This is a genomic window from Pectobacterium sp. CHL-2024, from assembly GCF_044751765.1.
Classification (GTDB): domain Bacteria; phylum Pseudomonadota; class Gammaproteobacteria; order Enterobacterales; family Enterobacteriaceae; genus Pectobacterium; species Pectobacterium brasiliense.
On the sequence record NZ_JBIXKO010000001.1, the window covers coordinates 57672 to 115342 of the forward strand.

Consider the following 57671-nt stretch of genomic DNA (forward strand, 5'->3'; position numbering starts at 1 on the left):
AAGGCGCCTGGACAACGCATCCGACGAAATGGGATAACGGCTTCTTCCACATGCTGTTGAATCACGAATGGGAACTGAGAAAGAGCCCGGCGGGTGCATCGCAGTGGGAGCCTGTCAGCATTAAAGAAGAAGACAAACCGGTTGACGTTGAAGACCCGTCTATCCGCTATAACCCGATGATGACCGATGCCGACATGGCGCTGAAAGTTGACCCGGAATATCGCAAGATTTCCGAGCGTTTCTATCAGGATCAGGCTTACTTCTCCGAAGTCTTTGCTCGGGCGTGGTTCAAGCTGACGCACCGCGATATGGGGCCGAAAGCGCGCTACGTGGGTCCAGATGTGCCGCAGGAAGACTTACTGTGGCAGGATCCGGTTCCGGCGGGGCGTACCGACTATGATGTCGATGTGGTCAAAGCACGCATTGCAGAAAGTAGCCTTTCCATCAGTGAACTGGTTGCAACCGCCTGGGACAGCGCCCGTACATTCCGTGGTTCCGATATGCGCGGCGGTGCCAACGGCGCGCGTATTCGCCTCGCTCCGCAGAAAGACTGGGTAGGGAACGAACCTGAGCGTCTGGCGCGCGTGTTAGTCGTGCTGGAAAGCATTGCCGCTGCAACGGGGGCCAGCGTGGCTGATACCATCGTGCTGGCGGGTAATGTGGGGATTGAGAAAGCGGCGAAAGCGGCTGGCGTACAGGTGACTGTGCCGTTTGCTCCGGGACGTGGCGACACCACAGATGCCCTGACCGACGCCGAGTCTTTTGACGTCCTTGAACCTATCCACGATGGCTACCGTAACTGGCTGAAGAAAGACTATGCCGTGAGCGTGGAAGAGCTGATGCTCGATCGCACCCAACTGATGGGGCTGACGGCGAAAGAGATGACGGTGCTGGTTGGTGGCCTGCGTGTACTGGGGACCAACTACGGTGGCACCAAACACGGCGTATTTACGAATCGTGAAGGGGCGCTGACGAATGATTTCTTCGTCAACCTGACCGACATGAAATACACGTGGAAGCCATACCGTAAAGACCTGTATGAAATCCGCGACCGTAAAACGGGCGAAGTCAAATGGACAGCGACGCGTCTGGATCTGGTCTTTGGTTCCAATTCCATTCTGCGCGCCTACGCTGAGGTTTACGCACAGGACGACAGCAAAGAGAAGTTTGTGAATGACTTTGTTGCTGCCTGGGTGAAAGTGATGAATGCGGATCGCTTCGATCTGGCAGAGTAAGACGTCACGCTCCCCGCGCCGGTGTTTTCACGGCGCGGGGAGCATCATTTTTGCTGCGCGACCTTCTCTATCACTGCTTCTTGAGATTAAGCATGAATTCTCTGAACGGGGCGGCGAACTCCTTAAACAGCGGGTGCTTTCTATTCTGCATCATCACTTCACTAAATAGTTTCAAACCCACAATAAAGGCCTGAGTCTGTTCCGGCGTCATGTCCATCTTGCCATCGACTTTTTCCAGAATCTTGAACACATCATCGTGGATTGAGCATTCAAACGACAGCGTGCGCTGCTGCTCGGCTTTTTCTTCCACCGTAATCTGATAGACGTTTCCCATTGTGGCCTCGGTAAATTGAACTTGCGATGTATAGTTGATAAAATCAACTATATGATCATTGGTTGACTGAGTCAATAAAGCATGATGAAAGCTCTTTTTGCCTTACTGGAAAGCTATAAGGCGCAAATGCAGGAACAGATGAAAGCGCACGACATTAGTCTGGATGTGGTGCACGTCCGCTTATGTAAGATCATCGCGATGGAAGGGCGCATTACGCCTCAGTCGCTGGCGAAAAGGGTCTGTCGGGATAAAGCACAGATCACCCGCATGGTCGCGGAGTTGGTCAAACGCGATTATGTCCGCAAGATCGATAACCCGGATGACGGTCGCAGCGTGTGGCTCAGTTTGTCCGATAAAGGCATCGCGTTTACGCAGGTTTTTCTGCATCAGGAAAAGCAGATTGAGGCGCAGATGCTTCAGGCGCTATCCCCTGAAGAACAAGCCACGTTTGGTGCGCTGCTGGAAAAAATAGCGACCAGCCGTTCTGCACACTAAGCCCCGCTTCCGCCAACTTCCGCTGCACTGCCGTGAGGCGTACTCGCTGTGCTACTGCACCGAGATAGCGCGATAGCGGCGTGCTTCACCGCATCATGCTCCCTATAAACGACAGCCGGACTGGCACTTTCTGTGCTGGCACGCCTTTTGCTTTTCTCTATTCGGGACAGCACCACGCATGGCGCTGAACAACCTGAATAGCTGGCTAGGGTTCCGATCCATATCCTATGGATGTCTGGTCCGAGAGCTGGCGACCTCCAGTTGAGGTTACACGGCGGGACAAAAGCCCGGGAGACAGCAACACCCATGGTGTCGCGCTGTTCCCGCTTTTTTCCTACTCAACCGGAGGTCTGGCATGAACCTATCTCGTTTACTGGGCGTTTGCGTCCTCAGTCTCTCAGCGCTGCTGAGTCTCCCTTCTCAGGCTGCGCCTAAAACGCAATTCAACGTGTGCTGGACGATCTATGCCGGATGGATGCCGTGGGGCTTCATCGGCACGCAGGGCATTATCGATAAATGGGCCGACAAGTACGGCATCAAGATTAAGGTCACCCAGCTTAACGACTACGTCGAATCGATCAATCAATACACCGCTGGGCAGTTTGACGGTTGCACGATGACCAACATGGATGCCCTGACGATTCCGGCGGCGGGCGGTGTGGATACCACGGCGCTGCTGCTCGGCAGTTTCTCCGCAGGCAACGATGGCATCGTACTTAAAGGCAAAGGGAAAACGCTGAACGATTTGCGCGGGATGAAGGTTAACCTGCCTGAACTCTCCGTCTCCCATTACCTGCTGGTACGCGGTCTGGAAACGGCCGGATTGCGGGAGCGGGATGTCACCGTCGTTAACACGTCGGATGCCGATATTGTCGCCGCCTTTGCCACCCGCAGCGTGCAGGCTGCCGTTGCCTGGAACCCTCAGCTCTCCGCAATCAAAAGCCAGCCGGACACCACGGAAGTCTTCCAGTCCGGTCAGATTCCCGGCGAATTGATCGACATGATGGTCGTGAACACGCAAACGCTACAGGACAACCCAGCTTTGGGCAAAGCGCTGGCCGGTGCCTGGTTTGAAATGATGGCGCTGATGAAAGCGGGCGACAAACCGGCGCTGGAGTCCATGGCTGCCGCTTCCGGTACCGATTTAGCCGGCTATCAGGCGCAGTTAAAAAACACCCATCTGTTTTATTCCGCGCAGGACAATCTGGCGTTTCTGACCAGCCCAGACCTCCCTAACACCATGAAGCGAGTGGCCGATTTCTCCTTCGATAAAGGGCTGCTCGGCACTGGCGCACAGAGCGCGGATTTTATTGGTATGACGTTCCCTGGACAGGTAACACAGGGTGACAGCGCCAATGTGAAACTGCGCTTTGACGACACCTTCGTGCGTCTGGCCGCAGAGAACAAACTCTGACCCGCAAACTGGAGAGACTATCGTGCGCTTGATCAATCGCTACCCCAGTCGGGGCGGACGGCTGTTGCTGGTCCTGCTGCCGTTTGTCGTGCTGCTGGTGCTGTACCTCATCGGGTCGGCGCTGCGGCTGGAGGCTAACCCCAATGACAAACTCTTGCCGAGTCTTGGGCAAATGGCCGAGGCGATTCAGCGCATGGCATTCACCGAGGACAAACGCAGCGGTGATTACCTGTTCTGGCTGGATACGCAGGCCAGTCTGGTGCGTCTCGCGCTGGGGCTGGGAATCGCCAGCCTGTTGAGCCTGCTGTTCGGGATTGCGGCTGGGGCTTTTCCGCTGTTTCGCGCGCCGCTCTCGCCGCTGATGACCGTGCTGTCGATGATCCCGCCGCTGGCGATTTTGCCCATTCTCTTCATCGTCTTTGGGCTGGATGAACTCTCGAAAGTGATGCTGATCGTGATTGGCGTTACGCCGATGCTGGCGCGCGATCTCGAACAGCGCGCCCGCAACATACCGCAGGAAATGCTGATTAAAGCCCAGACATTGGGAGCGAACAGTTGGGTCGTGGTGCTGCGCGTCATCCTGCCACAGCTGCTGTCGCGACTGCTGATTTCACTGCGGCTGCTGCTGGGCGCGGCGTGGCTATTCCTGATTTCTGCCGAAGCGATTTCGGCAACGGCAGGGCTCGGTTACCGCATCTTTCTGGTACGCCGCTATCTGGCGATGGATGTGATTCTGCCTTACGTCGTGTGGATCACGCTGCTGGCATGGCTCATGGATATGGCGCTGCGCTGGCTGCATCGCCGCGTGTTCCCGTGGTCAGAGGAAAGCAAAGCATGAGTTTTATTGAGATCGATAACATCTGGCAGGAATACGGCGACCACGTTGTGCTGGAACGGCTCAACCTGAACGTTGAGGAAGGGGAGTTCTGCACGATGGTCGGGGCATCCGGCTGTGGTAAATCCACCTTTCTGCGTCTGCTGCTGGGGCAGGAAACGCCCAGCCGTGGCGAAGTGCGGCTCGAAGGGAAGCGGCTGCCCGCTGAACCGGATGCCAGCCGCGGCGTGGTGTTTCAACGCTATTCGGTTTTCCCACATTTAACCGTGCTGGAAAACGTGGTGATTGGGCTGGAGATACCGCGTTCCCCTTGGCTTGGCAGGCTGTTTGGGCAGCGCAAACAGGCGGCGCGAGATGATGCCGCGCGGATGCTGGAGCGCGTCGGGCTGGGACACGACATGCACAAATACCCTAACCAGCTTTCCGGCGGCATGCAGCAGCGGCTTGCCATTGCTCAGGCGTTTATTGTCCAGCCGCGCATCCTGCTGCTCGATGAACCGTTCGGGGCGCTGGATCCCGGTATTCGCGGCGATATGCACACGCTGCTGCTGGAGCTGTGGCGGGAAACCCGCTTAACGGTCTTTATGGTCACCCACGATTTGCCAGAAGGTTTCCACCTTGGCACGCGCTTGCTGGTGTTCGACAAAGTGCGCATCGACCCGCATGCGCCGGAAGCCTATGGCGCACGCATTACCTATGACATCCCGCTTAATCAGGAGCGTCTTGCCACACGCCAGCGTGCGCTTACGCTGGTGCCTCCTGTAGTCAGCGTGGCGACATCCCCTATTTAAGGAGCTTTCGGTTATGACAGCGATACAGACATCGACAAACACATCGACAGGCCGAACGACGTTTGATGAAGAAATAGTGCCGGGCGGAGGACATACCTCTTTCATCCTCAAGCGTGGACAGATTCTGCGTATCGAAGATGTGGAAGGCGGCGGCAATGTGGGCCTGCTGCTGTTCAACGCCCACCAGACCAGCGAACGCCTGAACCTGCCGGATACCCTGAAAGGGCAACATACTGCCAGGCTGACGGTCGGGCACTGCCTCTATTCCGATATGGGACGCGTGCTGGCGGCGATTGTTGCCGACACGTGCGGCTGGCACGACAGCTTTGGCGGCGTGCTCAATGCGCAGGAAGTGCAGGAGAAATACGGGCAGGGGCGCTATCAGGAATTGCGCAACGGTTTTTTCCGTAACGGTATGGATAACCTGCTGGTCGAGATGGGGAAATGGAACCTCAATCTGCAAGATCTGCTGATGACGATCAACCTGTTCAGCAAAGTCACCGTGGATGCGCAGGGGCAATTTCACTTTCACGCCAATCATTCTCAGGCGGGAGACTACATCGAGCTGTACGCACCAATGGATACGCTGGTGGTGCTGACCGCCTTGCAACACCCGATGGATCCCAGCCCGACGTATGCACCGCGCCCGATTGCACTCACCTGGAGCCGGGCGGAAGGTGAGGATGTCGCTGCGTACTGCCGTGCGTTCCGTGAGCAAAATGCACGCGCGTTTCACAATACCGAACGCTTTTGCCTGTAAGGAGGCCGGACATGACGTTAATTGCCAGCAATAAAACGGCCGAGGACGCGGTATTCCGCCATGTGATCCCTGCCGGAGAACCCTATCTGTTTGAGGTCAAGCAGGGGCAAACACTGCGGCTGTTGGATCTGGAAGGCAATCAGGCGGTGGATACGCTGTTCTATCGCGTCGATGACCCACGTGAACGCTACGATCCGCAACGCACGCTGCGTCGCCAGAATAGCGTCTACCTGACGACGGGCAGCGTGCTGTATTCCAACCTTGGTAACCCGCTGCTGACGATAGTCGCCGACACCTGCGGTCGCCATGACACGCTGGGCGGCGCCTGCGCGCAGGAGAGCAACACCGTGCGTTATGCGCTTGATCGACGCTACATGCATAGCTGCCGCGATAACTTTCTCTGTGCCTGTCTGCACGATGGCCGCCTGAACAAAAAGGACATCGGCGCGAACATCAACTTTTTCATGAATGTGCCGGTGACGGCAGAAGGTGGGCTGACCTTTGAAGACGGCATTTCCGCGCCGGGGAAATACGTGGAGCTGCGCGCCGAAACGGACGTCATCGTGCTGATTTCCAACTGTCCGCAGTTGAATAACCCGTGCAACGGTTGGAACCCAACACCAGCGGAGGTGCTGATATGGAACTGATGCCGCTGGATAGTGAAAAACGCACGCGCTGGCAGTGGGTGAAAGCGTGGCTGGTGAGCGCGCTGGAGGCAAGGGCGAATCGCTATTACCTGCCGCCGCATCGTGTCCAGTCGGATAAAACCCTATGATTCCGGCGCGATAGCCCGTTTCAGCATTATCTGTTTCAGCAGTACCTGACCGTTACCGCGATGGACGACCATCATGCGGATCGCATTTTGGCGGGACGACCCGCCCTTGCATGAGTCTAGCGTATGTTCGACAAACTTCTGATTGCCAACCGTGGCGCGATTGCGTGCCGTATTCTGCGTTCGCTACGTGAGATGAACGTCCGTGGCGTCGCGGTCTATTCTGATGCCGATATCAGTAGCCTGCATATTCAGGATGCCGATGAAGCCATTAGCCTGGGAGAGGGCGCGGCGGCGCACACCTATCTGGATGTAGACAAAATTCTCTCTGCGGCGCAGCGCAGCGGCGCGCAGGTCATTCATCCCGGCTATGGTTTTCTGTCTGAGAATGCGGCGTTTGCCGAAGCCTGCGAAGCGGCGCAGATTGCCTTTGTCGGGCCGACGCCGCAGCATTTACGGGTATTTGGCTTAAAGCACACGGCGCGCGCGCTGGCGAAGCAGCACAACGTACCGCTGCTGGAAGGCACCGAGCTGCTGGAAAATATTGATGCGGCCCTCGGTGCGGCGGCAACAATCGGCTATCCGGTCATGCTTAAAAGCACGGCCGGAGGCGGTGGGATCGGGATGCGCGTCTGCTATAGCGCCACGGAACTGTCCGACGCGTTTGAAACGGTAAAACGTCTGGGGCAGAACAACTTCAGCGATGCGGGTGTATTCATCGAAAAATATATCGAACGCGCCCGACATCTGGAGGTACAGATTTTTGGCGATGGGCAGGGCGAGGTGTTGGCGCTGGGGGTACGGGACTGCTCGGTGCAGCGTCGTAACCAGAAAGTGATTGAAGAAACGCCCGCGCCCAATCTGCCGGACGGGGTTGCCGATGCGCTGTGCGCGGCGGCAATCAGTCTGGCACAGGCGGTGAATTACCGCAGCGCCGGAACGGTGGAATTCGTTTATGACAGCGCGACGGACCGTTTTTACTTTCTTGAAGTCAATACGCGCCTACAGGTGGAACACGGCGTAACGGAACAGGTCTGGGGCGTGGATCTGGTGCGCTGGATGATCGAACTGGCCGCAGGGGATTTACCACCGCTGCGCGAGCTGTCTGCCGGATTGAAGCCGCAGGGGCATGCGATTCAGGCACGTCTGTACGCGGAAGATCCGGGCAAACAGTTCCAGCCGTCGCCGGGATTATTGACGGAAGTTGCGTTCCCCGCCGCAGAAGGACAGAGCCTGCGTATCGATACCTGGGTGACGGCCGGGTGCGAGATTCCCCCGTTTTTCGACCCGATGCTGGCTAAGATCATCGCCTGTGCGCCCACCCGCGAACAGGCGATGGCGGGGCTGGATCGGGCGCTGGCGGACACGCGACTCTACGGTGTGGAGCACAACCGTGACTATCTGCGTCAGATTTTGGCGGCAGATCCGTTTGCCAGCGGTCAGCCGTGGACGCGCTGTCTGGATGCGCTGGTCTACCAGGCGACAACCTGCGAAGTGGTAAGCGCCGGTACGCAGACCACCGTACAGGATTATCCCGGACGTCTCGGATACTGGGCGGTCGGCGTGCCGCCATCGGGACCGATGGACGATCGGGCACTGCGTTTAGGCAACCGTCTGGTGGGAAATCCGGCGGGAATGGCGGCGCTGGAAGTCACGATGAACGGGCCGACATTGCGTTTTAATACGGACGCGGTGGCGGCAGTTACCGGTGCGGCTATCGCTATCGAGCTGGACGGTCAACCTGTGCCGATGGATCGCGTATTTGCGATACCGGCGGGTGGCACGCTGCGGTTAGGTACGGCGAGTGCACAAGGGGTTCGCAGCTATCTTTGCCTGCGTGGCGGTATTGATGTGCCGGACTATCTCGGCAGTAAAAGTACCTTCACGCTGGGGCAATTTGGTGGTCATGCGGGCAGGGCGCTGCGGGCGGGTGACGTCTTGCACCTTGCGCCGCTGGCTGACCGACGTATTGGAGACAGCCTGCCGGACGCGTTGCGCACCACGTTGTCTACGGTGCGCGAACTGCGCGTGATTTACGGCCCGCATGCGGCACCGGACTATTTCACGCCTGCCTATATGGAAACGTTCCTGACCACCGAGTGGGAAGTGCATTTTAACTCCAGCCGGACGGGCGTCCGTCTGATTGGGCCAAAGCCAGAGTGGGTGCGCGACAGCGGCGGAGAGGCCGGATTGCATCCTTCGAATATTCACGATAACCCGTATGCCATTGGCGCGGTGGATTTCACCGGTGATATGCCGGTTATTCTGGGGCCGGATGGCCCGAGTCTGGGCGGATTCGTCTGTCCGGTGACGATAATCGAAGCCGACCTGTGGGCGCTAGGGCAGCTTAATGCGGGTGACCGTGTGCGCTTTATTCCTGTCGATCTCCCGACGGCGCGCGCATTGGCGCAGGCACGTCATGCAGAGGTGGAACAGCTTGCCCCGATCGCTGTCGAGTGGTCGCCTGCCGCGCTTATTTCTCCGGTGGTGTTGGATACCGGTGAGGAGGATAAACGGCTGGTTGCACGGCTGTCCGGTGATACCCATTTGCTGCTGGAAGTGGGGGCGGCGGAACTGGATGTCGCGCTGCGTTTTCGTGTCCATGCGCTGATGCTGGCGCTGGAGCAACAGACGCTCGATGGCATCATTGACGTGACGCCCGGCATTCGCTCGTTGCAGGTGCACTATCGCCCCGAAATGCTTTCGTTACAGCACCTGTTGGATGTGCTGTCCACGCTATGGCAGGACGTTTGCACCCAGCAGAATCTGACAGTGCCATCACGAGTGGTTTATCTGCCGCTGTCCTGGGACGATCCCGCCTGCCAGTTGGCGATCCAAAAATACATGACCACGGTACGCAGCGATGCGCCCTGGTGCCCGAGCAACCTTGAATTTATCCGCCGTATTAACGAATTGGATAATCTTGATGAAGTTTACCGAACGGTCTTTGACGCCAGTTATTTGGTGATGGGGCTGGGCGATGTTTACCTCGGTGCACCGGTGGCAACGCCGCTGGATCCGCGCCACCGTTTGGTCACCACCAAATATAACCCGGCGCGTACCTGGACGGCGGAAAACTCGGTGGGCATCGGCGGCGCGTATCTGTGCGTTTACGGCATGGAAGGGCCTGGCGGCTACCAGTTTGTCGGACGCACGTTGCAAATGTGGGATCGCTATCGCGGCGTTGGCGCATTTGACGGTAAACCGTGGCTGCTGCGTTTCTTTGACCAAATTCGCTTTTATCCGGTGTCGGCCGACGAGTTGTTATCGATCCGACGGGATTTCCCGCTAGGGCGCTACCCGCTACGGATCGAGCAAAGCGAGCTGGCGCTAAACGCCTATCAGGATTTCCTGTCGCGGGAAGCGGAAGCGATCGAAACATTCCGCGTGCGTCAGCGGGCTGCGTTTGAGGCAGAGCGCGAGCGCTGGCGCATTGCCGGTCAATCGGTGACGGATAGCGTGGAGGTTGTGATTGAAGAGGCGAGCGAAGCACCGATCCTGCCGGGACAGGTCGGCGTAGAAAGCCCGATTTCCGGTAATCTCTGGCAGGTGACGACGGAGGTCGGTAAAACGGTAGCCGAGGGGGAAACGCTGATGATCCTCGAATCCATGAAAATGGAGATCCCGATTGTCTCGTCGCAGCGCGGCACGGTGCGGGAGATCCGCTGTCAGCCCGGCGCATCCGTTCGCGCAGGGCAGTGCGTGGTGGTGATCGAATCACAAGCGGAATAACGGCGGCGCTCTGTCGTATATCCCCTTCATACTTCAAGTGGCACGTGGGGTTGAGCCCTGTTTTTCCAGACGGTTAAGCAGGGTAGAAAGAGTGGCGGAGCGCTTGCCTTTGCGCCAGAGTAGCGATCTGGCGTGACATAACCTGTGATAAGTGTGGACACCATGCAAAGTCACATCGAGACGTTGCTGACGCTGATGTTGTCAGAGTGAATAAAAGTGAGAGACATACACGTGCAGCCAGTCAGGGAGGAGCAAATATTTTTTGATGAGAAAGAGGCTAACGGCGAACGTTCCCATTGAAAAAATAATATGAAAGACGATCCAAAAATTAAAACAAAATTCACCACGATGAAAGGTCACGTCTTTTCTATTAATTCTCTCAACCAATACGCCTGACTTTAATCCGTTATAGACGTGAAAAATTTCCCATATTCCACCGCCAATGAGAAGTAGCGGTATGTAATCACGTAACCAATCCATTGCAATCTACTCTTTTAATATCATTTTCGCGGAAGGATTCTATCATAACCGTCGAGGTGTCTATACAAACCTGTTGAAATTCAGTGCATTGCTTTTGAGTCAGATCAAATAGATGTAGCGAACGTGGATGTAGACGGAACGAAATTGAGATTACGAGAAGATAATCAATGCAGATTCAACAGAGGATTGAGTAGGTTATTTTCAGTAGGAAATAGTGGAAATAAAACATTTTGAAAACAAGGAATGGTGCGTTCAATTGGACTCGAACCAACGACCCCCACCATGTCAAGGTGGTGCTCTAACCAACTGAGCTATGAACGCATTGAGATACCGAACTGCCTGTCTGACAGCGAGGCGAATAGTAGCGAGCGAGGCGAAAACTGGCAAGAGGAAAAATGCAATTTTGTGCTCTTGCCAGTGCGATTGCTGGGGTTGTGTCCATTCCGTCGTTTTTTTCGACGATACCCGTCATTCTTCAAGCTGCTTGTGCGTTGGCTGCCCTTACTCACCCCAGTCACTTACTTGTGTAAGCTCCTGGGGATTCGCTCGATTGCCGCGTTACAAGGCTCATAAATGGGCCTTGCCCTAAAGGGCCAACGCTTTGCGTTGTTCAAAACGCTAACGTTTTGTCACGCAACTTGAATTATTTAGGGTAGAAGACAGGGTGAAACGTTATCTAGCGGGCGGCGCGCGCTAAAATCCGTGCGGCTGGTTGGCGCTGGAGAAAACGAATCCGCGTCACCATCATCACGGCCGCTGCCGTCAGGCCAATGATGAAACCACACCAGAAGCCCGCAGGCCCCATGCGCGGCACGATAATATCCGTCAACGCCAGCAGATAGCCGCTCGGTAGGCCCAAGACCCAGTACGCCGTGAACGTAATATAGAAAATTGACCGGGTATCTTTATAACCGCGTAGAACACCACTGCCGATCGCCTGAACGGCGTCGGAAATTTGATAAACGGCAGCCAACAGCATGAGCTGAGAAGCCATTGCCACAACCAGCGGATCCTGATTGTAGAGCAGAGCGATAGGTTCACGCAGCAGTGTGGTGAAAATAGCCGTACAACTGGCTAACGCCACGCCGGCCATGATACCGGTGTGTGCGGCGATACGGGCGTTTTCAACCGAACCTTCCCCTAAGCGGTGTCCGACGCGAATGGTGGTCGCAACGCCAACCGAGAGAGGAAGAACGAACATCAGCGAGCTGAAGTTCAGAGCAATCTGGTGACCCGCCACATCGACGACGCCCAGCGGCAACACCAACAGCGCCACCACGGCAAACAGTGTCACTTCAAAAAGTAATGCCAGCGCGATAGGTAAACCGAGGCCAAAGAGGCGCTTCAGCACGGCAATGTCCGGGCGGAATGCGGGACGGTGCAGGCGGATATCGCGTAGCCAGGAAGCGTGTCGGGTATAGAGCATCATCAAGAGCATCATGATCCAGTAAACCGAGGCGGTAGCCACGCCGCAGCCAACGCCGCCCAGTTCGGGCATGCCAAATTTACCGTGAATAAAGATGTAGTTGATCGGGATGTTGATTAACAGCCCGATGAATCCAATCATCATACCGGGGTAGGTTTTGGATAATCCTTCACACTGGCAGCGTAAAACCTGATAGAACAGATAGCCGGGAACGCCCCACAGCAGCGCATGCAGATAACCGATGGCTTTCGCTGCCAGCTCGGGCGAACTGTCGCTCATCAGATTAATGGCGTATTCCCCCTGATACAGCACCAGCATCGTAAGCACAGAAATGATGGCGGCGAGGAAGAAGGATTGTCGCACCTGATGAGAGATGCGATCGCGTCGGCCGGAACCGTTGAGCTGTGCGACAACGGGCGTCAGCGCCAACAGCAGGCCATGGCCAAAAAGAATGGCGGGTAGCCAGATAGAGGTTCCCACGGCGACGGCGGCCATATCGGTGGCGCTATAAGCACCGGCCATGATGGTGTCAACCACACCCATCGACGTTTGGGACACTTGCGCAATAATGACAGGAACAGCAAGCGCCGATAATTTACGCGCTTCTGTCAGATACTGTTGCACGGATACCTTCCTTGAATGACTTAATTTTGCTAGCGGGATGAATAATCTGGATATGAAAAACGTCAAGAATAAAACGAGAACGTTATTGTAACGACTTAATAAAAGTAAACCAGCTTGAAAGAGAATATATTCTTTTTGTTACGCTGCGGTTTCGATAACGTCTGACGTACTGTATTCCGGTTTGGTTTTCCGCGGAATATCGGGCACACTGCACAACGTCATTTCTTTGTTTTTAAGAGGCAAACCGCATGTTTACCGGTATTGTTCAGGGCACCGCGCCGGTGGTGTCGATTGAAGAAAAATCCAACTTTCGCACGCACGTTGTCCAGCTCCCGCCCGACCTGTTGCCAGGGCTTGTGCCCGGCGCTTCGGTGGCGCACAACGGCTGCTGCCTGACGGTAACCGCTATTGACGGCGATCGTGTCAGTTTTGATCTCATGAAGGAAACGCTGCGGTTAACGAATCTGGGCGATATTCATGAAGGTGATGTCGTGAATATCGAGCGTGCCGCGAAATTCGGTGATGAGATCGGTGGACACGTCATGTCGGGCCACATCATGTGTACGGCGGAAGTGGTGAAGATTCAGGTGTCAGAGAATAACCATCAGATTTGGTTCCGTCTGGCAGATGAAGAACTGATGAAATACGTGCTGCATAAAGGCTTCGTTGGGATTGATGGCATCAGCCTGACGGTAGGAGAAGTGACCCGTGGACGTTTCTGCGTGCATTTAATTCCAGAAACGCTGAACCGCACCACGTTGGGACAGAAGCGTCTGGGCAATCGCATTAATATCGAAATCGACCCGCAGACACAGGCCGTGGTCGATACGGTCGAGCGCGTGTTGGCTAGCAAGCAGGCGAGCGAACTCGGCAAGGAAGAGTAATTCCTACGTTACACATTCTGGTAAACCGGACGGCGTTGCTACCGTCCGGTTTCTCTTTTCAGTCAGCACACGACTTTCTGTCAACACACAATGCTGTCAGCGCGCAACGCGCAATCCACCGTCGACCCCATACGTGCTGAACAAGACCTGCCAGAGCTGAAGTTCTCTTGCTCTGAAAGCCCCAGCACAAAAGTTAAGATAGTAGCTGAACATCCGGCGGAAGCGGGCGGTGTAGCGTGTGGAAAGCCGTGGCCAGCTCTGCTGAAAGCGAGTGTGCCAGGCCATTAAGGTACGATCGTAATCAGCACCGAAATTATGCCAGTCTTCCATCACCAGATAAGGCTCACTTGCCTGCGCAATATGCTGTATGGAGGGAATACAGCCGTTGGGGAAGATGTATTTATGAATCCAGGGATCGATGTGCGGATTGGTCTTATTGGCCCCGATGGTATGTAGCAGAAACAGCCCATCGGGTTTTAGATTACGCCGCACGACGCGGAAATAATTGTCATAGTTGCGTGGCCCGACGTGTTCAAACATGCCAACTGACACCACGCGATCGAATTGCCGATCGAGATCGCGGTAATCCTGTAATTCAATGGTGACGTTCAGATTCTGACAACGTCGCTGTGCCAGCACCTGTTGCTCTCTGGAAATAGTGATGCCGTACACTGAGACGCCGTAGTGGCGTGCCGCGAATTCGGCCAACCCGCCCCAGCCACAGCCGATATCCAGCAGGGTCATCCCTGATGTTAACTGGAGCTTTTCGCAGATCATGGCGAGTTTATCTTCCTGCGCCTGTTCCAGCGTCTGTGCCTGTTTCCAATAGGCGCAGGAGTATTGCATATAGGGATCCAGCATCAGGGTAAAGAGGTCGTTACCTAAATCGTAATGCGCTTTACCGACAACCTGAGCGCGTCGACGGGATTGTAAATTCGTGACGCGGGAGAGGGCGACGCGCGTCAGGTCGTGCAGACGGCGGGGCAACCTGGCCTCCAACCCCGCACGCAGGACGCGATGGGAAAACATATCCAGCCGTTCACACTCCCACCATTCATCCATGTAGCTTTCTCCCAGCCCCAGCGATCCCTCACGCAGGATACGTTTAAAGAAATTGGGGTTGGTCACGCGGATGTCAAAAGGGCGAGTGCCGTTGATGGTGATATCCGCGGTGGCCAGCATGTCTTGCACGATGTGGAACCAGGGCGCGGTATTAGGATCCCATTCTTCTGTATAAGGTAAACCCATCATGTCTCCTTAACTTTATGTAAAAGTATCGTAAAACATACCTGGACAACACTTATCGCAGCCGAGATATCGGCTGTCACCAGAGAAAATGAAACACGGTGTTAAATTTAAAACTGCTTCAGCCAGCATAGAAGAGAATTGGCTGAAGCAGAGAGGGGAAGCAGCAGGAATAAGAAAATCGTCTGTACAGAATGGCTGCGGCTAGCGGCGATAGTCGAGGTAAGGGCCGTCTGCAACCGAGCGGCGTTCAATCAACGTCGGGTGCACTTCAATGACGTGTGCATCTTCCCGCTTACTGGTAATGCGATCCAGCAGCATTGCGAAAGCGGACTGACCCAGACGCTCCTTTGGTTGGTGGATGGTGGTTAGGGCAGGCGTAAAGAAACGTGCGTGGCGCACGTTGTCATAACCGATCACCGAAATATCCTGCGGCACGCGCAGACCCAGCTCGTCAGCCGCACAGATAGCCCCCATCGCCATAATATCGCCGCCGCAGAATACGGCCGTTGGACGCTGTTTCTGTGCGAGGATCTGATGCATGGCTTTGTAGCCGGATTCCGGTTCGAAATCGCCCCGAACCACCCATTCGTCGCGTACGGTGATGTCGGCTTCCTTCAACGCTTTCAAAAAGCCGAGGTAGCGCCCGCTGCCAGTGTTGCGTTCTTGAGTGCCGGGGATGGCGCCGATATCCCGATGGCCGCGTTCAATCAGGTAGCGACCAGCCATATAACCGCCTTCAAAGGCGTTATCGATAATCGTATCGGTAAAATCGCTGTGCATCTGTCCCCAGTCCATCACGACCATCGGAATGCTGCGATAATCTTCCAACATCGACAACAGCTCTGGTGGGTATTCAGCGCACATTACCAACAGGCCATCGACGCGTTTTTGCGCCAGCATGGAAAGATAGGCCCGCTGTTTGCCAATGTCGTTATGCGAATTACACAGCACCAGCGTGTAGCCTTTGGCATAGCAGCTGTTTTCAACGGCTTCAATGATCTCGGCGAAATAGGGGGCTTCGCTGGATGTGGCCAGCAAACCGATAGATTTGGTGTGATTAACTTTGAGGCTGCGGGCGACGGCGCTGGGCGAATAGTGCAATTCTTTGATTGCCGCCCTGACGGCTGCCTTAGTCTCTTCGGCGACGAAACGTGTTTTATTGATCACGTGCGATACGGTTGTGGTGGAAACGCCAGCACGTTTTGCCACATCTTTAATCGTTGCCATCTAAAAATGACTCCTGAACTTACCTGTTACAGACGTAAGTATATTGTTAATCGTTTGCCTACGTTTAATGTTCTTCTTCTAAGCTAAAAAACAGGATTTCAGAAGGAGAATGCCGAATGTTATACCGAAGGGATCTGGGTTGACGTTTTTCGACTGATACGCAGCGCTTTCATAAACAGCGGATTGTGTCCGATTTATCATGAAAGTGAAAGGGCTAATTTATACTATTAGTGATGCATTCGTCCGAGATTTTTCGCTACAATTATGAAAGAATCGTAATAACCCTATTATTTGTGGCTTTTACTACCTAAACGGGTTTGGCTGTGAACGGTGGTGTCTTTTCAGATGAAGCTTTCAGATAAAATTCGTTCGTTAATAAGGAGTAATTCATGGATACAGATCTGAAGATGTCTTTGCTGACAACTGTTGGCTCGTTGGCTGTGATCATCGCGTTTAGTTTTATTGCGGTGCTGAACTAACCGAACGGTGCCTCTGGGCGGGTTAGGTATTCAGACACGTTGATGTTACATAAAACGTGTCTGAATCACTTTTCTTCACAGCGTTTTTCTCTACTACGTACACCTGTCTCTTAACGAATCGTCTGCGGTGTCACCACGCGGCGTGCGCCAACGTAGTGTTCCTGCCAATAATCTTCACTCAGCTTGCTGATACGAATATCTGAGCCTGTACGCGGCGACTGAATAAATTTCCCTTCACCCAAATAAACCCCGACATGATCGGCTGCGCCACGATTATTGATGCGGAAGAAGACCAGATCGCCACTTTCCAGCTCGCTCTTTTTAATCGGAGCGGCGTCACGCAGGTGATACATTTCGTTTGCGGTGCGTGGGATTTGGATCTTAACAACATCTTTGTAGGCGTAATAAACCAGTCCGCTACAGTCGAATCCGGTAAAGGGAGACGAACCGCCCCAGTGGTAAGGCTTACCTATCTGGCTCATCAACTTATTCATTGCGGTCGTTTTGGCATGCTGATAGCGTTTTTTATGTGCTGCACTTAGCGCCATTCCTTTTTCTGTCGGCGCTGGATTTTTATCCGCTTTCCCCTTGAGTGCGGTCTTCTTCAGTCCGGTTTTGACTCTGGCTTGTGCGGTGGTTTGTTTCTCTTCTTCAGGCTTCAGCTTTTTAAGATTTTTTTTCACTAGCGCTGGCGTGCTGCTTTGCGTCCGTGACGGCTTTTTTTCTGCCACTTTGCTCGCGGTGCGGGATTTGGTTTTATTGCTGACTGCGGTAGGTTCTGGTTTTTTGCTTTTGATCGGCGTCGGTGATTTAGCATTACCCTTTGTTTGGCGGCTTTTCTTATTCGTTTCTACCACGGCGCTTTTCTTCGGCGCAGAATGCGGGGTATGCGGCGCAGCCTGAACCACGTTCAGGGATAGATTACTGAAAAATAATATAAAAAGGGTAATAAATAAGCGCATAATAACAGTGACCGAACATAATCCTTAACTCGCTCAATCCACACAGTATTCCTGAAAACGGCGTCATAAAAAAGTGGGCACGGTCGCTTTATTCATACAGAATAGTGAAAAAACGTTAATAGTTATTTTTTCGATTGATTTATCAGCGTTTTCTGGCGTTGATTTCATCAATGATGAATGCATTCAGGAAAAAATAACCCTACAAAAAATGGCGTTTTTTTGTGGCTAGTGGCATCGGTACAATATCACTGAGTCAATGTCGCTGTCGTAGCATCTCTGACGGCGGCTCATGGCTAGCGTTTTGGACGTTAGCCATCCTATAGAATTAAGGAAGCAAGAAGATGACGACACCGACAATTGAAAAAATTCAGCGCCAAATTGCTGAAAACCCGATTCTGCTGTACATGAAAGGCTCCCCGAAATTGCCAAGCTGCGGCTTTTCCGCACAGACTGTTCAGGCGTTGTCTGCCTGTGGCGAACGTTTTGCGTATGTTGATATTTTGCAGAACCCAGACATTCGTGCTGAGCTGCCGAAATACGCGAACTGGCCGACATTCCCACAGCTGTGGGTTGATGGTGAGCTGATTGGCGGTTGTGATATCGTGGTTGAAATGTTTCAGCGCGGTGAACTGCAGCCGCTGATCAAAGAAACTGCAGACAAATACAAAGCGCAGCAGGCCGATCAAGAGTAATGCTTTCGTCTGGCGTGATGATGATGTCAAATATCGTTACGCTGCGAGCGTAAATCCTGCCAACGGGTGCCTTTATGGCACCCGTTTTTTGATCTCAGCCTTTTCAGTCTTCGGCTGACGCGTCTTCCAGCGAATTTTCTTCCAGTGCAATCGGCCATCCGCCCAGACGTTTCCAGCGGTTAACCAACTCACAGAACAGCAATGCCGTCTGGTTGGTGTCATACAGCGCGGAGTGCGCCTGGCTGGAATCAAACGCAATACCGGCGGTAATACAGGCTTTAGCAAGGACTGTTTGGCCTAACACCAGCCCGCTGAGTGCTGCGGTATCGAAAGTGGCAAAAGGGTGGAAGGGATTACGTTTCAGGCTACAGCGCTCGGCTGCTGCGGCCATAAAGCTATGATCGAATGTGGCATTATGCGCCACGATAATCGCGCGGTTGCAGCCTTGGTCTTTAATGCCTTTACGCACGACTTTGAAAATTTCATGCAGCGCTTCATATTCGCTCACGGCACCACGCAGCGGGTTGGTGGGGTCAATGCCGTTAAACGCCAGTGCGGCGGGCTCCAGAATCGCGCCCTCAAAAGGTTCGACATGAAAATGTAGCGTTTCATCTGGCTGTAACCAACCGTCTTGATCCATTTTTAATGTTACCGCCGCAACTTCCAGCAAGGCATCGGTTTTCGCATTAAATCCGGCGGTTTCAACATCAATCACTACCGGGTAAAACCCACGAAAACGGCCGCTCAGGGCGTTCAGATCACTTTTATCAGCCATTTTTCTCTTAATTGTTAGCAAAACGCAGCGCGCATTATTGCAAATTTTGACCGGAGATGCAGCATGCCCGTGCTGTTTCAAACGGCGGAGATAGCAGAAGAAGGGGGAGAACAGGTGCTGATGCAGCACCTGTAGAATGCGGGGGATTAGTGACCGATGCCGTTACCGGCGTGGGCGTTTTCGATCAATTCGATTTTATAACCGTCCGGATCTTCGATGAACGCGATCACGGTTGTGCCGCCTTTGACCGGGCCTGCTTCACGCGTTACATTGCCACCCGCTTTGCGGATGCGCTCGCAGGTTGCGGCAACATCGTCAACGCCCAGCGCGATATGACCATAGGCGTTGCCCAAATCATAGCTGTCGACGCCCCAGTTGTAGGTCAGCTCGATAACTGCGCCTTCGCTCTCTTCGGTATAACCGACGAAAGCCAACGTGTATTTGTATTCGGTATTCTCGCTGGTGCGCAGCACGCGCATGCCCAGGATTTGGGTATAGAAATCGATAGAACGTTGTAAATCGCCAACACGCAGCATGGTGTGAAGTAAGCGCATAGTGTCCTCGTTAAAAAGTGCAGCAAAGAAGGAAGTATAGCGTTGTGGCGCTACCGAGTCCAAGCTGTTGGGATGATGCTAAAAATGCGACACTACAGTGAGGTTTGTGTTAAAACGTACTATCAGGAGGGGTAAATAGCGCGTTGGGGCAATTTTAGGCTGCCTGACGTGTAAAAAAATCGTCAGTTATTACAATGGTTACCTAATTATTTTCATTGTGACTGTCCGTTTGGGCTTGCCAGCGGTAAAGAACAGGGCTTCAATAAATAGAGTTGTAGCAGGAGGTGTTGTGCCAGAGCAACTTGAACTCTTTGTTGTCCCTAATCCATGCCGTGGTATTTGTCAGGCGGATGAAGGCGGATATTGTCGCGGTTGCTTTCGCAGTCGTAATGAGCGCTTTAGTTGGGGCCAAATGAGTGATGCGCAGAAACAGGATGTGCTGCGTTTGTGTCGGCAGAGAATGAAACGTTCACTGCGTTCAGAGAAATCCGATACACCAGCAGAGTCCCGTCAGCCATCGTTGTTCTAAGTTATCTTGTCTTAGATGATCTATTTACGTGAAATTTTGTTTAAGCAACGCAGGAGCGTTCGATTGAATAAAATAAGCCTGAGATCATTTTTAAAAGACTTTTATTTGATAGAATCCATTTCATATGGAGCTATTTTTACAACAATAAAGTCATTTTTTATTCTTATAAATCAGAGTTGATTGCAATCCAGGGATATAACTTAGCGTGCTAACAATAAGGAGAGGTGATGGAATTGCCATTAGGATCTGATTTAGCCCGTCTGGTGCGCGTATGGCGTGCACTGGTCGATCATCGATTAAAACCACTTGAACTGACTCAGACGCATTGGGTCACGTTGCATAACATATACCATCTACCCCCTGGGCAGTCGCAGATTCAACTCGCCAAAGCGATAGGTATTGAGCAGCCCTCATTAGTCCGAACACTGGATCAGCTTGAGGAAAAAGGGTTAATCACTCGCCACGTTTGTGCGCACGATCGTCGGGCAAAACGTATTATGCTGACTGAATCAGCAGAGCCAATCATACAGGCAGTCAATGGTGTAATTAGCCATACACGTAGTGAAGTCTTATTTGGTATTACGCCGGAGCAGGTGGATGAATTAGCGTTGCTGGTTTCGCGTCTTGAGAAAAATATATTGGCATTACATGAGAATCAAGCGTAGCTAAATTTGGGTTACGCAGAGGGAGAATTAAATCCCGGCAAGATTACCGGTATCGATTATTGGTTATTTATTCCGGGAGTTGATTATTCGTTGTGACGATCGCCGCAGAAAACGGCGATCGTCACACAGCATTACCGTGGGGAAACGGTAATACTGCGGCCATTGCTGGCCATGGCAACGCGTTGACCTGCGCTGAATTTCGTATCGCCTTGTTTCTGTACTACCATGATGGTACTGCCATCATCACGACGAATTTCCAGTTCTACGCCCTGTGTGCGGTTTAGCGCACCTGTAGCGCTTTGACCCGCTACACCACCGGCTACTGCGCCCGCTGCTGTCGCCAGACTACGACCGGAACCGCCGCCGATAGTGTTGCCCAGGAAACCACCCAGCACAGCACCGCCGAGTGCACCGATCACGTTAGAATCTTCTCCCGCCTGAATTTGAACCGGGCGCATAGAAACAATCGTACCGTAGGTCACGGTCTGTACCTGTTTAGCTTCGGATGCGCTGTAAACATCACCTGAAAGCGTACTGGTATTAGCACAACCAGCCAGCGTGATACCAGCAAGGGTAACCACAAGTAAACGCTTCATCATAATACAAACTCCTTAATCGCGAATATGTCGGGCTGGCTCAGCCTCGGCCGACGCAGTGTTATACCAATAAATTATGGTCTGGCTCAGTGTAGCATGCCACTCTTTTTACTCTTTTTTTCAGAATATAATAGTGCGCTTAAATTGCGTATAAACAGAGGAATAAATAGTACGAGAAAGGGCATTTTTTGTAGCAAATATTATCAAAAACCGATATTTGGTTAAAACCTAACCCGTGTGGCAAAAACGTAAAAAATTTAATAATTCAGCGTGTTAACGTGCTACTTTTATTCTCAACGTAACGGTTGTTATCGGTGTTCTCTTTTTATCCCACAGGGGCAAAGGCTATATAATGAGATCAGGCAGATATATTGGCGTAATGTCCGGCACCAGCCTTGATGGTGTGGATGTTGTGCTAGCCGCGATTGACGAACATACGGTTGCTCAGCAGGTCAGCTACTGTCACCCGATACCGCAGGACATCAAAATGGCCATCCTGGGGATGTGTCAGGGGCAGGCGGTGACGCTGTCGGCGCTGGGACAGCTGGATACCCGTCTGGGCATCTTGTTTGCCGAAGCTGTGCTGACGCTGCTTAAAGAGACGGAGCTGGGAGCGCAGGATATCACCGCGATTGGCTGCCACGGGCAGACGGTTTGGCATGAGCCCACGGGTGATGCGCCTTGTACGTTGCAGATCGGCGATAATAACCGCGTTGCCGCCTTGACTGGCATCACAACCGTAGGGGATTTTCGCCGCCGCGATTTGGCTTATGGCGGGCAGGGCGCTCCGCTGGTGCCATCGTTCCACCACGCGTTGCTGTTGCATCCTGTCGAACGACGCATCGTGCTCAATATTGGGGGCATCGCCAACCTGTCGCTGTTGGTGCCGGGTGCGCCCGTGCGTGGCTACGACACCGGTCCCGGAAATATGCTGTTGGATGCCTGGATCTGGCGGCACTGCGCGCAGCCGTATGACAAAGACGCCGCGTGGGCGATGAGCGGTCAGGTGAATCCGCTATTGCTACGCCGGATGCTGACCGATCCTTATTTTGCGTTGCGAGCGCCCAAAAGCACCGGGCGTGAGTATTTCAATCTGGGCTGGCTGGAAAGAATGCTGGCGGGCCTGCCGCCGATAGCGCCGCAGGATGTTCAGGCAACGCTGGTTGAGTTAACGGCGGTGAGCATCGCTGAACAGGTGCTGTTGGTCGGTGGGTGTGAACGCCTGCTGGTTTGTGGCGGTGGCGCGCGTAATCCGCTCATTATGGCGCGTCTCTCGGCGCTGCTGCCGGGTATCGAAGTTAGCACGACGGATGAGTGCGGCGTGAGCGGCGATGATATGGAAGCGCTGGCATTTGCCTGGCTGGCGTCACGCACGCTATCAGGGCTGCCGGGCAATTTGCCGTCTGTCACGGGCGCGAGCCAGGAAACGGTGTTAGGCGCGATTTATCCGGTCAACGCGGATTAATCAGATTTTGCCGAGAGGTTCATCGTTATCCTCTTGTTAAACTTAAACGAGCGGCAGCGCCAGTTGCCGCCATCGACAAGAATGACAGGAGAAAAGAATGAAACGATTGCTGACAGGGACAGCGCTGATTCTGCTGAGTGGATGCAGTTATTTTGGTCATAAACAGACGGTGGAAACGCTGCATTATCAATGCGGGACAATGCCGCTAACCGTGACGCTACAGCAGGGCGGTGAAGCGACTCCGCAGGTGAGTTTCCTGCTGGACGGTGAACGTCTCACGCTCCCTCAAGTGGTGTCTGCTTCTGGCGTCAGATACAGCAATGATACCTACACATTCTGGAGCAAAGGCGATCGTGCATTTATCCAACGGGGTGAACGGGTTATCATAGACGACTGCGTATTGGCACCGATGTAACTGACGCCGCACGCTAGTGATGTCGCTGCTGATTGCGATTTTTCGGGTACGGGAGCAAAATGGGATTTTCGCCCGCTTCTGGCCCGACATTGCGACAGCAGGATATTATGACTCAGGAACGCTCCCCTTCTGACGGTTCTCCTCTTATTCAACCCGCCGATATTGCTGACATCCGCCGTGAATACACGCGTGGCGGGCTTCGTCGTAGCGATCTTCCCGCGAACCCGCTGGATTTATTTGAACGCTGGCTAAAGCAGGCCTGCGACGCAAAACTGGCCGATCCTACCGCGATGTCCGTTGCGACCGTGGATGAGCACGGGCAGCCTTACCAGCGTATCGTTCTGCTGAAACACTATGATGAGAAAGGCATGGTGTTTTATACCAATATGGGCAGCCGCAAAGCCCATCATCTGGAAAACAATCCACGTATCAGCCTGCTGTTCCCTTGGCATATGTTGGAGCGGCAGGTCATCGTGCTGGGGCGTGTAGAGAAGCTGCCGGCGCTTGAGGTGCTGAAATATTTCCACAGCCGCCCGAAAGACAGCCAGATTGGTGCTTGGGTATCCAGGCAGTCCAGCCGGATTTCAGCGCGCGGCGTGCTGGAAAGCAAATTTTTGGAATTGAAGCAAAAATTCCAGAATGGCGAGGTGCCTTTGCCGAGCTTCTGGGGTGGCTTCCGCGTGGTTATCGATTCTGTCGAGTTTTGGCAGGGCGGTGAACACCGTCTGCATGACCGATTTTTCTACCAGCGGCAGGACGAGGGCTGGCAGATCGATCGTTTAGCGCCCTAATCGCGAAATATCCGTGTTAAACGCTGGCGCTCCTATCATCAGCACTTTATCCTATGAAGTTTCGCGCTGACTGGGCATTGCGCGGCGATATGGCGTTCATAGCCTGTTGCATAAAGTCATGCAGCAGCGAAATCATCATGCGACAGCAGGCAGGTATGCTGCGCATCTCTCACGGCGTTGTGCGTAAACCCAACGGGAACGTAACAGCCTGTTTTTTATAAAAATGGAGTTATCGATGGCGAGTAGTAACCTGATTAAACAATTGCAAGAGCGGGGCTTGATTGCCCAGGTGACGGATGAGGAAGCGTTAGCAGAGCGGCTGGCGCAAGGGCCAATTGCACTGTATTGCGGCTTTGATCCCACCGCCGACAGCTTGCATTTGGGGCATCTGGTGCCGCTGCTCTGCCTGAAACGCTTCCAGCTGTCTGGCCACAAGCCGGTGGCGCTGGTTGGCGGTGCCACGGGGCTGATCGGTGACCCAAGCTTTAAAGCCACAGAACGTAAGCTGAACACGGCTGAAACCGTGGGTGAGTGGGTAGAGAAGATTCGTCGTCAGGTTTCCCCATTCCTTGATTTTGACTGCGGTAAAAACAGTGCGATCGCGGCCAATAACTACGATTGGTTCGGCGGTATGAATGTGCTGGATTTCCTGCGTGATATCGGCAAGCACTTTTCCGTTAATCAGATGATTAGCAAAGAAGCGGTCAAACAGCGTTTAAACCGTGATGACGTCGGCATCTCGTTCACCGAGTTTTCCTACAACCTGTTGCAAGGGTACGACTTTGCTTCGCTGAACAAGCAGCATGATGTCGAGCTGCAAATCGGTGGTTCTGACCAGTGGGGCAACATCACGTCAGGTATCGATTTGACGCGCCGCATGAACCAGAAACAGGTTTACGGTTTGACTGTGCCGCTGATCACCAAGTCAGATGGGACAAAATTCGGTAAAACGGAAGGCGGCGCGATCTGGCTGGATGCCAGCAAGACCAGCCCTTACAAATTCTACCAGTTCTGGATCAACACGGCGGATGCCGACGTGTACCGCTTCCTGAAATTCTTCACGTTCATGAGCCTCGAAGATATCGATGCGCTGGAAGAAGAAGACAAAAACAGTGGCAAAGCTCCACGCGCGCAGTACGTGCTGGCGGAAGAAGTGACCCGTATGGTTCACGGCGAAGCCGGTCTGGAAGCGGCTCGTCGTATTACACAAAGCCTGTTCTCTGGTGCATTGCAGGATATGACGCAGGACGACTTTGCGCAGCTGGCACAGGATGGTATGCCGATTATCGAACTGGAAAACGGTGCGGATTTGCAACAGGCGTTGGTCAGCGCTGAGCTCGTGCCGTCACGCGGTCAGGCTCGTACGATGATCTCTTCGAATGCGGTCACCATTAACGGCGAAAAACAGGCTGACCCTGAATATACCTTCAGCGATGCCGACCGTCTGTTTGATCGCTACACCTTGCTGCGTCGCGGCAAAAAGTACTACTGCCTGATCTGCTGGAAAGCATAAGCATTACCGATAAGGGAGCGTTAGCTCCCTTTCTTCTTGTAAGTTGAGGCGCACAGGCGCTGGCAAGGATCTGAGTCATAGCTAATGAAAAATATACTTTCCATCCAGTCACATGTCGTTTTTGGTCATGCCGGTAACAGTGCGGCAGAGTTTCCGATGCGTCGGATGGGCGCAAACGTTTGGCCGTTGAATACGGTGCAGTTCTCCAATCATACCCAATACGGTCACTGGACGGGGTGTGTGATGCCCGCCAGCCACCTGACCGAGGTGGTGCAAGGAATTGCGAACATCGACAAACTGAAAACCTGTAATGCGGTGTTGAGCGGCTATATCGGCTCTGCCGAGCAAGGGGAACATATTCTGGGTATTGTTCGTCAGGTGAAAGAGGCTAATCCTGATGCGCTGTACTTCTGCGATCCGGTGATGGGTACGCCGGAGAAAGGCTGTATCGTCGCGCCCGGTGTGTCTGATTTCCACTGCCAGCAGTCGCTGCTTGCGGCCGACATTATCGCGCCGAATCTGCCTGAACTGGAACTGCTGGGTGGCCGTACCGTGCATAACGTGACCGAAGCTGTAGAGACCGCGCGTGCCCTGTGTGCAAAAGGGCCAAAAATCGTTCTGGTAAAACACCTGAGTCGTGCAGCCACGCGTGAAGACAGCTTTGAAATGTTGTTGGTGACGCCGACGGATGCCTGGCACATCAGCCGCCCGCTGGTAGAGTTTGAACGTCAACCTGTCGGTGTGGGCGATTTAACCAGTGGATTACTGCTGGTGAACTTGCTGAAGGGCGTGGCGTTGGATAAAGCGCTGGAGCACACTACGGCGGCGGTCTATGAAGTCATGCTGGTGACGAAAGAGATGAATGAGTATGAGTTGCAACTAGTTGCGGCTCAGGATGGGATTGCTAATCCGCGTCATCACTTCCAGGCGATTCGCCTGTCGTAAAACGTATAACGCCCCGAATACCGGGGCGTTATTGCATGCTAGCCTTTTAACCTTTCAACCTTAAGCGCGGTAACGACGGAAGGGCGTTCGGCGATATGGTCGAGGTAAGCTGCCAGCGCAGGGTAGCGGAACATATCCAGTTTTAGCGACTGCGCCCAGCGCATCACGGTAAACAGATACGCATCGGCGATACTAAAGCGGTTGGCGACCAGATAATTCTGTTCACTCAACACCAGATTGATATAGCGGAATTTGACCTGCAAATACTCCATCAACAGCTCTTTATACGTTTCCGGCGTGCCGGGACGGAAGAGCGGCGTAAACGTCTTGTGCAGCTCAGCAGAAATATAATTCAGCCATTCGAGCGTATGGTAGCGCGCCATACTGCCCGTCGGAGCGATAAGGTTACAGTGTGGAACCAGATCGGCAATGTACTCGGCAATAGCGACACCTTCAGTCAGGATAGACCCGTCATCCAGCTCTAGCGCTGGCACCATTCCTTTCGGGTTGATGAACGTATAGTCGGTGCCACGCTCTGTCTTTTTCGTGCGCAGATTGACCTTCTCCAGCTTGAATTCCAATTTGGACTCGATCAAAACAATGTGTGTAAAAAGAGAACTGCTTTCAGCTTTGTAAAACAGTTTCATGGAAACCCCTTCCTATTATTATTTTTCCATCAACACATGCGCTGATGATTGTTGAATAACGACATGTCGTTTTTTTACAACAAAACGTAACGGGAGAGTGTGAGGCCTCTTGCAAAATACTCCTTATGTATGATTTTTGCGTGAAATTTGGGCGATTTTGGCGGTGCAAAATCAAATTTTCATAGGTTATTCCAGGACGACCTTATGGGTTCTAACGGCGGCGATCGGTAAAGCCACACCGTGTGTGACAGAGGCCACTTTTGTCTGGGACAGAAACCGCAGCATTACGGATTGTGAGGGCGACTTCTGGGTTGGCAAGATCGCGATAGGCAGATGGAAGAAAGGGGAGATCTGGGCGGCGTTTTTCGACGCATGATTTATAGCGGTTAATTAATCATTACTAAATCTGTTGATAAGAAAAATTTCATTAGTGACAAGTTTCGTATTTTTCATGATACCGTCGATTTAAGTTATTTCCCCATGGTGAGCGTCTAATGGATATTCAAAAACATAAATAGGAAAAGGTATGAAGGGGAACTATTTCAAAGCGACGTTGATTAAACTACCCCTTTATTTATCGCATGTAATAAAGGAGGGGTAGTTATGTCCAACGGTTTTTGTAGCGCGCGTGCAATATTAATGAGCAGCGACGTTTCCAATTATACGTTACATCTCGTCGACATTTTTTCTATCAGTGATGGAAAAGCAAACACGCTTCCCGAGTAACTATTATCATCACATCAAAACACATTATCACCACATCAAGACACAGAGAATACGCCGATAAAATTCGGATAAGTCGTAGGTTGCTTACGCCTGTGCGTTAGGTGGCTCATGTTTGCTAATGGTGCGTATTGTCTGATTCTATTCATTATCATGAGGTTACTATGAAAAAGAACAGGTTATTATTTTTTATAGCCTTGGCTATTCTTCTCGGGATTATTGTCGGCGGCGCCTGTCATTCTTTATTAACGGAGCAGGAGGCCAAAGAGGTCGTATCCTACTTTAATTTAGTGACCGATGTTTTTCTGCGCCTGATAAAAATGATTATTGCGCCATTAGTTTTCGCCACATTGGTTTCTGGCCTTGCTAGCATGGGGAACTCTTCTTCCGTTGGCCGAATAGGGCTGAAGGCGATGGTGTGGTTTATTTGTTCTTCCGTGGTTTCTCTTTTTATTGGCATGATGTTAGCAAACATCTTTGAGCCTGGTGTCGGAATGAATCTCGTTATTCCAAGTACGCCAATAGCGGTAGAGACCGGCGTGAATACCGGTGGATTTACACTGAAAAGCTTCATTGCCCATATATTTCCACGCAGCATCGTCGAAGCGATGGCGAATAACGAAATATTGCAGATTCTGGTGTTCTCGATGTTTTTCGGTTCCGCGCTGGCTTTTGTGAAAGGCCAGAATAAACATGCCGTCACGATGGAATCGATGATTGAGGAACTGGCGAAAGTGATGTTCCGGGTGACGGACTATGTCATGCGGTTAGCGCCTCTGGCCGTATTTTCCTCTCTGGCGTCGTCTATTACGACTGAGGGGCTGGGGCTGCTCCTCGATTTTGGCAAAGTCATTGGTGAGTTCTACCTTGGTCTGGCGCTGCTGTGGGGGCTTATGTTCGGGGCTGGTGCACTGTTCCTCGGCAAGAAAGCAACCTGGGGTCTGATCAAACTGCTGCGCGAACCCAGTATGCTGGCGTTTGCCACCGCCAGCAGCGAAGCGGCCTATCCGAAAACGATGGAAGCGCTGAGCGAATTCGGCGTTCCCAAAAAAATCACCAGCTTTGTACTCCCGTTGGGGTATTCCTTTAACCTTGTCGGTTCCATGATTTATCAGGCTTTTGCCATTCTGTTCATCGCGCAGGCTTACAATATCCACTTAAGCTTTACGGAGCAGACACTGATTCTGCTGACGCTGATGATCACCAGTAAAGGCATGGCTGGCGTGGCACGCGCCGCGGTCGTGGTAGTAGCAGCCACCTTGCCGATGTTCAGCTTACCCGAAGCGGGCATTTTGCTGATTATTGGTATCGATCAGTTCCTGGATATGGGCCGCACGGCGACCAATGTGATTGGTAACGGCATGGCGACCGCAGTTGTGGCCAAGCTCGAGCGAAACCACGATCTGGAAGAACCCGATCATGAGCATGCCGACGAAGAGGCACCTGTGATGGCTGCCGGAAATGTCTAAATTAAGGTCAGGTTAATACACTGAGACAAGAGACAAGCGGCCTTCGGGCCGCTTGTCTCTTCGCTCTCATCCGCACGCGGCTGTGACCGTTTTCCATCCTCTTCACGTTCCCATTGGCGTTTATTCTGGCTTGCTTCTTTTCAATAGCTAACGGCTATCGCTGCGTTCATATCGCATTGTTGCAAAAACGTTATTTTTTGTTTGTGTTATCTTTAAATAAGACCGCAAGCTCAGGCTGGTTATTGATTAATCGCCCGATGCAGAATAACGAATATCCCCTAAATAATTCGAGTTTCAGGAAGGCGGCAAGTGAGGGAATCCCGATGAGCTTACTCAAGTAAGTGATTCGGGTGACCGAATGAAGCCAACGCACATGCAACTTGAAGTATGACGGGTATAGCAAGTTAATTTGGGAGGAAGCATGTCATCACACCTTCGCGACACTTGTCTGGACACACTGACGGTACAGAAGCAGATTTACCATTACTACAGCCTGCCGAAGGCGGCGAAAACGCTTGGGAACATCGATAAATTACCGAAGTCGCTCAAAGTGCTGCTGGAGAATTTATTGCGGCATCAGGACGGCGACACGGTAGAGCAGGACGATCTTCAGGCGGTTGTAGACTGGCTGAAGACGGGCCATGTTGACCGGGAAATCGCCTATCGTCCCGCGCGTGTATTGATGCAGGACTTTACCGGCGTGCCTGCCGTGGTCGATCTGGCGGCAATGCGAGCGGCGGTGAAACGGCTGGGCGGCGATGTGAATAAGGTTAACCCGCTGTCGCCGGTCGATCTGGTGATTGACCACTCGGTGACGGTTGACCATTTCGGCGATCGTCAGGCACTCGTGGATAACACGCAGTTGGAAATGGCGCGTAACCGTGAGCGTTATGAGTTTTTACGCTGGGGACAAAATGCCTTTAGTTACTTCAGCGTCGTGCCGCCGGGAACCGGAATTTGCCATCAGGTGAATCTGGAGTATCTCGCCAAGGCTATCTGGTATGAAAAGCAGGGCGACAAACAGTTTGCCTATCCCGATACGCTGGTGGGAACCGATTCGCATACCACGATGATTAACGGTTTAGGTGTGCTCGGCTGGGGCGTCGGCGGGATAGAAGCCGAGGCAGCAATGCTGGGGCAGCCTGTGTCGATGCTGATCCCTGACGTGGTCGGCGTCAAGCTAAGCGGCAAGATGCGCGAAGGGATCACGGCAACCGATCTGGTTCTGACGGTCACGCAGATGCTGCGTAAGCACGGCGTGGTCGGTAAATTTGTGGAATTTTACGGCGATGGACTGGATTCGCTGCCGCTGGCGGATCGCGCAACCATCGCCAACATGGCACCGGAATATGGTGCGACCTGCGGCTTTTTCCCTATCGATCAAATCACGCTGGATTACATGCGGTTGACCAACCGCGCGGAAGAACAGATCGCGCTGGTGGAAGCCTACAGTAAGCAGCAGGGGCTGTGGCGCAATACGGGTGATGAGCCGGTATTTACGAGCCAGCTCGCGCTGGATTTGTCGACGGTGGAAACCAGTCTGGCAGGGCCGAAACGCCCGCAGGATCGGGTGCCTTTAGCGGGCGTGCCGGAAGCCTTTAAAGCCAGCCGGGAGCTGGAAGTCAGCGCGGTGAAGAACCGTTCTGACTATGAAGAATTCACGTTGGAAGGCGAAACGCACCGTTTACAGCAGGGGGCCGTCGTGATCGCCGCGATCACCTCCTGTACCAATACCTCTAACCCGAGCGTGCTGATGACGGCCGGACTGCTGGCAAAAAATGCCGTAGAGCGCGGTCTGAAAACCAAGCCGTGGGTCAAGACCTCGCTGGCGCCGGGCTCTCGGGTCGTAACGGATTACTATGCTAAAGCGGGATTGACACCGTTCCTCGACGAGCTGGGATTCAATCTGGTGGGCTACGGCTGTACCACCTGTATTGGTAACTCAGGCCCGCTGCCGGATGCGATCGAAGCGGCGATAAAAGCCGGCGATCTGACGGTCGGCGCAGTGCTGTCAGGCAACCGTAACTTTGAAGGCCGTATTCATCCGCTGGTGAAGACGAACTGGCTGGCATCGCCGCCGCTGGTGGTCGCGTACGCGCTGGCGGGGAATATGAACGTCGATCTGACGCAAGAACCGCTGGGTGAAGATCGTGACGGGAAAGCCGTCTACCTGAAAGATATCTGGCCGTCGACGAAAGCGGTGGCGGACGCGGTATTGAATGTCAGCGCGGGCATGTTCCACAAGCAATATGCCGCCGTGTTTGAAGGCACGCAGGAGTGGCAAGATATTGAGGTCGACAACAATCCTACCTATCAATGGCCGGAAGAATCGACCTATATCCGCCAGACGCCTTTCTTCCTGGATATGGGGAAAGAGCCTGAGCCGGTTCAGGATATCCACAACGCGCGGATTCTGGCGATGCTGGGCGATTCGGTGACAACCGACCATATCTCTCCGGCAGGCAACATCAAGCGCGACAGCCCGGCAGGGAAATATTTGCTAGAGCGCGGCGTCGAAACTGCGGAGTTCAACTCTTACGGTTCACGGCGTGGTAACCACGAAGTGATGATGCGCGGGACGTTTGCCAACATTCGTATCCGCAATGAAATGGTGCCCGGTAAAGAGGGCGGCTATACCCGCCACATCCCGTCGCAGAATGAGATGACGATCTATGATGCGGCGATGCGCTACAAGGACGAAAATGTCCCGCTGGCACTGTTTGCTGGTAAAGAGTATGGCTCCGGTTCCAGCCGCGACTGGGCCGCGAAAGGCCCGCGCTTGCTGGGCGTCCGCGTGGTGATTGCCGAATCGTTTGAACGTATTCACCGTTCTAACCTGATCGGGATGGGGATTCTGCCGCTGGAGTTTCCTGACGGCGTGACGCGTAAAACGCTGCAATTAACCGGCGACGAGCAAATTTCGATTACGGGGCTAAATCAGCTGACGCCGGGAGCAACGGTTGAGGTCAACATCACGGATAGCAGCGGTAACACGCAGACCATCAGTACCCGCTGTCGCATCGATACCCGTAACGAACTGACCTACTACCAGAACGACGGCATCCTGCACTACGTTATCCGCAATATGCTGTAACTCCACTCCTGTTCAGACCTGCTGCGCTGGTGCACCTTCTTCCTCTGCACCAGCGCACGTTTTCCCACATGAAAGACTCGAATCCTCTGGTGAATTGTGGTTAGGTTATTGTGATGCTAACTACATGGGGAATAAGTAAAAACTATTGCCCAGCCACGCCCCGAATACGACGCCAATGCCGCTTGAAGAATGCCGGGGATATAACAGGAGGTTATATGAATGAGTTGATCAAAAAACGTTTTAAACACTCGCTGCTGTTTCTCACGCTGTGTGCAACAGGCGCGATGACATCGGCTTTTGCTGCTCAGGTTCCTGCTGGTGTGGAACTGGCGGATAAACAAGAGCTGGTGCGGGGTAACGGTTCAGAGCCTGCGTCGTTAGATCCGCATAAGGTGGAAAGCGATGTAGAAGGCCACATTATTAATGACTTCTTCGATAATTTGGTTCGCGTGGGCGATGACGGCACCATTCAGCCGCGACTGGCCGAGCGCTGGGATAATAAAGACAACACGGTGTGGACGTTCCACCTGCGGCCTGATGCCAAATGGTCCGATGGTTCACCGATTACCGCAGATGATGTGGTGTATAGCTGGAGACGCCTTAGCGACCCTAAAACGCTGTCACCTTACGGCACCTATGTCGCCAGTATGTATGTGAAGAACGCGGCGGATATTCTGGCGGGTAAGAAAGCGCCGGATTCGCTGGGTGTGAAAGCCTTGGACAGCCACACGGTGGAAGTCACGTTAGAACACCCGCTGTCGTATTTTCTGGAAATGTCGGCGTACCATATTCTGGTCCCGCTGCCGAAAGCGGTTCTCGAAAAACACCCTGATAACTGGACGCAGGTCGGAAATTTCGTCAGCAGTGGCCCCTATACGCTGAGCGAATGGGTGGTTAACGAACGTATCGTCGGCAAGCGCAATAGCCAGTATTGGGATAACGCGCATACCATCATTAACAAAGTGACGTATCTGCCGATCAGCTCGCAGGCGGCGGAGCTGAATCGCTATAAATCCGGCGAAATTGATGTCACGGGCATTCTGTCGCCCGTTCAATTCGCATCGCTGAAAAAAGAGTATCCGCAGGAGGTGAAGGTATCACCACAGATCGGAACCTATTTTTATCGCTTCAATACGCAAAAAGCCCCTTTTGACGATCCCCGCGTCCGTCGCGCACTGGATCTCAGTTTGGATAAAAATATCATCGCAAATAATGTGTTAGGTATGGGGCAGACGCCTGCTTACAGCCTGATTCCCAAAAATATAGGGGGCTTCCAGCGCAAGGATCCAGAGTGGGCAAACTGGACGCAGCAGCAGCGTAATGACGAAGCGAAGAAACTGTTGAAAGAGGCTGGGTTTGATGACAAGCATCCGCTGAAATTCAACCTGCTTTACAACACCTCCGAGTCACATTTACGCGTGGCAATTGCCGCCAGTTCAATGTGGAAGAAGAATCTTGGGTCGGAAGTGACGTTGCAAAATCAGGAATGGAAAACGATGCTGGATACCGTACGTACCGGTAACTTTGAGGTGGTCAGACAGTCCTGGACTGGGGATTACAACGAAGCCAGTACATTCTTGAATACGCTGGAAACGAATGACAGCAACAACAACGGTAAATTCAGTCATGCACAATATGATGCGTTGTTGAAAAAGGCGCTGACGGCGAAGGATAAGCAGGAGAAAGAGGCGATTTATCAACAAGCTTCGGATATTTTAGATAGCAACGTTCCTTTGTTGCCCATCTACTACTATGTCCAGCCGCAGATGGTTAAGACCTACATCGGTGGTTTTTCCCCCAATGTGCGTGGTGATTATTACACGCAAGACATGTACATCCTCAAGCATTGATCCCAATAAAACAGCCGGTTAAAAACCGGCTGTGAGCATGGAAAGAAACGATCCTGACGTGAAAGCGGGATCGTTACTTCATATCCAGCAGGTGCCCCATTTTGGCCGCCTTGGTCGCCAGATAGTTCTCATTCTTCGGGTTGCGCCCGACAATTAATGGCACGCGCTCAACGATATTGATGCCCGCTTCGTTGAGTATTTTCACTTTCTGCGGGTTGTTGGTCAGCAGGCGAACTTCATCAACGTCGAGCAGCTTGAACATATCGGCGCACAGCGTGAAATCGCGCTCGTCGGCGGCGAACCCAAGCTGATGATTGGCTTCCACCGTATCGGCTCCCAGATCCTGCAAGGCATAAGCGCGGATTTTATTGAGCAGCCCAATATTACGGCCTTCCTGACGGTGGTATAGCAGCACGCCGCGACCTTCTTCGGCGATGTGGCTCAGTGCCGCTTCAAGCTGGAAACCACAGTCGCAGCGCAGGCTAAACAGGGCATCCCCCGTCAGACACTCGGAGTGCACGCGGGCGAGTACGGGAACTGAACCGGAAATATCACCATAAACCAGAGCAAGGTGATCGTGGCCCGTGGCGATCTCTTCGAAACCTACCATCAGGAAATCGCCCCACGGGGTGGGCAACTTGGCTTCCGCCACCCGTTTTAGCTGCATACTTTTCTCCAAAAAATCTGTATCCAAAAAGCTGTGTCCAAAAAACGTGTCTAAAAACAAGAATGCTGAGGCGAATCCTACTGCGACCCATCGCGCTTGACCAGTAAAAAAGCCTGTCTAAGAATGTCACAAAAATTGAATTATAACGTGGTCAGACCGCAGTCTGGTTTCAGGTTCGTTGACAGAACTGAGCGCTATTTTACGCCATACTGACAGTTCGTGTCGGATTTTCTGATAGAATTGTGAAAGTTTTGTTGCATAGCATCATGCTGAATTATGGGAAGAAATTATGTACGAAATTGCCAAACGAACAACCATTGGCGCAGCGCTATTACTGATTATGCCAATGATTATCTGGATGAGCGGTTGGCAGTGGCAGCCGGAGTACGACGGACTCTGGTTACGCGTACTCTTCTGGATTACAGAAACGGTGACATCGCCGTGGGGCATTCTGACCAGCATCGTCCTCAGTATCTGGTTTCTCTGGTGCCTGCGTTTTCGCCTGAAACCCGCGCTCGGCCTGTTGGTCATCATGGCAATTACGGTGCTGATTGGACAGGGAATCAAATCGGCGATTAAAGAGTGGGTGCAGGAATCACGGCCCTATGTGGTCTGGCTGGAGAAAAATCATCAGGTGGACGACAGCTATTTCTATTCGCTGCCGCGTAAGGAGCGTTCGGAACTGGTGAAAACACAGTTGCAGGACCAAACGCAGATTCCACAATGGCTGCGCAGCCACTGGCAGTTTGAAACCGGCTTTGCTTTCCCCTCCGGGCACACCATGTTTGCTGCAACCTGGGCGCTGCTGGGCGTTGGGCTGCTGTGGGCGCGTCGGCATTATAAAACGGTGGTGATCCTGATGCTCTGGGCCAGTGGCGTTATGGGTAGCCGCCTGGTACTCGGCATGCATTGGCCGCAGGATTTGGTGGTGGCGACGTTAATTAGCTGGTTGCTGGTGGTGGTTGCCAGCTGGCTGGCGCAGCGCTGGTGCGGCCCGCTCTCGCTCCAGTATGAAGAAATCAAAGAACAGGCGGAGGAGGATGCCGCCGAAAATAAATCCTCGTAGCTTTTGAGTTACCGTTCCTGTTTTAGGTTGTACTCCATAGATAATCCCCTGTAGTGCGTACCCTGCGGATGACCTCGGTCATCCGCATTTTTATGACGCCGACTTATCCGTCACCCTGCGTGCCGCTGCTGACGCAACGTTAAAAATTCCTCCCGGAACTTTTTTATCTCTCTTGTCTCTGTTTTTTCCCGACTCTCACCGCTATCGCCTCGCGCAAAATGTAAACAATTTGTGAGCTGCTTCGCTATTCCTGTTTTTGCTGTTGGACAATTTTTCGGTTGGTTGTAAAACTTCATTTGAATGTTAATTCAGTATTGAATATATATTCAAACAGGGGAATAACAATGAAACCTTACCGTCTGAAATCCTCCCTGCTGGCCATCATGTTTTCCTTCTCTGCCGGTGCGTTCGCCGCAGATAACGGGTTGATCGCCATAATTACCCCTTCACATGACAATCCGTTCTTTAAAGCCGAAGCCGAAGGTGCCAGAACCAAAGCCATCGAACTGGGCTACACCACGCTGGTGGCGTCGCATGACGATGACGTCAGCAAGCAAAATCAGCTGATTGAAACCGCCATTGCCCGCAAGGCGAAAGCCATCATTCTGGATAATGCCGGGGCTGATGCGACCATTGGCCCGTTGAAAAAAGCGAAAGCTGCCGGTATTCCCGCCTTCCTGATCGACCGTGAAATCAATGAAACCGGCGTGGCCGTGGCGCAGATCGTTTCCAATAACTATCAGGGCGCGCAGCTCGGTGCGGAGAAATTCGTCGAACTGATGGGGCACAAAGGCAAATACGTCGAGCTGATTGGTCGCGAGTCAGACACCAATGCGCACGTCCGTTCGCAGGGCTATCACGATGTGATCGACCAATATAGCGACATGAAGCGCGTCGCCAGACAAACGGCGAACTGGAGTCAGACGGAAGCCTTTACTCGCATGGAAGCCATCTTGCAGGCAAATCCGGATATCACTGGCGTCATTTCCGGCAACGACACGATGGCGCTGGGGGCGGAAGCCGCGCTGAAAGCGGCGGGGCGTCACGACGTGATTGTGGTGGGCTTTGACGGCAGCGACTACGTGCGCGATTCCATCATCAATAAAGGCAATATTAAGGCCACGGTGCTGCAACCGGGCTGGCAACAGGCGCAGATGGCGGTCGAACAGGCGGATTACTACCTGAAGAACGGCAAGGCACAGCATGAAGAGAAACAGCTGATGGACTGCATTCTGATCGACGAATCTAACGCGACCAAACTCAACACCTTTGCGTTGAAACCGTAATTAAGGCGGCAGGAGCATCAGCTCCTGCTGATAAAGGAGTCGTTATGCTGTTTGATGAACGATACCGCGCCTGTTGGGTTGGGCTCTGCGCCTTGCTGCTGTCGGCCTGTACGGTGGTCGATCTGGATGAAAACGGTAAACCGATCATTCCGGTCGACCCAGCGGCTACACCGGGCTATAGCACCATGACGCCAGAGAACATCGCGACAGCGCTGTGGCAGCCGAAGTTGCTCCCAACTGCGCAGCAGCAGGCGCTGTCCTGGGACGAGGTGAAGAAAACGCAGGCAACGCTGGAGGGTTCGGCGCGTAAAGCTGTCTACGCACGGCTTCAGGGCACGGTCAGCGGGATTGATCGGGAAAGTCGCGAAGGAAAATTGACGCTTGATGTGCAAGGTGACGCCGTCACGCTTCAACTTGGGCCCATCGTTAAAGGCAATGCCATTCGCGATGCGGCTGGGTTTATTCGCTTTGATGACTTCAAAAATCAGGTGCAGTTTGCCCAACTGGCTCGCGCGTTGAATAACAAAGCGCTCGCGTCATTGCCGGAGCTGGATGCAGGTGTACAGGGTAAGCCCGTTAACGTACTGGCGGCATTGGTGGTGACCAAACAGGGCATCAGCGAAGCGGTGCCGATGACGTTAAACCTGACCGAAACGAGCGGCGGAGGGGCGCAGTGATGGAAAAACCAGACACTTCTCTGCAATCAAATGCGGTGAACCGACCCGATATCGTGATGGCGACCCGCGGCATCACCATGCTGTTTCCCGGTACCAAAGCGCTGGATAACGTCGATTACAACGTGTATCGCGGCAAGGTCAACGTGATTATTGGTGAGAACGGGGCGGGTAAATCGACGCTGATGAAGATTCTGGCTGGTGTGCAGCAGCCGACGTCCGGCCAGATTCTGCTGAATGGCGAAGCGGTGCGCATCGTGGATACGCGTGATGCGGCGGCAAAAGGCATTGGCATGGTGCATCAGGAACTCAACCTGTCCGAGAACCTGAGCGTGGCGGAGAACATCTTCCTGGGCCGAGAACTGCAAAAAGGCGTTGCGCCTATCGACTATCTGGCGCAGGAGCGGATTGCGGCGGAGCTGATGGCGCGCCTCGATCAGGATATTTCACCGCGTACCGAGGTTGCCAACCTGAAAGTCGGCCAGCAGCAACTGGTGGAAATCGCCAAGGCGCTGGCGGATCAGGCCGACATTCTGATTCTGGACGAACCCACCTCTGCGCTGAGCAAAACGGAGGTCGAGATTCTGTTTCGCGTGATCCGCGAGCTGACGCGCCAGAATGTGTCGATTATCTACATTTCACACCGGCTGGAAGAGCTGATGGCGATTGGTGACTACATCACCATCCTGCGCGACGGGTGTTTTCAGGCAGAGGCGGCCGTTAGCGACATCGACGTGCCGTGGATCGTGCGGGAAATGCTCGGCGGTGACCCTGTCACCAGCTTTCTGCATCCGGGCAGAACGTTTGGTGCGCCCGTGTTGGAAGCGGAACACCTTACCTGCCTCAATGATGCCGGGCATCAGGTGGTCAATGATGTGTCGCTGATGGTGCGTGAAGGGGAAATCGTCGGCATTTATGGGCTGATGGGGGCGGGGCGTACCGAACTCTTCGAGTGTCTACTGGGTATTCAGAATGATTATCTGGGCAAGATTTATCTCGATAGCAAACCGGTTAATCCGCGGCTCTCTACCGCGCAGCGCATTCGTATGGGCATGAGTCTGGTGCCGGAAGATCGCAAGAAAACCGGCATCTTTCCGCTCTCGTCGGTGGCTTCCAATCTCACCATCGCCAGCCTGTGGCGGCGGCTGAAATACGGCATGGCGATCTTCCAGCGGCAAGAGCAGGAAGTGGTTGCCAGCACGATTGGGCAACTGGCGATCAAAGTTTCTTCGCCCGAGGTGGAAATTCAGGCGCTCAGCGGCGGCAATCAGCAAAAAGTGGTGATTGGTCGCTCGCTGCTGACCAGCCCCAAGGTGCTGCTGCTGGATGAACCCACGCGAGGCATTGATGTGGGTGCCAAAGCCGACGTATTTGAAATGATGGTCGGGCTGTCGGAACAGGGCATCGGCGTGCTGTTTTCCACCTCGGATTTGAAAGAAATTATGGCGGTATCGGACCGTATTTTAGTGATGTCGAATGGCAAGCTGACGGCGAATATCGTGCGTCAGTCGGCCAGCGAGTCGGCATTGGTTTCGGCAAGTGCACAAGGGTTCTGACATGAAAACGACTCACCTTCCGGCGGCGTCAGGCGCGCTATCACCGGGTAAGTTTGTACGCTCACGAGAGAGCATCCTGCTGTTGATTCTCAGGCTGCGCACGTTTATCGCGCTGTTCCTGATTCTGGGGTTCTTTGCCTTCACGGTGCCCGGATTTTTGGCCACAGGCAGCCTGATCATCATGGTTAAGCACATTGCCATCAATGCGTTTCTGGCGCTGGGGATAACGTTTGTCATCATCACCGCCGGGATTGACCTGTCAATCGGTGCCACGTTAGGGCTGTGCGGCATGGTGGCGGGCTACATGATTACTCAGGGAATTGTGCTGCCCATGTTCGGCGTCGCGATTTTCCCCAGCGTGTGGGTCATCGTGCCTGTCGTGCTGCTGATTGGCGCGCTCATTGGTGCCATCAACGGCTGGATCATCACGCGGTATAACGTTGCGCCCTTTATCTGCACGCTCGGAACGATGTACATCGTGCGTGGGGCATCGATGCTGATTTCCGGTGGGGAGACATTCCCCGGCTTGGGCGGTAACCCGCAGTTGGGCAACACCGGTTTTGAGCTGATTGGCTCCGCCACGATCCTGGGATTACCGCTGGCCATCTGGCTGATGCTGGTGCTGGCCGTGGTGATTGCCTACGTGGCGCGCCGCCTGCCGTTCGGCCGTCATGTCTATGCGATTGGTGACAACGAGCGTGCCGCTGAACTCTCCGGCGTCAAAGTGCGTCAGGTTAAAGTCTGGGTCTACACCATTTCCGGCTTCTGCGCGGCTATCGCGGGCATCGTGGTGTCCTCTCAGTTGGTTGCCAGCCATCCGGCAACGGGCACCGCCTTTGAAATGAACGCGATTGCTGCTGTGGTGCTCGGCGGAACGTCGCTGGCAGGCGGGCGCGGCACGATTCTGGGCACGCTGATTGGCGCGTTTGTTATCGGGATTCTTGCCGACGGGCTGGTGATGATGGGCGTAAGTGAATTCTGGCAGATGGTGATTAAAGGCATCGTCATCATTGTGGCGGTGATTATCGACCAGATGCAAAACCGCATGCAGCACAAGGCCGCCATTGTGTCACAGAAGGCCGCGGCGGAAGGGACATAGTTAAGAGTAACTAGCACGGGGCGTTGAGTTGTGGCGAGAGCGATGTCGGTAGGCATACCGAGGCGCAATTTGAGTGCAATTTTTTTTGATTCGATATGAATAAATATTCGTTTTTGAGTAAAAATTCAAGCGAGGTGAAGTATGAATCCGTACGCATTGTCGGTGGAGGCGCTGACGTATAAAGCCCGCGCCATTCGTCGCCGCATTATTCATCTGAATGCCAATAGCCCGGCTGGCGGGCACACGGGTGCCGACCTGTCACAGGTTGAGATACTAACGGCGCTGTATTTTCGCATTCTGAACTGTGCACCGGATCGCCTTCAGGATCCGCAGCGGGATATTTACATCCAGTCAAAAGGTCATGCGGTCGGCGGCTATTACTGCTGTCTGGCGGAAGCGGGCTATTTCCCAGAAGCGTGGCTGGAAACCTATCAGCACCCCGACTCACATTTGCCGGGGCATCCGGTCAAGCACAAAACGCCGGGGATTGAACTGAACACCGGCGCGCTAGGGCACGGGCTACCGGTTGCCGTCGGCATTGCGCTGGCGGCGAAGCGCGATAACAGCCCGCGTCGGGTGTTTGTCCTGACGGGGGATGGTGAACTGGCGGAAGGCAGTAACTGGGAAGCGGCGCTGGCAGCGGCGCATTACCAACTGGATAACCTGATCATCATCAACGACAAGAACAAGCTGCAACTGGCGGGAACGACCTGCTCCATCATGAACACCGATCCGCTGGCGGAAAAGTGGCAGGCTTTTGGCCTACAGGTCACGGAATGCGCGGGTAATGACATGCGCTCGGTGGTGGAAACGCTGGAGAATCTGCCGCGCAACGGCAAGCCGAATGTGGTGATTGCGAATACGGAAAAGGGCGCAGGCGTGTCCTTTATTCAGGGGCGGGCTGAATGGCATCACCGGGTGCCGAAAGGCGAGGAAATTGCACTGGCGCTGGAGGAATTAAAAGATGAGTAACGCAGAGCATCTGGCAACCGTCATGGTCGAGCAGTTCATCAAGGCCGTCGAACAGGGGATTGATTTGGTTCCGGTGTTGGCGGATTCGACCTCTACGGCGAAGATTTCACCGTTCATACAGCGTTTCCCCGACCGCATCGTCAACGTGGGAATCGCAGAACAAACCATGGTGGGGACGGCGGTAGGGCTGTCCATCGGCGGCAAGATTGCGGTGACCTGTAACGCGGCTCCGTTTTTGATCTCCCGTGCGAATGAGCAGCTCAAAGTCGACGTCTGTTACAACAACAGCAACGTCAAACTGTTTGGGCTGAATGCGGGCTGTAGCTATGGTCCGCTCGCCAGCACGCACCACAGTATTGACGACATCGCGGTGCTGAGAGGGTTTGGCAATATTGAGATCTACGCGCCGTCCAGCCCGGAAGAGTGCCGTCAGATTATCGATTATGCGTTTGAACATCAGGGACCAGTCTATATCCGCCTCGATGGGAAACCGCTGCCTGCCTTGCACGATGAGCGGTATCGCTTTGTGCCGGGGCAGATCGATGTGCTGCGCAAGGGTCGCGATATCACGCTGGTCGGGCTGGGGTCGACCGTGCATGAAATTGTGACGGCGGCTGAATTATTAGCAGAAAAAGGACTTTCCGCTACGGTGGTTAATCTTTCCTCTATCCGCCCGTGCAATACTCAGCAATTGCTTGAAATTCTGAGTGAAACACCTCGAGTCATCACAGTCGAGGAACATAACGTCAACGGCGGTGCAGGCAGTCTGGTAGCGGAAGTGCTGGCGGAAGCGGGCAGCGGAATTCCTCTTGTGCGGTTGGGAATTCCCGATGGTCAATACGCGATTGCCGCCGATCGGAGCGCGATGCGAGCGCATCACGGGCTGGACGCGACGGGCATTGTCAACGCAGCACTGCGTCTTTGCCCGGGAGGCTGATGATGTTTACGCCGGTTATTTTGGCAATCGATGAAGGGACGACTAACGCCAAGGCGATTGCCGTCGATGAGCGGGGGCGCATTCTGGCTAAGGCGGCAGTCGCTTTGCAGGTGACGCACCCGCAGCCGGGCAGAGCCGAGCAGGACGCGATGGCGATCTGGCATGCGGTTTGTCAGGCGGCAGAAGCCTGCCTGTCGTCATTACACCGGGCTCAAGTGGTGGGCGTGGCGATCAGTAACCAGCGTGAGTCGGTGCTGATTTGGGACCGGCGAACCGGAAAGCCGCTGACGCCGCTGGTCAGTTGGCAGGATCGCCGCGCCGAGAAATTCTGTCAGGCATTGCAGGGCAGTGCAGAGGCGCGTCTGATTGAATCCCGCACCGGGCTACAGGTCGATCCGCTTTTTCCCGCAGCCAAACTGCACGCCATGCTGGCAGAACTACCGGGCGGTGTCGCCCGGGCGATGCAGGGTGAGTTGTGCATCGGAACGGTGGATTGCTGGCTTAACTGGCAGTTTAGCGGTGGACGAGCGTATTCCACAGACTATTCCAACGCGGCAAGAACCCAACTGTTCAATATCCACCGCGGCTGCTGGGATGAAGATTTACTGGCATTGTTCGGGATTCCCAGCGTGTGCCTGCCTGCCGTCACGCCGTCCTCGGCGTTACATGGCCACACCGGCGTGACGGGCATCAGTGGGCTTGCCGCTGGCGTACCGATTGTGGCGCTGATTGGCGATTCTCATGCGGCGCTGTACGGGCAGGGCATCACCCAAAGCGGTGAAATCAAGGCGACGTACGGCACCGGCTCGTCGCTGATGACCACCATCAACACGCCGCATCAACAGGCCGCGGGGCTTAGCACCACGATTGCCTGGCACGATGGCGAACTGCGCTACGCGCTGGAAGGCAACATTACCCACACGGGTTCGGGATTTGCCTGGATTGGTCAGATGCTGGGTATCCCTTCTGTTACGCAACTTACTGAGCTGGCGCTCAGCGCCGAGTCTAATCAGGGCGTCTTTTTTGTTCCTGCGCTATCCGGGCTGGGCGCGCCCTATTGGGATGTGCAAGCGCGCGGCCTGCTGTGTGGTTTATGCGACGCCACCACGCCCGCCATCATCGCCCGCGCGGGACTGGAAGCCATCGCGTACCAGATTGCCGACGTCTTCTTTGCGATGGAACAGGCATCGCAGGCCGCATTACCCGCGCTACGCGTTGACGGCGGCGCGACACAAAACCGCTGGCTGATGCAGTTCCAGGCCGACCTCTTGCAGCGCCCATTGATTCGCAACCATAACGCGGAAGTGTCGGCGCTGGGCGCGGCTTATCTGGGCGGGAAAATGCTGGGGTGGTGGGAGCACAACGAACAGATCGCCGCGCTGCCCAGAGAAGTGGAGGTCATCGAACCGTCGACGACCAACCACGGGGTTTTGGAGAGCTATCAACAGTGGCGTACGGCGGTAGCACGTGCACGTCTGCGGCCCGAGTCATAAGCATTTTTAACAGTAAGAACCTATCCGATACGAAAGAAAAGATAAGCAGCTAAATACCATCAGAAATCAATGAGGTGACTTTTATGGCAACGTATAACTACCCTAAATTTGGTGCCGGTTTGTGGCATTTTGCGAATTATATCGACCGCTACGCGGTGGACGGCTATGGCCCAGCATTGAGCACGATCGATCAGATCAAAGCGGCGAAAGAGGTAGGCGAACTCTCCTATGTCGACTTGCCTTATCCCTTCACGCCGGGCGTGACGCTCAGCGAAGTAAAAGATGCGCTGAAAGATGCGGGACTGAAGGCGATTGGTATCACGCCGGAAATTTATCTGCAAAAGTGGTCGCGTGGTGCTTTTACCAACCCCGACCCAGCGGCCCGAGCGGCGGCGTTTGAATTAATGCACGAATCTGCGGGCATTGTGCGCGAACTTGGCGCGAACTATGTCAAAGTCTGGCCGGGTCAGGATGGTTGGGATTACCCGTTCCAGGTCAGCCATAAAAACCTGTGGAAGCTGGCGGTGGACGGCATGCGCGATCTGGCGGGGGCTAACCCCGATGTGAAATTTGCTATCGAGTACAAACCGCGTGAGCCGCGCGTGAAAATGACCTGGGATTCTGCCGCGCGAACGTTGCTGGGTATTGAAGATATTGGGCTGGATAACGTGGGCGTGCTGCTGGACTTCGGGCATGCGCTGTATGGCGGCGAATCACCGGCCGACTCTGCCCAATTGATTATCGATCGCGGTCGTCTGTTCGGCATGGATGTGAACGACAACCTGCGCGGCTGGGATGACGATCTGGTGGTCGGCACCGTGCATATGACCGAGATCTTCGAATTTTTCTACGTGCTGAAAATCAACAACTGGCAGGGTGTCTGGCAGCTCGATCAGTTCCCGTTCCGTGAGAATCACGTTGAGGCGGCGCAGCTGTCTATCCGTTTCCTGAAACACATCTATCGCGCGCTGGACAAGCTGGATATCCCGGCGCTTCAGGCGGCGCAGGAAGCGCAGAATCCGTTACAGGCGCAGCGGATTGTGCAGGATGCGCTGCTGTCATCCATTAACGTTAACGAGTAATCACGCCACGATTCGTCAGGCACGGAGCAGGGGAAGCATTCTGCGCCTGACGTTACTCTTATTGCTCACCACGAGTGGTGAGTACGTTAGATCAACGTCTCAGCGGTTAATCGATCGGTAATCAATACATCAACGTAGTGCCCGGTTAATGCACCGCGAATCGCGGCACTTTTCTCGACGCCGCCCGCTAACGCCACCACGCGCGGACACTGACGCAGCTGTGGCAGCGCCATACCAATCACCGGATCTTCATCGTCCTGCAACACCGGTTCGCCTTCCGCGTTGTAATAATGCAGGCATAAATCGCCTACGGCACCGCGTTCGGCCAACTGCTGCAACATCGCTTCGTGATAGTAGTTACCGGAATTTTTCAGCAGTTGCGAGGGCTCCAGCACGCCAATACCGACAAGCGCCAGACTCACCTCGCTGAATTTATCAACCACGCTGGAAACCTCATCGCTGGTCACCAAACGGGCGCGATCTTCCACCGACCGTTCGATACTCTGCGCGGGCAAAAGGTAAGCGGGGCAACTGAGCTGATTGGCTAAGGTTTGCGTCAGGATCGTCGCCTGCACATTGCCATTTGGCCCGACGCCGCCCAACAGTTGTATGACGCCCTGAGCCTTGACGCTTTGCGGATGCAGGCTGTCCACCATCGCCCGTAGCGTGCTGCTCCAGGACGAGATACCAACCAGATCGTCAGGGCGGATACTGGTTTGGACATAGTGCGCGGCCGCAGAGCCAATCGCCTGCTTGATTTGCGCCAGCGTGGCGTTATCGGCGACATCCACCACGATAGCCTGATCGATGCCGTAGCGCTTCTGAATCGCCGCTTCCAGCCCCATGAACATGTTCGGGGGTTGAATTACGCTGATTTTGACCACACCTTCTTTAACACAGCGCGTGATAGCGCGGGAGACAAAAGACTGTGACAAATGGAGTGAGGCGGCAATTTCTGCTTGTTTCATCCCTTCGCTATAATAGAGCGTAGCGATCTTGACCAATAATCGCTGTTCGTCCTGCTTTGACATGACTTTTCCCCTTGCTGACTTGCTGCTGTCATTTTTATTCAGCGCAGAATAAATAACAAGCGCAGACGGCAGCGGAGCACGGTTCTTGTTTTTGACTTTTGTACAGTGGAAGTGTGGTGATAAGTGCGGCGACAAAAAATCGGGCTGACGCCGTGATTTCCCTGTCTGCGCCGGACATGGTAATTTAATGGGGTTTGTCGCCAAAATTTGGCATAATTCATCCGGTTACTGGATATCACAGGAAGGACAATGTGAAATATTTGCTGATTTTTTTACTCGTGCTGGCGATATTCATCATTTCTGTCACACTGGGTGCGCACAACGATCAGGTTGTGACATTTAACTACCTGCTGGCACAGGGGGAGTATCGTATCTCCACACTGCTTGCCACGCTGTTTGCCCTGGGTTTTGCCCTTGGCTGGGTTATCTGTGGTCTGTTTTATCTGCGTCAGCGCATTGCGCTTGGCCGTGCACAACGTAAAATTAAGCGTCTGGAACAACAGCTTTCTACCTCCACCGAGGAGAACGTGGCGCCAGTGCAGACGGTCACCCACTAAGGAATTCTCTCTATGTTAGAACTGCTGTTTCTGTTGCTGCCCGTGGCCGCCGCGTACGGCTGGTACATGGGTCGCAGAAGTGCGCAGCAGGACAAAGAGCAGGAATCCAACCGCCTGTCCCGAGAGTATGTCACCGGGGTTAACTTCCTGTTGTCCAATCAGCAGGATAAGGCGGTTGAGCTGTTCCTCGACATGCTCAAGGATGACAGCAACACCTTTGAAGCCCACCTCACGCTCGGCAACCTGTTCCGTTCGCGCGGCGAAGTTGACCGTGCGATTCGCATCCATCAGGCGCTGACCGAAAGCGCATCGTTAACCTTTGAACAGCGCCTGCTGGCGGTGCAGCAGCTGGGCCGTGACTATATGGCCGCAGGGCTATATGACCGCGCCGAAGAAAGTTTCAACCAGTTGGTGGATGAAGAAGATTTTCGACGCAGCGCCTTGCAGCAGCTCTTGCAGATCCATCAGGCGACCAGCGATTGGCCGACGGCGATTGATGTGGCGGAAAAACTGGTCAAGATGGGAAAAGACCAGCTTCGCGTGGACATCGCACATTTTTACTGTGAATTGGCGCTGTTGGCGATGGGCAGCGACGATCTGGATAAGGCGCTAACGCTCCTGAAAAAAGGGGCGACGGCGGACAGCCAGTGTGCCCGTGCGTCTATCATGATGGGGCGCATCTACATGGCGCAGCAGGATTATTCACGCGCCGTGGAAGCCTTGCGACAGGTTCTCGAGCAGGATAAAGAACTGGTTAGCGAAACGCTGCCGATGCTGCAAGAGTGCTATCAGCATTTAGATAAGCCTTTGGATTGGGCGAATTTCCTCAGACGCTGCGTAGAAGAAAATACCGGTGCGACGGCGGAATTGATGCTGGCCGACATCCTCGAAAGAGAAGAGGGGGCCGAGGTGGCTCAGGCTTATATTAACCGCCAGCTTCAACGCCACCCCACGATGCGCGTGTTCCATCGCCTGATGGATTTTCACCTGCATGAAGCGGAAGACGGACGAACAAAAGAGAATCTTCAGGGATTGCGTGACATGGTCGGCGAACAGATTCGCACTAAGCCCCGCTATAGCTGCCGCAAATGTGGTTTCACGTCGCAATCACTCTATTGGCAATGTCCTTCCTGCCGCACCTGGGCTAGCATCAAGCCGATCCGTGGGCTCGACGGCCAGTAACGTTTCACGATATCGAGCAAGTGTTGTTTCGTGCTATTTAGTTACAACATACTAGTAGCTGCATGTGATTTCGGTGCCAGCCAGCGTCTTTAATCGCATTGGTCTTCAGGCGGCTGGGATTTCAGGGGCGGGGCATGTAGAATGCGGCGGGAATTTTGGCTTCGCAAGAGACTGGGTGACGAATGAAAAACGAGAATCTACAGCAAGAGAATCAAACGGTATCCTCCCCGATTGTGGTCGCGCTGGACTATGCCAGTCAGCAGGCGGCGCTGTCGTTTGTTGACCGTATCGATCCGCAGGATTGCCGTTTGAAGGTAGGCAAAGAGATGTTTACCTTATTTGGCCCACAGTTCGTGCAGACGCTACAACAGCGCGGCTTTGATGTGTTTCTCGATCTGAAATTCCACGATATTCCGAACACTGTCGCTCACGCCGTTGCGGCCGCCGCCGATCTCGGTGTGTGGATGGTAAATGTCCACGCCAGCGGTGGCTCACGTATGATGACAGCGGCGAAAGAAGCGCTGATGCCGTTTGGTAACGATGCGCCGTTGCTGATTGCCGTGACCGTGTTAACCAGCATGGACGAAGACGATCTGCGCGGGCTCGGCATTACCGTCAGCCCGGCGGAGCAGGCGGAACGACTGGCGGTGTTAACGCACAACAGCGGGCTGGATGGCGTGGTGTGTTCCGCGCATGAAGCGCAGCGATTGAAGCAGGTATGCGGACAGGCATTTAAGCTGGTCACACCGGGCATTCGTCCCGCCGGCAGCGACGTTGGCGATCAGCGCCGCATCATGACGCCGGTTCAGGCACAGCAGGCTGGCGTCGATTATATGGTGATTGGACGTCCGATCACCCAATCGGTAGATCCAGCACAGACGCTGCGTGAGATTCGCGCTTCATTGTTAAACGGTGTGGCATCATGAGCCTGCGTCGCGACGAGAATAGCCAACTGGTTTACTCCACGGAAACCGGACGAATTAAGCAGGAAGAAGAGCGCGTCGTTCGGCCAAAAGGTGACGGCATCGTGCGTATCCAGCGTCAGACTAGTGGACGTAAAGGGAAGGGCGTATGCCTGATTAGCGGTCTCGATCTTGACGATGCTGCACTGGATAAGCTGGCGGCCGAATTGAAGAAGAAATGTGGCTGCGGCGGGTCGGTGAAAGACGGCGTGATCGAAATTCAGGGAGATAAACGCGACCTGCTAAAACAGCTTCTGGAAGCGAAAGGCATGAAGGTTAAGCTGGCTGGTGGCTAAAGGATATAAAGATAAAAGCAGCAGGTTTACTCCCGTGAACCTGCTGCTCACAAATTCGTTATTTATCGACCTGACGGCCAATCAGCCCGCCGATAGCTGCACCGCCCAGCGTTCCTAATGTTCCGCCATCCGTTAAGATAGCCCCACCGACTGCGCCCGCACCGGCACCAATCGCGGTATTACGGTCACGTTTGGACATGTTTGAACAGCCCGCGAGCGTTACAGCAAGCGTAATGGCAAGCGCGGCTGTCGCAAAACGTTTGTTTAATTTCATTTTATTTCCCCTTTCTGCTCTTGGCCTCACGTTTCTTGTGAGGAAAATATCGAACAACGTGCTTTTTACGGTATTAAATAAAGAAACCGGCCTTTTACTGCTTGATGACAAGTATAATCATCGGAAAAAACTGCAACAGGTAAAAACTCTTAATTCCCCAGCGTTATGTTAACGATAGCAACAATTGATAAATCTGGCTGTTTTTTGCTCAATTGTGTGGGGTGTCTCTTTCTTTTTCCCATAGCAGAACACCGCTAGGTCTTTAGCGATTTAGCCCATAGCGACCAGCTCGTCAGGTCGCGAAAATGGTGTCATCGCGCCGAGGGGAGGCTGATATGTTAGAAACGCTAAAAAAACAGGTGTTGGACGCCAATCTGGCCTTGCCGCAGCACAATCTGGTGACGTTTACCTGGGGAAATGTCAGCGCGGTCGATCGACAGCGCGGCCTGATGGTGATAAAACCTTCCGGCGTGGAATACTCAGCCATGACGCTGGAGGATATGGTTGTCGTTGAGCTGGAAAGCGGCAAAGTGGTGGAGGGGACGAAGAAACCGTCGTCAGATACCGATACCCACCGCGTGCTGTATCTGGAATTTGCCGAGATCGGCGGTATTGTGCATACCCATTCCCGCCATGCCACGATCTGGGCGCAAGCGGGCAAAGATATCCCCGCCTGGGGAACGACGCATGCGGACTACTTTTATGGTCCTATTCCCTGTACGCGTCTGATGGCAGATGCGGAAATCAACGGACGCTATGAGTGGGAAACGGGCAGGGTGATCGTCGAAACCTTCCGCCAGCGTGGCATTTCACCGGTGGATGTTCCTGCCGTATTGGTTAACTCGCATGGCCCCTTTGCGTGGGGGAAAGATGCAGACAACGCGGTGCACAACGCGGTTGTTCTGGAAGAGCTTGCCTACATGGGGATTTTCTCACGCCAGCTAACGCCTCAGTTGGGTGAGATGCAGCAAACGCTGTTGGATAAACACTACTTACGCAAGCACGGCAAGAACGCGTACTACGGACAATAAACCGCAGCAATTTCTTCCTTATGCCCTTTGAGTCATATAGCGCCGCCAATGCGGCGCTCGTGTTATTTGTGGGGCTTGATGCCCTCGCTCCTGAACGGCACAAGCACCGTGCTAAATTCTTAAGGGTGGCCGCCAGCATAAAAAATCCCTCCGCGAGGGAGGGATACGCCGATGACGTTTAAGGCTGAGCGCCGTCTCGTAAGACAATCGGGCTCTCTTTTGCCGTTGGGACATCGCTATTCATTGCACGACGAATGACGAAGAAGGCTGAAATCAGCATTGTCACCGCCACCAGCATGAAGAACCCGCACAGCGCGGCGTTGATCTGATTACTGAAGACGATGGTTTCCATGTCTTTAATTGATTTGGCTGGTGCAATCAGCGTGTTCTGTTCAATACCCGCCGCGAAGCGTTTTGCCTGAGCCAGAAAGCCGATGCTCGGTTTTTCATGGAATATTTTCTGCCAACCCGCCGTCATCGACGTAATAAACAGCCAGACGGTAGGCACGATAGTCACCCACGCATAGCGCTGTTTCTTCATCTTAAACAACACCACGGTGCCGAGAATCAATGCCATCGAGGCCAGCATCTGGTTACCGATACCGAACAGCGGCCAGAGTGTGTTGATGCCGCCCAGCGGATCGATCACGCCCTGATAGACGAAGAATCCCCAACCGGAAACGGCGACGGTTGTACCGGCCAGATTCCCCAGCCAGGAGTGACTGTTTGCTAATCTTGGAATCGCAATACCGACCAGATCCTGCACCATGAAACGACAGGCGCGGGTCCCAGCGTCAACGGCAGTTAGGATGAACAGGGCTTCAAACAGAATCGCGAAGTGATACCAGAATGCCATCATCGCCCGGCTGTTAAAGATTTCGGTGATGATGTAGGCCATACCCACCGCGAAGGTCGGCGCACCGCCGGCGCGGGAAAGAATAGAGGCTTCGCCAACGTCATTGGCAATGGCGCTCAATTCCTGTGGGGTAATCACAAATCCCCAGTTATTGATGGCTAACGAGGCGCTTTCAACCGTGGTGCCGATCAAGGCGGCAGGTGAGTTCATAGCGAAGTAGATACCCGGTTCGATAACCGAGGCACAAATCAGCGCCATAATCGCCACGAAGGATTCCATCAACATTGCGCCATAGCCGATGAAGCGGATATGGCTTTCACGTTCAACCAGCTTCGGCGTGGTGCCGCTGGAAACCAGCGCATGGAAGCCGGAAATCGCGCCGCAGGCGATGGTGATAAACAGGAAGGGGAACAGCGTACCGGAGAAGACCGGGCCGGTGCCGTCAATAAAACGAGAAACGGCAGGCATTTTCATTTCCGGCATGGCGAACACAATACCGAAAGCCAACCCGACAATAACCCCGATTTTCAGGAACGTAGAGAGATAATCACGCGGTGCCAGCAGTAGCCAGACGGGCAGGACTGAGGCCACGAAGCCGTAAATCACCAGAATCCAGGTGAGCGAGGTTCCTTTCAATGTGAAGAACGGCCCCCAGTAGGGGTGTGCGGCGATGTTACCGCCATACACAATCGCTAGCATCATCAGTACAAAGCCGATGATAGAGACTTCAGCGATTTTGCCCGGACGTAAAAAGCGCATGTAAACGCCCATGAAGAGCGCGATAGGGATGGTGGCGGCAATGGTGAACAATCCCCACGGGCTTTCTGCCAGCGCTTTAACGACAACCAGCGCCAGCGCCGAGAGAATGATGATCATCACGCCCAGCGCGCCAAGCATGGTGATAATACCCGCGAACGTGCCCAGTTCCTGTTTTGCCATCTCCCCCAGAGAACGACCGTCCCGGCGGGTTGAGATAAACAGCACCAGAAAATCCTGCACGGCACCCGCCAGCATGACGCCGACCAAGATCCAGATCGTACCGGGGAGGAAGCCCATCTGTGCGGCGAGAATCGGCCCGACCAGCGGCCCGGCCCCGGCGATGGCGGCGAAGTGGTGGCCGAACAGGACCCATTTATTGGTGGGAACGTAATCCAGACCGTCGTTATGACGCTCCGCCGGTGTCAGTCGGCGATCGTCGAGCTCAAACACTTTTTTGGCGATAAACAGGCTGTAAAACCGATAGGCGATGCTGTAACACGATACCGCCGCGATAACCAACCACACGGCATTGACGTGTTCACCGCGGCTTAGCGCCAGCGTGGCGAACGAAAAGGCGCCCGCCAGGCCGACTAGCAGCCAGATCACAATGCTCTTTACGTTACTCATAACAACGGCTCCTTCGTTATTCAGAAAAGGTATAGCGCGGGTGTTAATGCAATTTAACAATAGTGGGTTTAATGGCGAAGAGAAGGGAATGGATGAGAAAATGTGAGCGAAGGTGAATTTTTGTAAAGAAAATTAAAGGCCAAACAAGGGCTAACGTGCTGACGCGGTAAAAATGTGAAGCCCTGCAAGGGATAAGCAGGGCTCGTGTACTGAAGACAACACCTTTCTTAAGGCAGAACGTTTCCGGCGGCGCGGTAAATTTCGTACCATTCTTCGCGGCTGAGCGACAGGGTAGACGCCGCAGCGATGTCACGGATACGTTCCGGGCTCATGGTGCCGATAATCACCTGCATTGCGGCAGGGTGACGCAAGATCCACGCGGTGGCAATCGCGGTATTGGTGACGCGATGTTGCTCGGCGATGCGATCAAGGGTGGCGTTCAGCTTAGGGAATTTCTCGTTATCGAGGAAAACACCGTCAAAAAAGCCGTACTGGAAGGGCGACCAGGCCTGAATCGTCATGGTATTCAGACGGCTGTATTCCAGAATCGCACCATCGTGATTCACCGATGCCGGGTTTGTCATATTCACGTTAAAGCCGGCATCAATCATACCCGTGTGCATGATGCTGAACTGCAACTGGTTGGCGATCAGCGGTTGGCGTACGGATTGCTTCAGCAGCTCAATCTGCAACGGGTTCTGATTACTGACGCCGAAATGGCGCACTTTTCCGCTGCTTTCCAGCTCATCGAAAGCGGCCGCGACTTCATCGGGTTCGAACAGCGTGTCCGGGCGGTGCAGCAGGAGCGTATCAAGATAGTCCGTTTTTAAGCGTTTCAGGCTACCTTCAACGGACGCGATGATGTGCGCCTTAGAGAAGTCAAAAAAGCCCTGACGAATGCCGCATTTGGATTGTAGAAAAATGGATTCCCGGCGGATGGCGGTCTTCTGTAAACCGGCGGCGAAAATCTCTTCCGACAGACCTGAGCCATAGATATCGGCGTGATCGAAGAAATCAATGCCTGCTTCGACGGAAGCGTTGAGGATGTCAGCCGCTTCACTCGTGCTTTTCTTCGCCATTCGCATACAGCCCAACGCAATGTTGGAAGCCTGTATCGCGGATGTACCGATTGTCATTTTCTTCATCGGGAACACTCCTGTGATTAGGGTTGTATGTCCGCCGAGATGGCTCGGCGGCATGGCACTTAGGCGGCAGGTTTTGCCACGATGCTGCGGGTTTCCAGACGCACTTCAGCGATGACCACGTCCAGCGTATCCCCCTGACGATAAACCACATCGCCTTTCACTGAGAGGGTGCCCATTTCCTGACTGCACACCAGCTCATCGCGCACGGCGTGGATAAAGGAGGAGGGGATAAATGCTACTGCACCGTTATCCAGCAGGCGAACGCGCAGGCCACCGCGTGTGACGTCAATGATTTCCGCGTTGAAGCGCACATCAGTACCCGCTTTGTCGCTGAGGTAGCGAGCATACAGCCAGTCGCCAACATCACGCTCAGCCATACGATTAAGGCGGCGGCGTTCGGCCAGTTGTACCGTGACGTCGTCCTGCGGTTTTTCCGCAGCCTGTCCGGTGATGACCGCTTTCAACAAACGGTGGTTCACCATGTCGCCGTATTTACGGATCGGCGATGTCCAGGTGGCGTAGGCTTCCAGCCCCAGGCCAAAGTGCGGCCCCGGCGTGGTGCTGACTTCCGCGAAAGACTGGAAGCGACGAATGCGGCTGTCCAGGAACTGCGTTGGCTGGGCATCCAGCTCGCGGCGCAGTGTACAGAAGCCCTCCAGCGTCAACAGCGCTTGCGCATCGGCCTGAACGCCGTGGGTATCCAGCACGGCAACCGCTTGTTCGATCGAGGCAGGATCGAAGCCGTTATGCACGTTATAGATGCCGAAGCCCAGTTTATCGCGCAGCACAATGGCCGCACAGACGTTGGCCGTAATCATGGATTCTTCAACGATACGGTTGGCGATGCGGCGATGTTCAACCACGATATCCAACACATCGCCTTTCTCACCCAGCAGGAAGCGGTAATCCGGGCGATCTTTAAACACCAGCGCGTGGGCGGTGCGCCATTCGCTACGAGCCAGACAGAGGCGGTGCAGCAAACGAATTTGTTCGGCAATCGCGTCGTTTTGCGGCTGCCATTCGCCTTGGTTTTCCAGCCAGTCAGAGACGTTGTCATACGCTAACTTGGCTTTGGATTCGATCCAGGCAGCAAAGAAGTGAATGTCGTCACCCAGCGCACCGTCGGCGGCAATCGTCACGCGGCAGGCGAGGACAGGGCGACGCTCGTTCGGGCGCAGAGAACAGATATCGTCCGACAGTGGGCGCGGCAGCATCGGGATATTGAAGCCAGGCAGATAGTTGGTAAAGGCGCGCTGGCGTGCAATGTTGTCCAGCTCGCTACCCGCTGCGACATACGCGGTCGGATCGGCAATCGCGATGGTTAATTGCAGCGAACCATCGCCGTTGTCCTGCACGTATAGCGCATCGTCCATATCTTCAGTGCTGGCGCTGTCGATAGTGACAAAACTCAGCGCGGTGAGATCGTCACGGACGAGTTCGCCATCATGGCGCTCAGTCGCTTCAACCTCTGGGGCCGTGCGCTCCAGATTATGACGTGACAATGTCACCCACCACGGCACCAGCGGGTCATCGCCCGTCGTGATGTACTGTGTCAGTTCAGCATGAAATCCACGGTCGCCCTTCAATGGGTGACGGCGCATTTCGGCTACGGCCCAATCGCCTTCCTGGAAATCGTGCGTGACATCGCGCGCGGCGCGGCAAGGGATCGCATCTTTCAGCAGCGGGTGGTCAGGCGTAATGGATAAGCGGTCGTCTTTTTTATGGATGCGCCCAACAAATCGGGTAAGGAAGGGTTCGATCAGCGTTTCTGGCTCGACAATTTCCCGCTCTTTTTCCGTATGCAGGGTGGCGGTAATCCGGTCACCGTGCATCACTTTTTTCATGTGCGGAGGGGGAATGAAATAGCTTTTTTGTCCGTCAGCTTCAAGAAAGCCAAATCCTTTATCGGTGCCTTTGACGACACCTTCAACACGCGGTGTCTGAGAGTGAAGTTGCTGTTTTAGCTGTGCAAGCAGCGGATTATCTTGAAACATAGCGTCCAGAAATACGGTTGTGAGTAGCTCAATTAGCAACTCACAGTTTTACTCGAATCGGGTGCTGGCGGCAAGAATAATCGGGGGTAGCGTGGGTGCCGATCGGCAGTAGATGCGCGGATAAATCCGAGTAAAGTCAACGCTGATTGGAATGTATCCACCTGCCGTGCACGCGACTGATTTCACGGCACGACAGCGTCATTTATGTTTATGAATTGCCGCCTACTGAGCAGGTTCTTAGGCGATACGCAGCAGAGATTCCGCCTGCGTACTGCGACGAACGACAACCGGCACAGACTTAGAGGTCGGCGTATGCGTCTCATCCCCAAAGCTGGACAACGGCACCAGCGGGTTGGTTTCCGGGTAATAGGCCGCCAGATTGCCGCGCGGAATCGCGTAACTCACCAGCTTGAAGCCGTTGACGACGCGGGTAATACCGTCATTCCACAGCGTTTCGATATCGACCAGATCGCCGTCTTCCAGCCCCAGCGCGCTGATGTCATCCGGATGCATGAACAGCACTTCCCGCTGCCCGTACACGCCGCGATAGCGGTCATCCAGACCATAAATCGTGGTGTTGTACTGATCGTGTGAGCGCAGGGTTTGCAGCGTAAAGGGTACATCGCTGCCTTGTAGCTGCGGAAACAGCGTATCGGGCAGCGCTGCATGGCTGAATTGCGCTTTCCCGTTGAGGGTATTGAAGTGCAGTTCAGCCGCAGCGTTACCGAGATAAAATCCACCCGGCAGGTCGCAATTGGCATTGAAATCGGTAAAGCTGGGAATCGTCGCGGCGATATGGTCACGGATACGTGAGTAATCGTCCGCCAGCGCCAGCCAGTCGAGCTTTTCATGACCGAGTACCGCGTTGGCAATCCCGGCGACAATCGCCGTTTCCGAACGCTGCAACGGCGAAAGCGGCTGCCCGACGCCTTGCGACGCGTGCACCATGCTGAAAGAGTCTTCGACGGTAATAAACTGCGCGCCGCTGGCCTGCATATCGAGATCGGTACGGCCGAGCGTCGGCAGAATCAATGCATCGACTTTGCCGGTCACCAGATGGCTGCGGTTGAGCTTGGTGCTGATGTGCACCGTCAGGTCGCAGCGGCTGAGTGCTTCTTCGGTGCGTGCCGAATCCGGTGCGGCGGCGGCGAGGTTACCGCCCAGCGCGATCAGCACTTTTATCTCATCGCGCAGCATCGCTTCCAGCGCTTCTACCGTGTTGTGGCCTGCGGCGTAAGGCGGTGTGAAGTCATAATGTGCGGCCAGACGATCGAGAAACGCAGCCGTCGGTTTCTCATCTATTCCCATGGTGCGGTTGCCCTGCACATTGCTATGACCGCGTACCGGACACAGCCCCGCGCCCGGTTTCCCTAGCTGCCCGAACAGCAGTTGCAGGTTCACGATCTCCCGCACGGTGGCGACGGAATGTTTGTGCTGGGTAATCCCCATCGCCCAGGTGCAAATCACGCGCGGTGACTGCTGATAAATCGCCGCGACATAGCGCAACTGCGCTTCGCTCAGGCCGGACTGCTGTTCGATTTTCTGCCAACTGGTAGCGTCGACAACGGCAAGGTATTCGTCCACCTGTTGGGTATGCGTGGACAAGAAATCCTGATCGAATAAGCCCGCTTCCCCAGCGGACAGGCGCTGGCGATGCGTTTCCAGCAGCGCTTTGACCATGCCGCGCACGGCGGCCATATCGCC

52 protein-coding genes, 1 tRNA gene and 1 riboswitch (2 of these 54 cut by a window edge) are annotated in these 57671 nt (G+C 54.0%); of the genes, 36 read left to right on the forward strand and 17 right to left on the reverse strand.

From position 1 onward, the window contains the following. Positions 1-1235, forward strand: partial view of a catalase/peroxidase HPI gene (gene katG / locus ACIPUG_RS00270; protein ID WP_039553727.1) — the 3' portion only. The gene continues 940 nt to the left of window position 1, outside the view; 1235 of the gene's 2175 nt are visible here — the last part of the coding sequence; its start codon lies beyond the left edge, outside the window; it ends in the stop codon at positions 1233-1235. Between the two features lie 70 nt (positions 1236-1305). On the opposite strand, the gene ACIPUG_RS00275 is transcribed toward katG, so the two are convergent. Continuing rightward, the gene (locus ACIPUG_RS00275) at positions 1306-1569 is read right to left on the reverse strand and encodes a DUF3861 domain-containing protein (RefSeq protein WP_039525699.1); all 264 of its coding nucleotides are present in this window, start codon (positions 1567-1569) and stop codon (positions 1306-1308) included. Between the two features lie 81 nt (positions 1570-1650). Here ACIPUG_RS00275 and ACIPUG_RS00280 point away from each other — a divergent pair, with 81 nt between their 5' ends. The 8 genes from ACIPUG_RS00280 to uca all read left to right on the forward strand — a co-directional run bounded on the left by ACIPUG_RS00280 (position 1651) and on the right by uca (position 10368). After that, positions 1651-2064: a MarR family winged helix-turn-helix transcriptional regulator gene (locus tag ACIPUG_RS00280; protein WP_249647782.1), complete on the forward strand. Its 414-nt coding sequence runs from the start codon at positions 1651-1653 to the stop codon at positions 2062-2064. Positions 2065-2258: 194 nt separating this feature from the next. Continuing rightward, positions 2259-2360: riboswitch (guanidine-I (ykkC/yxkD leader) on the forward strand. Between the two features lie 59 nt (positions 2361-2419). Next, positions 2420-3478, forward strand: a complete 1059-nt coding sequence (locus tag ACIPUG_RS00285; protein WP_400336821.1) for a putative urea ABC transporter substrate-binding protein — start codon at positions 2420-2422, stop codon at positions 3476-3478. A 22-nt stretch (positions 3479-3500) separates the two neighbouring features. Next, positions 3501-4316 (forward strand): ABC transporter permease, encoded by an 816-nt coding sequence (locus ACIPUG_RS00290; protein ID WP_039498854.1) that lies wholly within the window; start codon positions 3501-3503, stop codon positions 4314-4316. Next, on the forward strand, positions 4313-5104 hold the full coding sequence (locus ACIPUG_RS00295; RefSeq protein WP_400336822.1) for an ABC transporter ATP-binding protein: 792 nt from the start codon (positions 4313-4315) through the stop codon (positions 5102-5104). Before ACIPUG_RS00290 ends, ACIPUG_RS00295 begins: the two co-directional genes overlap by 4 nt. A gap of 13 nt (positions 5105-5117) precedes the next feature. Continuing rightward, positions 5118-5864 carry an urea amidolyase associated protein UAAP1 gene (locus tag ACIPUG_RS00300; protein WP_400336824.1) on the forward strand — a complete coding sequence of 249 codons (747 nt, stop codon included), beginning with the start codon at positions 5118-5120 and terminating at the stop codon, positions 5862-5864. 11 nt (positions 5865-5875) lie between these two features. After that, positions 5876-6511 (forward strand): urea amidolyase associated protein UAAP2, encoded by a 636-nt coding sequence (locus tag ACIPUG_RS00305; protein WP_039467800.1) that lies wholly within the window; start codon positions 5876-5878, stop codon positions 6509-6511. Then, positions 6502-6639 (forward strand): hypothetical protein, encoded by a 138-nt coding sequence (locus tag ACIPUG_RS00310; RefSeq protein ID WP_400336826.1) that lies wholly within the window; start codon positions 6502-6504, stop codon positions 6637-6639. Before ACIPUG_RS00305 ends, ACIPUG_RS00310 begins: the two co-directional genes overlap by 10 nt. A gap of 123 nt (positions 6640-6762) precedes the next feature. After that, positions 6763-10368, forward strand: coding sequence for an urea carboxylase (gene uca / locus ACIPUG_RS00315; protein ID WP_400336828.1), 3606 nt, complete (start codon positions 6763-6765; stop codon positions 10366-10368). Between the two features lie 724 nt (positions 10369-11092). Here the strand turns inward: uca and ACIPUG_RS00320 are convergent. Next, a tRNA-Val gene (locus tag ACIPUG_RS00320) sits at positions 11093-11169 on the reverse strand. 355 nt (positions 11170-11524) lie between these two features. Further along, on the reverse strand, positions 11525-12898 hold the full coding sequence (locus ACIPUG_RS00325; RefSeq protein WP_094370974.1) for an MATE family efflux transporter: 1374 nt from the start codon (positions 12896-12898) through the stop codon (positions 11525-11527). A gap of 248 nt (positions 12899-13146) precedes the next feature. On the opposite strand from ACIPUG_RS00325, the gene ACIPUG_RS00330 reads away from it, so the two are divergent. Beyond that, the gene (locus ACIPUG_RS00330; RefSeq protein ID WP_379059177.1) at positions 13147-13782 is read left to right on the forward strand and encodes a riboflavin synthase subunit alpha; all 636 of its coding nucleotides are present in this window, start codon (positions 13147-13149) and stop codon (positions 13780-13782) included. A 96-nt stretch (positions 13783-13878) separates the two neighbouring features. Here ACIPUG_RS00330 and cfa read toward each other — a convergent pair whose 3' ends face one another. After that, positions 13879-15030 (reverse strand): cyclopropane fatty acyl phospholipid synthase, encoded by a 1152-nt coding sequence (gene cfa, locus ACIPUG_RS00335; RefSeq protein WP_400336831.1) that lies wholly within the window; start codon positions 15028-15030, stop codon positions 13879-13881. Positions 15031-15231: 201 nt separating this feature from the next. Then, the gene (purR, locus tag ACIPUG_RS00340) at positions 15232-16257 is read right to left on the reverse strand and encodes an HTH-type transcriptional repressor PurR (protein WP_010276588.1); all 1026 of its coding nucleotides are present in this window, start codon (positions 16255-16257) and stop codon (positions 15232-15234) included. 389 nt (positions 16258-16646) lie between these two features. Here purR and ACIPUG_RS00345 point away from each other — a divergent pair, with 389 nt between their 5' ends. Further along, positions 16647-16736, forward strand: a complete 90-nt coding sequence (locus tag ACIPUG_RS00345; RefSeq protein WP_014915740.1) for a YnhF family membrane protein — start codon at positions 16647-16649, stop codon at positions 16734-16736. 110 nt (positions 16737-16846) lie between these two features. Here the strand turns inward: ACIPUG_RS00345 and ACIPUG_RS00350 are convergent, their stop codons facing one another. Further along, on the reverse strand, positions 16847-17698 hold the full coding sequence (locus ACIPUG_RS00350; RefSeq protein ID WP_039289002.1) for a C40 family peptidase: 852 nt from the start codon (positions 17696-17698) through the stop codon (positions 16847-16849). Positions 17699-18039: 341 nt separating this feature from the next. Between ACIPUG_RS00350 and ACIPUG_RS00355 the strand changes: the two genes are divergently transcribed. Further along, positions 18040-18390 (forward strand): Grx4 family monothiol glutaredoxin, encoded by a 351-nt coding sequence (locus ACIPUG_RS00355; protein WP_010276591.1) that lies wholly within the window; start codon positions 18040-18042, stop codon positions 18388-18390. 103 nt (positions 18391-18493) lie between these two features. Here the strand turns inward: ACIPUG_RS00355 and rnt are convergent, their stop codons facing one another. Next, positions 18494-19165: a ribonuclease T gene (gene rnt, locus ACIPUG_RS00360; protein ID WP_014915738.1), complete on the reverse strand. Its 672-nt coding sequence runs from the start codon at positions 19163-19165 to the stop codon at positions 18494-18496. 146 nt (positions 19166-19311) lie between these two features. Further along, the gene (gloA, locus tag ACIPUG_RS00365) at positions 19312-19719 is read right to left on the reverse strand and encodes a lactoylglutathione lyase (RefSeq protein ID WP_010276601.1); all 408 of its coding nucleotides are present in this window, start codon (positions 19717-19719) and stop codon (positions 19312-19314) included. Between the two features lie 289 nt (positions 19720-20008). Here gloA and ACIPUG_RS00370 point away from each other — a divergent pair, with 289 nt between their 5' ends. Together ACIPUG_RS00370 and slyA are read left to right on the forward strand one after the other, a co-directional pair. Beyond that, positions 20009-20248, forward strand: a complete 240-nt coding sequence (locus tag ACIPUG_RS00370) for a DUF1289 domain-containing protein (RefSeq protein ID WP_071822592.1) — start codon at positions 20009-20011, stop codon at positions 20246-20248. 227 nt (positions 20249-20475) lie between these two features. Beyond that, positions 20476-20913: a transcriptional regulator SlyA gene (gene slyA, locus ACIPUG_RS00375; protein ID WP_010276609.1), complete on the forward strand. Its 438-nt coding sequence runs from the start codon at positions 20476-20478 to the stop codon at positions 20911-20913. Between the two features lie 131 nt (positions 20914-21044). Here slyA and ACIPUG_RS00380 read toward each other — a convergent pair whose 3' ends face one another. Further along, positions 21045-21512, reverse strand: a complete 468-nt coding sequence (locus ACIPUG_RS00380; RefSeq protein ID WP_005972534.1) for a glycine zipper 2TM domain-containing protein — start codon at positions 21510-21512, stop codon at positions 21045-21047. A 349-nt stretch (positions 21513-21861) separates the two neighbouring features. On the opposite strand from ACIPUG_RS00380, the gene anmK reads away from it, so the two are divergent. The 5 genes from anmK to pdxY all read left to right on the forward strand — a co-directional run bounded on the left by anmK (position 21862) and on the right by pdxY (position 26638). Next, positions 21862-22974, forward strand: a complete 1113-nt coding sequence (anmK, locus tag ACIPUG_RS00385; protein WP_400336834.1) for an anhydro-N-acetylmuramic acid kinase — start codon at positions 21862-21864, stop codon at positions 22972-22974. A 97-nt stretch (positions 22975-23071) separates the two neighbouring features. Further along, positions 23072-23389 (forward strand): MliC family protein, encoded by a 318-nt coding sequence (locus ACIPUG_RS00390; protein ID WP_039467780.1) that lies wholly within the window; start codon positions 23072-23074, stop codon positions 23387-23389. Between the two features lie 107 nt (positions 23390-23496). After that, complete coding sequence (gene pdxH / locus ACIPUG_RS00395; RefSeq protein ID WP_039468073.1) at positions 23497-24180, forward strand: pyridoxamine 5'-phosphate oxidase; 684 nt, start codon at positions 23497-23499, stop codon at positions 24178-24180. A 235-nt stretch (positions 24181-24415) separates the two neighbouring features. Beyond that, entirely contained in the window at positions 24416-25693 is a 1278-nt protein-coding gene (gene tyrS / locus ACIPUG_RS00400; RefSeq protein ID WP_400336836.1) for a tyrosine--tRNA ligase, read from the forward strand. An 84-nt stretch (positions 25694-25777) separates the two neighbouring features. Next, a complete protein-coding gene (gene pdxY, locus ACIPUG_RS00405; protein WP_040035165.1) occupies positions 25778-26638 on the forward strand; it encodes a pyridoxal kinase PdxY in 861 nt (286 codons plus the stop codon). A 38-nt stretch (positions 26639-26676) separates the two neighbouring features. Here the strand turns inward: pdxY and gstA are convergent, their stop codons facing one another. Beyond that, positions 26677-27285 (reverse strand): glutathione transferase GstA, encoded by a 609-nt coding sequence (gene gstA, locus ACIPUG_RS00410; protein WP_039525649.1) that lies wholly within the window; start codon positions 27283-27285, stop codon positions 26677-26679. A gap of 887 nt (positions 27286-28172) precedes the next feature. Here gstA and ACIPUG_RS00415 point away from each other — a divergent pair. The 3 genes from ACIPUG_RS00415 (at position 28173) to ACIPUG_RS00425 (ending at position 34421) form a co-directional block, all read left to right on the forward strand. Continuing rightward, positions 28173-29477 carry a dicarboxylate/amino acid:cation symporter gene (locus ACIPUG_RS00415; protein WP_400336839.1) on the forward strand — a complete coding sequence of 435 codons (1305 nt, stop codon included), beginning with the start codon at positions 28173-28175 and terminating at the stop codon, positions 29475-29477. A gap of 421 nt (positions 29478-29898) precedes the next feature. Then, on the forward strand, positions 29899-32571 hold the full coding sequence (gene acnA / locus ACIPUG_RS00420) for an aconitate hydratase AcnA (RefSeq protein ID WP_039503303.1): 2673 nt from the start codon (positions 29899-29901) through the stop codon (positions 32569-32571). Positions 32572-32786: 215 nt separating this feature from the next. Next, entirely contained in the window at positions 32787-34421 is a 1635-nt protein-coding gene (locus ACIPUG_RS00425) for an ABC transporter substrate-binding protein (RefSeq protein ID WP_205563763.1), read from the forward strand. Positions 34422-34494: 73 nt separating this feature from the next. On the opposite strand, the gene ribA is transcribed toward ACIPUG_RS00425, so the two are convergent. Next, entirely contained in the window at positions 34495-35088 is a 594-nt protein-coding gene (gene ribA, locus ACIPUG_RS00430) for a GTP cyclohydrolase II (protein WP_010276651.1), read from the reverse strand. Between the two features lie 289 nt (positions 35089-35377). Between ribA and pgpB the strand changes: the two genes are divergently transcribed. From pgpB to ACIPUG_RS00475, 9 genes are all read left to right on the forward strand, one after another. Further along, positions 35378-36154 carry a phosphatidylglycerophosphatase B gene (gene pgpB / locus ACIPUG_RS00435; protein WP_014915724.1) on the forward strand — a complete coding sequence of 259 codons (777 nt, stop codon included), beginning with the start codon at positions 35378-35380 and terminating at the stop codon, positions 36152-36154. A 344-nt stretch (positions 36155-36498) separates the two neighbouring features. After that, a complete protein-coding gene (locus tag ACIPUG_RS00440; protein ID WP_039509666.1) occupies positions 36499-37440 on the forward strand; it encodes a D-ribose ABC transporter substrate-binding protein in 942 nt (313 codons plus the stop codon). A 44-nt stretch (positions 37441-37484) separates the two neighbouring features. Further along, positions 37485-38117, forward strand: a complete 633-nt coding sequence (locus ACIPUG_RS00445) for a DUF2291 family protein (RefSeq protein WP_400336842.1) — start codon at positions 37485-37487, stop codon at positions 38115-38117. Beyond that, positions 38117-39670, forward strand: a complete 1554-nt coding sequence (locus ACIPUG_RS00450; protein ID WP_400336844.1) for a sugar ABC transporter ATP-binding protein — start codon at positions 38117-38119, stop codon at positions 39668-39670. The genes ACIPUG_RS00445 and ACIPUG_RS00450 overlap by 1 nt, the downstream gene beginning before the upstream one ends. Position 39671: 1 nt before the next feature. Beyond that, positions 39672-40769: an ABC transporter permease gene (locus ACIPUG_RS00455; RefSeq protein WP_039481026.1), complete on the forward strand. Its 1098-nt coding sequence runs from the start codon at positions 39672-39674 to the stop codon at positions 40767-40769. A 141-nt stretch (positions 40770-40910) separates the two neighbouring features. Next, positions 40911-41741 (forward strand): transketolase, encoded by an 831-nt coding sequence (locus ACIPUG_RS00460; RefSeq protein WP_039509662.1) that lies wholly within the window; start codon positions 40911-40913, stop codon positions 41739-41741. Then, positions 41734-42678 (forward strand): transketolase family protein, encoded by a 945-nt coding sequence (locus ACIPUG_RS00465; RefSeq protein WP_039279565.1) that lies wholly within the window; start codon positions 41734-41736, stop codon positions 42676-42678. The genes ACIPUG_RS00460 and ACIPUG_RS00465 overlap by 8 nt, the downstream gene beginning before the upstream one ends. 2 nt (positions 42679-42680) lie before the next feature. Continuing rightward, complete coding sequence (locus ACIPUG_RS00470) at positions 42681-44171, forward strand: glycerol kinase (protein ID WP_400337563.1); 1491 nt, start codon at positions 42681-42683, stop codon at positions 44169-44171. A gap of 83 nt (positions 44172-44254) precedes the next feature. After that, entirely contained in the window at positions 44255-45253 is a 999-nt protein-coding gene (locus ACIPUG_RS00475; RefSeq protein WP_010276669.1) for a sugar phosphate isomerase/epimerase, read from the forward strand. A gap of 86 nt (positions 45254-45339) precedes the next feature. On the opposite strand, the gene ACIPUG_RS00480 is transcribed toward ACIPUG_RS00475, so the two are convergent. After that, a complete protein-coding gene (locus ACIPUG_RS00480; protein ID WP_014915716.1) occupies positions 45340-46284 on the reverse strand; it encodes a sugar-binding transcriptional regulator in 945 nt (314 codons plus the stop codon). Positions 46285-46535: 251 nt separating this feature from the next. Here ACIPUG_RS00480 and ACIPUG_RS00485 point away from each other — a divergent pair, with 251 nt between their 5' ends. The 4 genes from ACIPUG_RS00485 (at position 46536) to yciH (ending at position 49281) form a co-directional block, all read left to right on the forward strand. Further along, complete coding sequence (locus ACIPUG_RS00485; RefSeq protein ID WP_010276674.1) at positions 46536-46841, forward strand: LapA family protein; 306 nt, start codon at positions 46536-46538, stop codon at positions 46839-46841. Between the two features lie 12 nt (positions 46842-46853). After that, on the forward strand, positions 46854-48023 hold the full coding sequence (gene lapB, locus ACIPUG_RS00490) for a lipopolysaccharide assembly protein LapB (protein WP_014915715.1): 1170 nt from the start codon (positions 46854-46856) through the stop codon (positions 48021-48023). 182 nt (positions 48024-48205) lie between these two features. Then, positions 48206-48949 (forward strand): orotidine-5'-phosphate decarboxylase, encoded by a 744-nt coding sequence (gene pyrF, locus ACIPUG_RS00495; protein ID WP_400336846.1) that lies wholly within the window; start codon positions 48206-48208, stop codon positions 48947-48949. Continuing rightward, a complete protein-coding gene (gene yciH, locus ACIPUG_RS00500) occupies positions 48946-49281 on the forward strand; it encodes a stress response translation initiation inhibitor YciH (protein WP_400336848.1) in 336 nt (111 codons plus the stop codon). The genes pyrF and yciH overlap by 4 nt, the downstream gene beginning before the upstream one ends. A 58-nt stretch (positions 49282-49339) precedes the next feature. On the opposite strand, the gene osmB is transcribed toward yciH, so the two are convergent. Further along, positions 49340-49555 (reverse strand): osmotically-inducible lipoprotein OsmB, encoded by a 216-nt coding sequence (gene osmB / locus ACIPUG_RS00505; RefSeq protein ID WP_010276685.1) that lies wholly within the window; start codon positions 49553-49555, stop codon positions 49340-49342. A 335-nt stretch (positions 49556-49890) separates the two neighbouring features. On the opposite strand from osmB, the gene araD reads away from it, so the two are divergent. After that, positions 49891-50586 (forward strand): L-ribulose-5-phosphate 4-epimerase, encoded by a 696-nt coding sequence (gene araD / locus ACIPUG_RS00510; protein ID WP_039503289.1) that lies wholly within the window; start codon positions 49891-49893, stop codon positions 50584-50586. A 178-nt stretch (positions 50587-50764) separates the two neighbouring features. On the opposite strand, the gene ACIPUG_RS00515 is transcribed toward araD, so the two are convergent. From ACIPUG_RS00515 to ACIPUG_RS00530, 4 genes are all read right to left on the reverse strand, one after another. Beyond that, on the reverse strand, positions 50765-52828 hold the full coding sequence (locus tag ACIPUG_RS00515) for a carbon starvation CstA family protein (RefSeq protein ID WP_039496649.1): 2064 nt from the start codon (positions 52826-52828) through the stop codon (positions 50765-50767). 227 nt (positions 52829-53055) lie between these two features. Continuing rightward, entirely contained in the window at positions 53056-53973 is a 918-nt protein-coding gene (locus tag ACIPUG_RS00520; RefSeq protein WP_014915709.1) for an aldo/keto reductase family oxidoreductase, read from the reverse strand. A gap of 59 nt (positions 53974-54032) precedes the next feature. Next, positions 54033-55967 (reverse strand): exoribonuclease II, encoded by a 1935-nt coding sequence (locus ACIPUG_RS00525; RefSeq protein WP_400336850.1) that lies wholly within the window; start codon positions 55965-55967, stop codon positions 54033-54035. Positions 55968-56204: 237 nt separating this feature from the next. Then, positions 56205-57671: the 3' portion of an FdhF/YdeP family oxidoreductase gene (locus tag ACIPUG_RS00530; RefSeq protein ID WP_400336852.1), read on the reverse strand. The gene runs 846 nt beyond the window's last position; 1467 of the gene's 2313 nt are visible here — the last part of the coding sequence; its start codon lies off the right edge, out of view — the gene reads right to left on this strand; its stop codon occupies positions 56205-56207.

Coding starts and splice junctions, on each gene's coding strand:
- ACIPUG_RS00275 (WP_039525699.1), bottom strand. CDS start 1,569: ATGGGAAACGTCTATCAGATTACGGTGGAAGAAAAAGCCGAGCAGCAG.
- ACIPUG_RS00280 (WP_249647782.1), top strand. CDS start 1,651: ATGATGAAAGCTCTTTTTGCCTTACTGGAAAGCTATAAGGCGCAAATG.
- ACIPUG_RS00285 (WP_400336821.1), top strand. CDS start 2,420: ATGAACCTATCTCGTTTACTGGGCGTTTGCGTCCTCAGTCTCTCAGCG.
- ACIPUG_RS00295 (WP_400336822.1), top strand. CDS start 4,313: ATGAGTTTTATTGAGATCGATAACATCTGGCAGGAATACGGCGACCAC.
- ACIPUG_RS00300 (WP_400336824.1), top strand. CDS start 5,118: ATGACAGCGATACAGACATCGACAAACACATCGACAGGCCGAACGACG.
- ACIPUG_RS00305 (WP_039467800.1), top strand. CDS start 5,876: ATGACGTTAATTGCCAGCAATAAAACGGCCGAGGACGCGGTATTCCGC.
- ACIPUG_RS00310 (WP_400336826.1), top strand. CDS start 6,502: ATGGAACTGATGCCGCTGGATAGTGAAAAACGCACGCGCTGGCAGTGG.
- uca (WP_400336828.1), top strand. CDS start 6,763: ATGTTCGACAAACTTCTGATTGCCAACCGTGGCGCGATTGCGTGCCGT.
- ACIPUG_RS00330 (WP_379059177.1), top strand. CDS start 13,147: ATGTTTACCGGTATTGTTCAGGGCACCGCGCCGGTGGTGTCGATTGAA.
- cfa (WP_400336831.1), bottom strand. CDS start 15,030: ATGGGTTTACCTTATACAGAAGAATGGGATCCTAATACCGCGCCCTGG.
- purR (WP_010276588.1), bottom strand. CDS start 16,257: ATGGCAACGATTAAAGATGTGGCAAAACGTGCTGGCGTTTCCACCACA.
- ACIPUG_RS00345 (WP_014915740.1), top strand. CDS start 16,647: ATGGATACAGATCTGAAGATGTCTTTGCTGACAACTGTTGGCTCGTTG.
- ACIPUG_RS00350 (WP_039289002.1), bottom strand. CDS start 17,698: ATGCGCTTATTTATTACCCTTTTTATATTATTTTTCAGTAATCTATCC.
- ACIPUG_RS00355 (WP_010276591.1), top strand. CDS start 18,040: ATGACGACACCGACAATTGAAAAAATTCAGCGCCAAATTGCTGAAAAC.
- rnt (WP_014915738.1), bottom strand. CDS start 19,165: ATGGCTGATAAAAGTGATCTGAACGCCCTGAGCGGCCGTTTTCGTGGG.
- gloA (WP_010276601.1), bottom strand. CDS start 19,719: ATGCGCTTACTTCACACCATGCTGCGTGTTGGCGATTTACAACGTTCT.
- slyA (WP_010276609.1), top strand. CDS start 20,476: ATGGAATTGCCATTAGGATCTGATTTAGCCCGTCTGGTGCGCGTATGG.
- ACIPUG_RS00380 (WP_005972534.1), bottom strand. CDS start 21,512: ATGATGAAGCGTTTACTTGTGGTTACCCTTGCTGGTATCACGCTGGCT.
- anmK (WP_400336834.1), top strand. CDS start 21,862: ATGAGATCAGGCAGATATATTGGCGTAATGTCCGGCACCAGCCTTGAT.
- ACIPUG_RS00390 (WP_039467780.1), top strand. CDS start 23,072: ATGAAACGATTGCTGACAGGGACAGCGCTGATTCTGCTGAGTGGATGC.
- pdxH (WP_039468073.1), top strand. CDS start 23,497: ATGACTCAGGAACGCTCCCCTTCTGACGGTTCTCCTCTTATTCAACCC.
- tyrS (WP_400336836.1), top strand. CDS start 24,416: ATGGCGAGTAGTAACCTGATTAAACAATTGCAAGAGCGGGGCTTGATT.
- pdxY (WP_040035165.1), top strand. CDS start 25,778: ATGAAAAATATACTTTCCATCCAGTCACATGTCGTTTTTGGTCATGCC.
- gstA (WP_039525649.1), bottom strand. CDS start 27,285: ATGAAACTGTTTTACAAAGCTGAAAGCAGTTCTCTTTTTACACACATT.
- ACIPUG_RS00415 (WP_400336839.1), top strand. CDS start 28,173: ATGAAAAAGAACAGGTTATTATTTTTTATAGCCTTGGCTATTCTTCTC.
- acnA (WP_039503303.1), top strand. CDS start 29,899: ATGTCATCACACCTTCGCGACACTTGTCTGGACACACTGACGGTACAG.
- ACIPUG_RS00425 (WP_205563763.1), top strand. CDS start 32,787: ATGAATGAGTTGATCAAAAAACGTTTTAAACACTCGCTGCTGTTTCTC.
- ribA (WP_010276651.1), bottom strand. CDS start 35,088: ATGCAGCTAAAACGGGTGGCGGAAGCCAAGTTGCCCACCCCGTGGGGC.
- pgpB (WP_014915724.1), top strand. CDS start 35,378: ATGTACGAAATTGCCAAACGAACAACCATTGGCGCAGCGCTATTACTG.
- ACIPUG_RS00440 (WP_039509666.1), top strand. CDS start 36,499: ATGAAACCTTACCGTCTGAAATCCTCCCTGCTGGCCATCATGTTTTCC.
- ACIPUG_RS00445 (WP_400336842.1), top strand. CDS start 37,485: ATGCTGTTTGATGAACGATACCGCGCCTGTTGGGTTGGGCTCTGCGCC.
- ACIPUG_RS00450 (WP_400336844.1), top strand. CDS start 38,117: ATGGAAAAACCAGACACTTCTCTGCAATCAAATGCGGTGAACCGACCC.
- ACIPUG_RS00455 (WP_039481026.1), top strand. CDS start 39,672: ATGAAAACGACTCACCTTCCGGCGGCGTCAGGCGCGCTATCACCGGGT.
- ACIPUG_RS00460 (WP_039509662.1), top strand. CDS start 40,911: ATGAATCCGTACGCATTGTCGGTGGAGGCGCTGACGTATAAAGCCCGC.
- ACIPUG_RS00465 (WP_039279565.1), top strand. CDS start 41,734: ATGAGTAACGCAGAGCATCTGGCAACCGTCATGGTCGAGCAGTTCATC.
- ACIPUG_RS00470 (WP_400337563.1), top strand. CDS start 42,681: ATGTTTACGCCGGTTATTTTGGCAATCGATGAAGGGACGACTAACGCC.
- ACIPUG_RS00475 (WP_010276669.1), top strand. CDS start 44,255: ATGGCAACGTATAACTACCCTAAATTTGGTGCCGGTTTGTGGCATTTT.
- ACIPUG_RS00480 (WP_014915716.1), bottom strand. CDS start 46,284: ATGTCAAAGCAGGACGAACAGCGATTATTGGTCAAGATCGCTACGCTC.
- lapB (WP_014915715.1), top strand. CDS start 46,854: ATGTTAGAACTGCTGTTTCTGTTGCTGCCCGTGGCCGCCGCGTACGGC.
- pyrF (WP_400336846.1), top strand. CDS start 48,206: ATGAAAAACGAGAATCTACAGCAAGAGAATCAAACGGTATCCTCCCCG.
- yciH (WP_400336848.1), top strand. CDS start 48,946: ATGAGCCTGCGTCGCGACGAGAATAGCCAACTGGTTTACTCCACGGAA.
- osmB (WP_010276685.1), bottom strand. CDS start 49,555: ATGAAATTAAACAAACGTTTTGCGACAGCCGCGCTTGCCATTACGCTT.
- araD (WP_039503289.1), top strand. CDS start 49,891: ATGTTAGAAACGCTAAAAAAACAGGTGTTGGACGCCAATCTGGCCTTG.
- ACIPUG_RS00515 (WP_039496649.1), bottom strand. CDS start 52,828: ATGAGTAACGTAAAGAGCATTGTGATCTGGCTGCTAGTCGGCCTGGCG.
- ACIPUG_RS00520 (WP_014915709.1), bottom strand. CDS start 53,973: ATGAAGAAAATGACAATCGGTACATCCGCGATACAGGCTTCCAACATT.
- ACIPUG_RS00525 (WP_400336850.1), bottom strand. CDS start 55,967: ATGTTTCAAGATAATCCGCTGCTTGCACAGCTAAAACAGCAACTTCAC.